Origin of the sequence: Paenibacillus nuruki (assembly GCF_001721045.1) — a bacterium.
In the GTDB taxonomy this organism is placed as follows: Bacteria; Bacillota; Bacilli; order Paenibacillales; family Paenibacillaceae; genus Saccharibacillus; species Saccharibacillus nuruki.
On the sequence record NZ_MDER01000086.1, the window covers coordinates 230,686 to 288,356 of the forward strand.

At 40.4% G+C, this 57,671-nt stretch carries 54 protein-coding genes and 1 riboswitch (2 of these 55 only partly in view); of the genes, 24 read left to right on the plus strand and 30 right to left on the minus strand.

Going from position 1 to position 57,671, the window contains the following annotated elements:
- On the minus strand, window positions 1-279 hold the 5' portion of the coding sequence (locus tag PTI45_RS21145) for a CBS domain-containing protein (RefSeq protein ID WP_069329566.1). 126 nt of this gene lie to the left of the window's left edge; 279 of the gene's 405 nt are visible here — the first part of the coding sequence; the start codon lies at window positions 277-279; its stop codon lies beyond the left edge, outside the window.
- 206 nt (window positions 280-485) lie between these two features.
- On the opposite strand from PTI45_RS21145, the gene PTI45_RS21150 reads away from it, so the two are divergent.
- Window positions 486-908, plus strand: coding sequence for an Imm63 family immunity protein (locus tag PTI45_RS21150; protein WP_069329567.1), 423 nt, complete (start codon window positions 486-488; stop codon window positions 906-908).
- An 88-nt stretch (window positions 909-996) separates the two neighbouring features.
- Here the strand turns inward: PTI45_RS21150 and PTI45_RS21155 are convergent, their stop codons facing one another.
- The 3 genes from PTI45_RS21155 to PTI45_RS21165 all read right to left on the minus strand — a co-directional run bounded on the left by PTI45_RS21155 (window position 997) and on the right by PTI45_RS21165 (window position 5,100).
- Window positions 997-1,449, minus strand: coding sequence for an Lrp/AsnC family transcriptional regulator (locus tag PTI45_RS21155; RefSeq protein WP_069329568.1), 453 nt, complete (start codon window positions 1,447-1,449; stop codon window positions 997-999).
- A gap of 238 nt (window positions 1,450-1,687) precedes the next feature.
- Window positions 1,688-4,708: an ATP-binding protein gene (locus PTI45_RS21160; RefSeq protein ID WP_069329569.1), complete on the minus strand. Its 3,021-nt coding sequence runs from the start codon at window positions 4,706-4,708 to the stop codon at window positions 1,688-1,690.
- A complete protein-coding gene (locus PTI45_RS21165) occupies window positions 4,708-5,100 on the minus strand; it encodes a response regulator transcription factor (protein ID WP_069329570.1) in 393 nt (130 codons plus the stop codon). The genes PTI45_RS21160 and PTI45_RS21165 overlap by 1 nt, the downstream gene beginning before the upstream one ends.
- 268 nt (window positions 5,101-5,368) lie before the next feature.
- On the opposite strand from PTI45_RS21165, the gene PTI45_RS21170 reads away from it, so the two are divergent.
- Window positions 5,369-5,881, plus strand: a complete 513-nt coding sequence (locus PTI45_RS21170; RefSeq protein WP_069329571.1) for a CcdC family protein — start codon at window positions 5,369-5,371, stop codon at window positions 5,879-5,881.
- Between the two features lie 100 nt (window positions 5,882-5,981).
- On the opposite strand, the gene PTI45_RS21175 is transcribed toward PTI45_RS21170, so the two are convergent.
- Window positions 5,982-6,995: an NADP-dependent oxidoreductase gene (locus tag PTI45_RS21175; protein ID WP_069329572.1), complete on the minus strand. Its 1,014-nt coding sequence runs from the start codon at window positions 6,993-6,995 to the stop codon at window positions 5,982-5,984.
- Between the two features lie 266 nt (window positions 6,996-7,261).
- Between PTI45_RS21175 and PTI45_RS21180 the strand changes: the two genes are divergently transcribed.
- The gene (locus tag PTI45_RS21180) at window positions 7,262-8,242 is read left to right on the plus strand and encodes an L-lactate dehydrogenase (RefSeq protein WP_069329573.1); all 981 of its coding nucleotides are present in this window, start codon (window positions 7,262-7,264) and stop codon (window positions 8,240-8,242) included.
- 141 nt (window positions 8,243-8,383) lie between these two features.
- On the opposite strand, the gene PTI45_RS21185 is transcribed toward PTI45_RS21180, so the two are convergent.
- The 7 genes from PTI45_RS21185 to PTI45_RS21210 all read right to left on the minus strand — a co-directional run bounded on the left by PTI45_RS21185 (window position 8,384) and on the right by PTI45_RS21210 (window position 14,842).
- The gene (locus PTI45_RS21185) at window positions 8,384-9,148 is read right to left on the minus strand and encodes an alpha/beta hydrolase (protein WP_069329574.1); all 765 of its coding nucleotides are present in this window, start codon (window positions 9,146-9,148) and stop codon (window positions 8,384-8,386) included.
- Between the two features lie 171 nt (window positions 9,149-9,319).
- Window positions 9,320-10,354, minus strand: coding sequence for a metallophosphoesterase family protein (locus PTI45_RS21190; protein WP_069329575.1), 1,035 nt, complete (start codon window positions 10,352-10,354; stop codon window positions 9,320-9,322).
- Between the two features lie 16 nt (window positions 10,355-10,370).
- The gene (locus tag PTI45_RS23955) at window positions 10,371-10,487 is read right to left on the minus strand and encodes an SMR family transporter (RefSeq protein WP_175425241.1); all 117 of its coding nucleotides are present in this window, start codon (window positions 10,485-10,487) and stop codon (window positions 10,371-10,373) included.
- Window positions 10,488-10,489: 2 nt separating this feature from the next.
- Entirely contained in the window at window positions 10,490-11,329 is an 840-nt protein-coding gene (locus PTI45_RS21195) for an HAD family hydrolase (RefSeq protein ID WP_083243665.1), read from the minus strand.
- A 155-nt stretch (window positions 11,330-11,484) separates the two neighbouring features.
- Window positions 11,485-12,777 (minus strand): ABC transporter substrate-binding protein, encoded by a 1,293-nt coding sequence (locus PTI45_RS21200; protein WP_245703536.1) that lies wholly within the window; start codon window positions 12,775-12,777, stop codon window positions 11,485-11,487.
- 272 nt (window positions 12,778-13,049) lie between these two features.
- Window positions 13,050-14,006 carry a carbohydrate ABC transporter permease gene (locus PTI45_RS21205; RefSeq protein WP_083243681.1) on the minus strand — a complete coding sequence of 319 codons (957 nt, stop codon included), beginning with the start codon at window positions 14,004-14,006 and terminating at the stop codon, window positions 13,050-13,052.
- Window positions 14,007-14,008: 2 nt separating this feature from the next.
- Window positions 14,009-14,842: a carbohydrate ABC transporter permease gene (locus tag PTI45_RS21210; protein ID WP_425415587.1), complete on the minus strand. Its 834-nt coding sequence runs from the start codon at window positions 14,840-14,842 to the stop codon at window positions 14,009-14,011.
- Between the two features lie 241 nt (window positions 14,843-15,083).
- Here PTI45_RS21210 and PTI45_RS21215 point away from each other — a divergent pair, with 241 nt between their 5' ends.
- A complete protein-coding gene (locus PTI45_RS21215) occupies window positions 15,084-15,653 on the plus strand; it encodes a GbsR/MarR family transcriptional regulator (protein ID WP_069329577.1) in 570 nt (189 codons plus the stop codon).
- 240 nt (window positions 15,654-15,893) lie between these two features.
- Here PTI45_RS21215 and PTI45_RS21220 read toward each other — a convergent pair whose 3' ends face one another.
- From PTI45_RS21220 to zwf, 6 genes are all read right to left on the minus strand, one after another.
- Window positions 15,894-16,358, minus strand: coding sequence for a universal stress protein (locus PTI45_RS21220; RefSeq protein ID WP_245703526.1), 465 nt, complete (start codon window positions 16,356-16,358; stop codon window positions 15,894-15,896).
- A 54-nt stretch (window positions 16,359-16,412) separates the two neighbouring features.
- A complete protein-coding gene (locus tag PTI45_RS21225; protein ID WP_069329578.1) occupies window positions 16,413-17,627 on the minus strand; it encodes an MFS transporter in 1,215 nt (404 codons plus the stop codon).
- Window positions 17,628-17,653: 26 nt separating this feature from the next.
- Window positions 17,654-18,073, minus strand: a complete 420-nt coding sequence (locus tag PTI45_RS21230) for a MerR family transcriptional regulator (protein WP_069329579.1) — start codon at window positions 18,071-18,073, stop codon at window positions 17,654-17,656.
- A 386-nt stretch (window positions 18,074-18,459) separates the two neighbouring features.
- Window positions 18,460-18,588 (minus strand): hypothetical protein, encoded by a 129-nt coding sequence (locus PTI45_RS24575; RefSeq protein ID WP_281181705.1) that lies wholly within the window; start codon window positions 18,586-18,588, stop codon window positions 18,460-18,462.
- A 290-nt stretch (window positions 18,589-18,878) separates the two neighbouring features.
- On the minus strand, window positions 18,879-19,775 hold the full coding sequence (gene gnd / locus PTI45_RS21235; protein ID WP_069329580.1) for a phosphogluconate dehydrogenase (NAD(+)-dependent, decarboxylating): 897 nt from the start codon (window positions 19,773-19,775) through the stop codon (window positions 18,879-18,881).
- Window positions 19,776-19,941: 166 nt separating this feature from the next.
- A complete protein-coding gene (gene zwf, locus PTI45_RS21240) occupies window positions 19,942-21,438 on the minus strand; it encodes a glucose-6-phosphate dehydrogenase (protein WP_069329581.1) in 1,497 nt (498 codons plus the stop codon).
- Window positions 21,439-21,887: 449 nt separating this feature from the next.
- Between zwf and PTI45_RS21245 the strand changes: the two genes are divergently transcribed.
- A complete protein-coding gene (locus PTI45_RS21245; RefSeq protein WP_083243667.1) occupies window positions 21,888-22,373 on the plus strand; it encodes a MarR family winged helix-turn-helix transcriptional regulator in 486 nt (161 codons plus the stop codon).
- A gap of 81 nt (window positions 22,374-22,454) precedes the next feature.
- On the opposite strand, the gene PTI45_RS21250 is transcribed toward PTI45_RS21245, so the two are convergent.
- Window positions 22,455-23,060 carry a TetR/AcrR family transcriptional regulator gene (locus PTI45_RS21250; RefSeq protein WP_069329582.1) on the minus strand — a complete coding sequence of 202 codons (606 nt, stop codon included), beginning with the start codon at window positions 23,058-23,060 and terminating at the stop codon, window positions 22,455-22,457.
- Window positions 23,061-23,272: 212 nt separating this feature from the next.
- Between PTI45_RS21250 and PTI45_RS21255 the strand changes: the two genes are divergently transcribed.
- The 6 genes from PTI45_RS21255 to PTI45_RS21280 all read left to right on the plus strand — a co-directional run bounded on the left by PTI45_RS21255 (window position 23,273) and on the right by PTI45_RS21280 (window position 34,415).
- A complete protein-coding gene (locus PTI45_RS21255; RefSeq protein ID WP_069329583.1) occupies window positions 23,273-24,574 on the plus strand; it encodes an aldehyde dehydrogenase in 1,302 nt (433 codons plus the stop codon).
- Window positions 24,575-24,833: 259 nt separating this feature from the next.
- A complete protein-coding gene (locus PTI45_RS21260; RefSeq protein ID WP_245703527.1) occupies window positions 24,834-26,357 on the plus strand; it encodes a CoA transferase in 1,524 nt (507 codons plus the stop codon).
- 286 nt (window positions 26,358-26,643) lie between these two features.
- Complete coding sequence (locus PTI45_RS21265; RefSeq protein ID WP_069329584.1) at window positions 26,644-28,389, plus strand: alpha-glycosidase; 1,746 nt, start codon at window positions 26,644-26,646, stop codon at window positions 28,387-28,389.
- Window positions 28,390-29,017: 628 nt separating this feature from the next.
- A complete protein-coding gene (locus tag PTI45_RS21270; protein ID WP_069329585.1) occupies window positions 29,018-31,144 on the plus strand; it encodes a BglG family transcription antiterminator in 2,127 nt (708 codons plus the stop codon).
- The gene (locus PTI45_RS21275; protein WP_069329586.1) at window positions 31,141-33,111 is read left to right on the plus strand and encodes a PTS mannitol transporter subunit IICBA; all 1,971 of its coding nucleotides are present in this window, start codon (window positions 31,141-31,143) and stop codon (window positions 33,109-33,111) included. The genes PTI45_RS21270 and PTI45_RS21275 overlap by 4 nt, the downstream gene beginning before the upstream one ends.
- 149 nt (window positions 33,112-33,260) lie before the next feature.
- Window positions 33,261-34,415 carry a mannitol-1-phosphate 5-dehydrogenase gene (locus tag PTI45_RS21280; protein WP_069329587.1) on the plus strand — a complete coding sequence of 385 codons (1,155 nt, stop codon included), beginning with the start codon at window positions 33,261-33,263 and terminating at the stop codon, window positions 34,413-34,415.
- Between the two features lie 111 nt (window positions 34,416-34,526).
- On the opposite strand, the gene PTI45_RS21285 is transcribed toward PTI45_RS21280, so the two are convergent.
- The 4 genes from PTI45_RS21285 to PTI45_RS21300 all read right to left on the minus strand — a co-directional run bounded on the left by PTI45_RS21285 (window position 34,527) and on the right by PTI45_RS21300 (window position 39,292).
- Complete coding sequence (locus tag PTI45_RS21285; RefSeq protein ID WP_069329588.1) at window positions 34,527-35,555, minus strand: EAL domain-containing protein; 1,029 nt, start codon at window positions 35,553-35,555, stop codon at window positions 34,527-34,529.
- Between the two features lie 243 nt (window positions 35,556-35,798).
- Window positions 35,799-38,078: a bifunctional 2',3'-cyclic-nucleotide 2'-phosphodiesterase/3'-nucleotidase gene (locus PTI45_RS21290; RefSeq protein WP_069329589.1), complete on the minus strand. Its 2,280-nt coding sequence runs from the start codon at window positions 38,076-38,078 to the stop codon at window positions 35,799-35,801.
- Window positions 38,079-38,408: 330 nt separating this feature from the next.
- On the minus strand, window positions 38,409-38,585 hold the full coding sequence (locus PTI45_RS21295; RefSeq protein WP_069329590.1) for an aspartyl-phosphate phosphatase Spo0E family protein: 177 nt from the start codon (window positions 38,583-38,585) through the stop codon (window positions 38,409-38,411).
- Between the two features lie 290 nt (window positions 38,586-38,875).
- Complete coding sequence (locus tag PTI45_RS21300; RefSeq protein WP_069329591.1) at window positions 38,876-39,292, minus strand: pyridoxamine 5'-phosphate oxidase family protein; 417 nt, start codon at window positions 39,290-39,292, stop codon at window positions 38,876-38,878.
- Window positions 39,293-39,530: 238 nt separating this feature from the next.
- Window positions 39,531-39,642, plus strand: a riboswitch (TPP riboswitch).
- A 116-nt stretch (window positions 39,643-39,758) separates the two neighbouring features.
- Here PTI45_RS21300 and PTI45_RS21305 point away from each other — a divergent pair.
- The 5 genes from PTI45_RS21305 to PTI45_RS21325 are packed head-to-tail and all read left to right on the plus strand — an operon-like array spanning window position 39,759 to window position 43,518.
- Window positions 39,759-40,799 carry an ABC transporter substrate-binding protein gene (locus PTI45_RS21305; RefSeq protein ID WP_069329592.1) on the plus strand — a complete coding sequence of 347 codons (1,041 nt, stop codon included), beginning with the start codon at window positions 39,759-39,761 and terminating at the stop codon, window positions 40,797-40,799.
- A 20-nt stretch (window positions 40,800-40,819) separates the two neighbouring features.
- A complete protein-coding gene (locus tag PTI45_RS21310) occupies window positions 40,820-41,110 on the plus strand; it encodes an MTH1187 family thiamine-binding protein (protein ID WP_069329593.1) in 291 nt (96 codons plus the stop codon).
- 8 nt (window positions 41,111-41,118) lie between these two features.
- On the plus strand, window positions 41,119-41,916 hold the full coding sequence (locus PTI45_RS21315) for an ABC transporter permease (protein WP_069329760.1): 798 nt from the start codon (window positions 41,119-41,121) through the stop codon (window positions 41,914-41,916).
- Window positions 41,903-42,721, plus strand: a complete 819-nt coding sequence (locus PTI45_RS21320) for an ABC transporter ATP-binding protein (RefSeq protein ID WP_069329594.1) — start codon at window positions 41,903-41,905, stop codon at window positions 42,719-42,721. The genes PTI45_RS21315 and PTI45_RS21320 overlap by 14 nt, the downstream gene beginning before the upstream one ends.
- Window positions 42,721-43,518, plus strand: coding sequence for a TatD family hydrolase (locus PTI45_RS21325; protein WP_069329595.1), 798 nt, complete (start codon window positions 42,721-42,723; stop codon window positions 43,516-43,518). Before PTI45_RS21320 ends, PTI45_RS21325 begins: the two co-directional genes overlap by 1 nt.
- Window positions 43,519-43,572: 54 nt before the next feature.
- Here PTI45_RS21325 and PTI45_RS21330 read toward each other — a convergent pair whose 3' ends face one another.
- Window positions 43,573-45,831 carry a response regulator gene (locus tag PTI45_RS21330; RefSeq protein WP_175425242.1) on the minus strand — a complete coding sequence of 753 codons (2,259 nt, stop codon included), beginning with the start codon at window positions 45,829-45,831 and terminating at the stop codon, window positions 43,573-43,575.
- A 322-nt stretch (window positions 45,832-46,153) separates the two neighbouring features.
- Between PTI45_RS21330 and PTI45_RS21335 the strand changes: the two genes are divergently transcribed.
- Window positions 46,154-47,614 (plus strand): MDR family MFS transporter, encoded by a 1,461-nt coding sequence (locus tag PTI45_RS21335; RefSeq protein ID WP_275094492.1) that lies wholly within the window; start codon window positions 46,154-46,156, stop codon window positions 47,612-47,614.
- A 57-nt stretch (window positions 47,615-47,671) separates the two neighbouring features.
- Window positions 47,672-47,821 (plus strand): hypothetical protein, encoded by a 150-nt coding sequence (locus tag PTI45_RS24285; RefSeq protein ID WP_175425243.1) that lies wholly within the window; start codon window positions 47,672-47,674, stop codon window positions 47,819-47,821.
- 89 nt (window positions 47,822-47,910) lie between these two features.
- Here PTI45_RS24285 and nfsA read toward each other — a convergent pair whose 3' ends face one another.
- From nfsA to PTI45_RS21360, 5 genes are all read right to left on the minus strand, one after another.
- A complete protein-coding gene (gene nfsA / locus PTI45_RS21340) occupies window positions 47,911-48,654 on the minus strand; it encodes an oxygen-insensitive NADPH nitroreductase (protein ID WP_069329597.1) in 744 nt (247 codons plus the stop codon).
- 86 nt (window positions 48,655-48,740) lie between these two features.
- The gene (locus PTI45_RS21345; RefSeq protein WP_069329598.1) at window positions 48,741-51,176 is read right to left on the minus strand and encodes a heavy metal translocating P-type ATPase; all 2,436 of its coding nucleotides are present in this window, start codon (window positions 51,174-51,176) and stop codon (window positions 48,741-48,743) included.
- 151 nt (window positions 51,177-51,327) lie between these two features.
- Window positions 51,328-51,540 carry a copper ion binding protein gene (locus tag PTI45_RS21350; RefSeq protein WP_069329599.1) on the minus strand — a complete coding sequence of 71 codons (213 nt, stop codon included), beginning with the start codon at window positions 51,538-51,540 and terminating at the stop codon, window positions 51,328-51,330.
- 33 nt (window positions 51,541-51,573) lie between these two features.
- Window positions 51,574-51,930 carry a metal-sensitive transcriptional regulator gene (locus tag PTI45_RS21355; protein ID WP_083243668.1) on the minus strand — a complete coding sequence of 119 codons (357 nt, stop codon included), beginning with the start codon at window positions 51,928-51,930 and terminating at the stop codon, window positions 51,574-51,576.
- A 289-nt stretch (window positions 51,931-52,219) separates the two neighbouring features.
- On the minus strand, window positions 52,220-52,603 hold the full coding sequence (locus PTI45_RS21360; protein ID WP_069329600.1) for a response regulator: 384 nt from the start codon (window positions 52,601-52,603) through the stop codon (window positions 52,220-52,222).
- Between the two features lie 46 nt (window positions 52,604-52,649).
- Between PTI45_RS21360 and PTI45_RS21365 the strand changes: the two genes are divergently transcribed.
- Window positions 52,650-53,003: an Hpt domain-containing protein gene (locus PTI45_RS21365; protein ID WP_069329601.1), complete on the plus strand. Its 354-nt coding sequence runs from the start codon at window positions 52,650-52,652 to the stop codon at window positions 53,001-53,003.
- A 138-nt stretch (window positions 53,004-53,141) separates the two neighbouring features.
- Window positions 53,142-53,714: a thymidine kinase gene (locus PTI45_RS21370; RefSeq protein WP_069329602.1), complete on the plus strand. Its 573-nt coding sequence runs from the start codon at window positions 53,142-53,144 to the stop codon at window positions 53,712-53,714.
- A 130-nt stretch (window positions 53,715-53,844) separates the two neighbouring features.
- Here PTI45_RS21370 and PTI45_RS21375 read toward each other — a convergent pair whose 3' ends face one another.
- A complete protein-coding gene (locus tag PTI45_RS21375) occupies window positions 53,845-55,116 on the minus strand; it encodes a hypothetical protein (RefSeq protein ID WP_069329603.1) in 1,272 nt (423 codons plus the stop codon).
- 298 nt (window positions 55,117-55,414) lie between these two features.
- Here PTI45_RS21375 and PTI45_RS23815 point away from each other — a divergent pair, with 298 nt between their 5' ends.
- The 4 genes in view from PTI45_RS23815 to PTI45_RS21395 are tightly spaced (at most 32 nt apart) and all read left to right on the plus strand, a layout consistent with a single transcriptional unit that may run on beyond the window.
- Window positions 55,415-55,900 (plus strand): hypothetical protein, encoded by a 486-nt coding sequence (locus tag PTI45_RS23815; RefSeq protein WP_083243671.1) that lies wholly within the window; start codon window positions 55,415-55,417, stop codon window positions 55,898-55,900.
- Complete coding sequence (locus PTI45_RS21385; RefSeq protein WP_069329604.1) at window positions 55,897-56,127, plus strand: hypothetical protein; 231 nt, start codon at window positions 55,897-55,899, stop codon at window positions 56,125-56,127. Before PTI45_RS23815 ends, PTI45_RS21385 begins: the two co-directional genes overlap by 4 nt.
- 4 nt (window positions 56,128-56,131) lie before the next feature.
- Window positions 56,132-57,484 carry a glutathionylspermidine synthase family protein gene (locus PTI45_RS21390; RefSeq protein WP_069329605.1) on the plus strand — a complete coding sequence of 451 codons (1,353 nt, stop codon included), beginning with the start codon at window positions 56,132-56,134 and terminating at the stop codon, window positions 57,482-57,484.
- 32 nt (window positions 57,485-57,516) lie between these two features.
- On the plus strand, window positions 57,517-57,671 hold the beginning of the coding sequence (locus PTI45_RS21395; RefSeq protein ID WP_069329606.1) for a DUF350 domain-containing protein. The gene runs 250 nt beyond the window's last position; only the first 155 of its 405 coding nucleotides appear in the window; its start codon is at window positions 57,517-57,519; its stop codon lies off the right edge, out of view.

Here is a 57,671-nt window from a genome sequence, read left to right on the forward strand (position 1 = left end):
CATCGCTGCGGTGATAATAACACTTTCGTTGCGGACATGCTTTTGAATATCATAGACAGGAATCTCACGCATTTTTTCAAAATCAAGATTGCATGTATTTTTGAGTTTCCATAATAAGTCCCCTTCAGAAAGAGTCCCTACATACCGTCCAGATTCATCAATAATTGGCAAAGCAGTATAAGAATGACGCTCTAATATCTCTAAGGCTTCAAACATCGAAATCGTTGAAGGAATATAAGCGACTTGTTCTTTAGGTAATAAAAAAGAAGAAATTTGCATCTGCTGTAGACACTCCTTTGGCTATAAATTGGTGATGTATATCTATTAAAACATACATATGACTATATTTGAAAGCGATTGCAGGTTGAGATTTTGTAACTATTTGATGAGATTGAAGCAGTCATTCAGTTTATTTATACTATAATAGACACGACAAAATGACACCCGAGCTATACTCAAGCTCTAGAAATGAGGTTCTTGTTATAATGATCTATCATGCCAATCAAATTATAGAAAAGATCACAACACTACTTCAGAAAACAACAATCTATGATCAACAGCACCATATGAAATGGGTACGTGCTCCTTTTTTCGATCAAGAGCCATTTGAACTTTCTCCGTATGTTCAGATTACAGACGAAGGATATGTATTACAAATGTACGAACGCAATGTGCAAATGCTCAACAAACTTACGACCGATGTAGATGATGTGGTGTACTGGATTTTGGAAGATACGATTCAACTGATTCTACATACTGATCGATTACAACGTCAACAGGATTCTTCTTATACAGCTAGAGATGAAATATCTATTGAAGAACAAGCTAATCAAGCCTTTTCTGAAATAGGTGGAATCTATGAACAATGGCATCATCAACATCGTCGCAGTACATTAGAGACGCCTTAAATACATCATAATCACTACCAGAACAGTCTATAGCACGCAAAAGGATCTTGTCTCTACAAGATCCTTTTTTGGCTAACACCAAACAACGTTAGATCGTTTGCTGATCTTTGCTCATAGCAGGAACAAGAGATTTGTGATCGATAGGAGAAGAAAGAGTAATTAACGTAGTATACGAGCCGTGGCTAGTAATGCAATTTTCAAAAGGTTCCAAATCCATAATAGATGCAGTCACTACTTTAATCAAATAATTGTAATCTCCGCTTACTCGGTGACATTCTACGATCTGAGCAGTATCCTGACAAAATTGCACAAACGAAATACCATCATGCGCACGGAATAAATAATACGCTGTTGTATGTTGTCCAATCTTATCCGGTGCGACCACTGCTCGGTATTGTTGAATCACTCCACTCTCTTCCATTCGACGTACTCGTTCCGTGACGGCTGGTTGAGACAGCCCTACTTCTTTTCCTAATTCGGTCATTGAAATACGTGCTTGGGTTTGCAGACAGAGTAGAATATGTTGATCCACCTGATCCATGAATGTTCACTCCTTTAATTTCAAGGTTATAACAATAAATAAATTTGAATCCGTAAGTGTATACACGAAATAAATCGGTTGTTATATGTAGTATTGCGATAATATCATATAAAATGAACAGAGTAAATCTTTACTATTCTAAGCGTATCACAAAAACACCTTCACACTGAAATGGCTATAGATCAATTGGATCGACTTAGCTTATTTTTTCAGTAGAAGGTGTTCTATGATGGAATGCTTATTCAGGATTGTGAAGGTCTTCTTTAATCCAATCCACTTGAATAAAATCTTCATTTACTTGTAATTCCGCTTCGCCAAGTCCATTTTTTTGCAACGTAGTCTTGACCGTATCTTCATTTTGCATAGCAATTACCAGCCCTGCACTTTTGGTTTCACTCTGAACTAAATGCATCCCTAGCTCTAGCAACCGTTCTACACTAAATGGTTTCTGCAAATAACGTTCATTTGGAGTCTCTGCATAATTATCGGGTTGATCTAAAGCAGAAGAGATGATTACAGGCACATGGCGATACGCTTTATTGTTTTTGAGCACTTGAATAAAGTCCCAGCCATTTTGAGGGCCATGAAGCTGTACATCGACCAGACATAATAGTGGCGGTTGCTCACTATATTCTAGAGCTAACAATGCTTCTTCTGCGGTATCCATGCGCAAGATCTCGTAATGCTGTTCTTCAAAAGTAGCTCCGATCAGCCGTGCTAGATTTTCATCGTCTTCGATCACAACGATTTTGTTATCCAGTGTACGCAGATGGAATTTAGGCAATTTCACATAAAATGTACTGCCTTTTCCTAAAATCGAATCAAAGTATACTTCTCCACCCAAATCTTCCACAATCTCTTTAACAATTGCCAATCCTAAGCCTGTGCCACCAATCTGACGACGATCTGAATTGTCTACCCGATAAAATTTACCGAACATATGGGGCTTCGATTCTTCAGGTATGCCCAGACCATAATCTTGTACCGCCGCAATCCAGTGGGTATCTCCATCCATCAAACGAATATCGACCCGTTCTTGTCCGGGCGAATACTTAATCGCATTACTGATCAAATTATGCATAATCTGTGTAATCCGGTCACTATCTGCTCGTACCAGACACACGCCTTCAGGCACATCAATACCAATCGTATATCCCTGCTTGTTATCCCATTGCTTGGCGACATTTTGTATAATCGGATTCATATCAAATGGAACCAATGTATAATTCTGCTTGCCTGATTCCATCCGCTGTAGATCTAGAAAATCGCTAATCAGATTAGACAACCGATTCGCTTCTCTATGAATCGTTTCCATGTATTTCTTCGCTTTTTCCGGTTTTACTTCACGATGAAGCAGAATCTCTACAAAGCCTAAAATACTCGCAAGCGGTGTACGCAGTTCATGAGATACAATACTCACAAATTCGTTTTTCAACTGATCGGCTTGCTCTTCTTCTGTACGATCACGGAATACAAATAGATGATAATTTTCAAGATTCATCCCTTTGATCATATTCATATACATTTCCATATAATAAATAGAACCATCCCGACCTTGTAGGGAGAACTGCGTTTTCCATTCTTTCGTCTCATTGGTGAGTAACTGTTGAATCTGCTCACTGAGCATCGTATGTTCCACGGTATGCTGATCTAGATATTGGGCAAGCGAAGTAATATTAGCACCGGTAGATAGTTCTGGATTCACACGACTGACCTGCTGGTTGCAAAACGAAATGGTACCTTCAGGATCACACAGCACTAAGCCTTCGTGCAAAGAATCGATAATTTGCTGAATCGTATCTCGTTGTTGCTTGAGCATGCGCTTTTCCAATTCCAATTCAAGATTGAGTTCTTCCAGACGAACACTTTGTTTACGCCGCTCTTCACTCGCTAATTGAGCTTGATAAGCCAGTCCGAATTGCCCGATTAATCCTTCAGTCATCAGCTTGTCTTTGATATGAACCATAAGACTACCGTATGTGGTAAACAGAACAAATCCGAGCACATTCATCTCTTCGTTGAAAATAGGATAATAATGATCGTCAGCCCGCTCATATCCGTGATGGACGCCTTTTTCTTCCATACTTAGACTGCGACTACGTACCACAGGAAGCTTTTCTTCTAACACTTGTAATGCTGGGCCAAATAAATGTTCAATCGCTTCTCCATGTATCGTACGCGGCCATCCAATCGAATACACCATCCGGGAAGAAGCAGGATTACCAATCTCATCTTGCACCACTAACATCAGAGCATCGTGACGAGTAGCTTGCATCAATGCACGCAGACTACTTTCCAAAAAGTCATTCATTTGTGCAAAACCGGTAAGTTTTTCCTGATACGAATTAATCAGTTGTAACTGTGTCTCACGTTCGGTTAATCGTTCCAAAATCGTTTCTTGCTCTTGCTGTTGCATCAGAATCTCTTCATTCTGCGCTTCCAATTCATCATGCTGTTCTCCCATTTGACGGAGACTTTCTTCCAATTCTTGATGGCGTTCTTTCAATTGATCGCTCATATGATTAATACCGCCAACCAGACCGCCGATTTCATCTTTGGAAAACGTATCTTCTAAATGAATATATTCGCCGTGGCTAATCCGCTCGACCACTTGTTCCATTTGAGCGATCGGGTGAATAATCGACTTCCGCAGATACCGAATCAAGATAATCGCTGTGCCTAATCCTAAAAAAATTAAAACAAGCGGTACAAACAGTATTAACGAATTTAAATGTCTACTTTTCGCAATCAGATCATTCACTTCTTGCCGTTCAATCTGCATTAAGCGATCCAGTTCACTATTGACCGATTGTACCAGACTGGTCGTGATCGTCTGCGAGATACGATTGATTTCAGCTTGATTATTCTGCTGTTTGAGCGTTTGCATCACTGGAAAATAGCTGAAGTATTCTGTGCTTTTACTTGATAATTCATCCAACCGGGAATCTTCAGCCTGTGCTTGTTTAAATGTATTTAATCGTTCAGTAAATGCATCACGACTGGTCTCTGCTTCAAGCAAAAATTCATTTCGATCATAAGCAAGATACGCTCTAAAATCAGACACTGCTGTACGATAATCTTCATCCATATCTTGAATCTGATTTTGCTGATCCAGATGGATATTAATATCATTCGTAATATCTGCTGTTTGTTGCTTAAAAAACCATTCCACCATAAAAATAATAATGCCAAAAATCAGAAAAAGCGCAATCGTCCATAATGCGACGCGACGTGCCAGTCCCCCGCGGGCTGGATTCATTATTCATCCCCTCCGCCGCTGCTCGACAGTAATTCTTCTGCTGCATCCATCAATTGTAATGGACTAAACGGCTTCGACATATACAAAGAGACTCCCGCTTGCTCCGCACGGATTCGATCTTTCTCCTGTGCTTTGGCGGTCAGTAAAATAACAGGTTTCTGCGCATTGACTCCACCACTTTGACGTAGCCATTCACAGACTTCAATCCCTGTCGCTTCTGGCATCATATAATCTAAAATCACAAGGTCAAAAGGGTGACTCGACAGCTTTTCTTGAGCTTGCTTACCATCTTCTGCTTCAACCACGTTGTACCCTTCATCTGCTAATGTTTCCTGAAGCAAAAAGCGTAAAGCTGGTTCATCTTCTGCGATTAAAATTTGATACGTTGTCATTTCATGTATCCCCTTTGTTGTAAAAGATTATAGAATCATGTCTTGCGATGCCAAGCTTATATACGGTAATAGATCTCCTCTACATTTTACTATATTTAACTATTTCGACAAAATTGCTTTTGATAGATGTAGGTCTTTATCATCATAAGTAAAATTTTAACAAAATAGACGACTTTACAAGCTTTGCTACCGTCGATCGCTCCTGTTAATATGATATAATGAAAGCGTAATTCCATTTTAATTACAGAAGAGGGGTTTGACCTTTATTATGCTACAATTTAGTCCCTCATTTTTACAGATCGGATCTACTGTTGGTCTTCTAGTGATTGCGATAACCGCTATTTTGGTACGTTCTCGTACCAATCACCGACCGGTTAATGCCAAAAAAATTCTGATCCCACCTATGGGAATGAGTACTGGTTTTCTAATGTTTGTGGTGGCTGATTTCCGGGTATCCTGGATGTGGGCTTTAGGTGCTTTTTTAGCAGGATGGTTTATTTTCTCTTATCCTTTAATTCGCGGTACCAGATTCGAACGTTCAGGCACCGATATCGTGGTTCAGCGTTCAAAAAGCTTTTTGTTTATTTTGATTGGTCTGTTGATGATCCGCTTACTATTGCATCGGTTTATTGAGCAATATATTTCAATTCCGCAGACAGCAGGCGTATTCTTTATTCTGGCATTTGGAACATTATTGCACTGGAGAATCTCTATGTATCGCCAATATCGCAAAATGACTTCAGATCCAGATATCTCGTTGTCTCATCCATCTACCAAATAACAACAAAAAGCCGACTTCTATCTATATAGATAAAAGTCGGCTTTTGTATTAGAGTACACTATTATTAAAGTTCATTGATCTTTGATGATAAAGTATAGGATTAGTCGGTGACTTTAACCAATTGTTTACCTAGATTTTCACCACTAAATAATCCAATAAAGGCTTTAGGTGTATTTTCAAAACCTTCTACGATGTTTTCACGATATTTGATTTTGCCTTCTTTAACCCAGCTACCCATTTCTTTCAATCCTTCAGCAGCATCTGCGGCATAATCGCCTACAAGGAATCCTTTAAGCAACACAGTGCGTTTGAGTAATGTCGGTTGAATACGTGGTCCGATATCTGGTTTTTCATTGTTATACAGTGAAATTTGTCCACATAATGGAATACGAGCATTGGTATTGAGTAGATCGATTACAGCATCTGAGATCTCGCCGCCTACATTGTCAAAATAAATATCGACACCATCCGGACAAGCTTCTTCTAGCGCTTCACGGACAGGTTTCTCATCTTTATAGTTAATGACTGCATCGAATCCAAGTTCATCTAACAAATAACGATTTTTTTCTTCTGAACCGGAGATCCCTACAACACGGCATCCTTTAATTTTACCAATCTGTCCTACCAACATCCCTACAGCACCACCTGCACCAGAAACAACCAATGTCTCACCCGGTTGCGGATTACCGATACGTAGTGTGCCAAAGTAAGCTGTTAATCCAGGCATACCCAGTACACCAACAGCTGTAGAGATAGGAGCCAATTCGGGATCGACTTTGCGGCACGTATCCGCTTCTACTACTGCATAACGTTGCCATCCCCATCCACCAACAACGATATCGCCTTCTTGATAACGAGAATCGTTACTTTGCAGAACTTTACCGATAGAACCACCGGCTACAGGTTCATTTAGAGCATAAGAAGCAGCATAAGACTTCGCTTCACTCATGCGTCCTCTCATATAAGGATCAACCGATATATATAAAGTTTGAATTTGCAGTTGTCCTTCTTTAGCTTCCTCCAGTGGTTGCTGATCTATCGTAAAGTTTTCTGCGGTAGGTACACCTTTTGGACGGCTTACCAATAGAATGCGTTCATTTTGAATAGTAGACATCATTTATTCCTCCTTGTTTTGCTTACTCTTTACTATTACCCTTAATCATCTATTCTATCGCTTATTCACACTTTTTTCACATTCTGATCATTCATAATAAATATTAAGTTAACTTTCATGACACACCTGTTAATAATAGACAAAATAAAGTAGTATAATAAAAGATGATGAATACTTAATTGACATTAAAATGCACTTTAGTTGTGTTTTGTATCATATAGATCAATCAACGTTAGAGGTATATTTAGATTAGTAGGAGGTTAGCTATGCGTAGAAAATCAAGAAAAGTCGCTATAGTGGGTGCAGGAATGGTCGGTGCAGGTTGTGCCTATTCGATGATCAATCAGTCGATTGGTGATGAGATTATGATGATTGGACGTACACATGAACGTGCAGTCGCTCAAGCTCTTGACCTTTCCCATTGTATGGAGTTCACATCCCATCGTACCAAAGTGTATGCAGGAACATTACAAGATTGCGGAGATATGGATATTGTGATTATTACAGCGGGTGCTAATCCTGTACCCGGTCAGAATAATCGAATGAATATTCTCCATGAGACGGCGGCTATTGCTCGTGAAATTACAGAACCGATTGTCGCAAGTGGATTCAACGGTGTATTTATTGTTGCGGCTAATCCGGTAGATGTGATTACTCATCTAGTATGGCAAATTTCAGGTTTTCCGCGTGAACGTGTGATCGGAACAGGGACATCGATCGATTCTTCCCGTCTCAAAACATTGCTGTCTGATGTCTTTTCAATTGATCCACGCAGTGTACATGGTTATGCGCTTGGAGAACACGGAGAATCTCAATTTGTAGCATGGTCGCATGTAACGATTGGTGGTAAGCCTTTATTGCATATTCTGGATCAACATACGGCTCGTTTTCCCGATCTGAATCTGGATGATATTGCTCGCAAAACCAAAGATGCAGGCTGGGAGATTTTCACTCGTAAAGGGAACACTCAGTTCGGTATCGGTAACGCGCTTGCTTATATTGCCCGTTCAATTCTGAATGATGAACAACGAATCATTGCAGTTTCTTCTATATTAGAAGGTGAATATGGACAACACGATGTCTGTGCAGGAGTACCTGCAATTATCGGCGGTGAAGGTATCAAAGAAATTATCGAACTTCAACTGACCGCAGAAGAGCAGGTCAAGTTCGAATATTCTTGTCAGCAAATTCGTAGTGGTATCGAAGCTGTTCTTCCTGTGATCATTCCAAATAGTGATGTTGTCTAATTTATAATCAATCTATCTGCTCACTCTAAATAGTGAACAACTATCAAATAAAAAAGAGCTATACTTCTGAATCATCAGATCGTATAGCTCTTTTGCTTGTATTAAATATTCATTTATAAAGCTATATTATATTCTTTCTAGTTACTCTCCCGAACTCGATGCTGCATCCCACTCTAGATCTTCCAGAAATCGGTATACATCCTCAAAGACCAGATCATGTTGCTTGTCCATCGTTAGAATATGACCGGATTGGTCATACCATTTCAGCTCCTTGAGCGGCATAGTCAGATCTTCATAAATAATTCGGGCACTCTCTAGATAAAGCTCTTCATCAAGCTCTCCCTGCATAATCATTGTCGGTGCAGAGATACGCTTCACTTGACTAGCGGTGGAGGCGATTAGTTTACGCAGTTGATCCAGACTGTGTAGTGGCTCTTCAGCCAGCTGCGTCAGTTCCTGCTCAATCTGTGGCTCTTCTTTGCCCTCAATAGACTTGAACCAGCGAGCATATTCGAGTACCCGTCTGAGGATATCCTCATTGTCTTTTTCACGTATAGGTGCGCACATAGAGACAATAGCTTTGGCGGGAAACAGAGTTCCCAGTCGCAGGGAGAATACACCGCCCAGTGATACACCAACTACAGCGATCTCTTCATACCCTTCCTGCTCCAGATATTCATAACCGTCTACAGCACTTTTCCACCATTCCGAAGGTTTCGTATGTAGCAGTTCCTCTGGAGTACTGCCGTGTCCTTTATACAGCGGTCCGTGGCAGGTATACCCTCTATCATTCAGAAAACGTCCCAGTTTGCGGACATGCAGTGTATTGCCAGTGTATCCATGTAGCAGTAGAGCAGCCCTTGCTCCTCCGCGATAGGTAAATGACTGAGGTGGAACCAGTTTCATCCGATCATCTCTCCAATTCTATTTTCTCTATATTATAAACAGAATGACTGCTCTAAAAGCAGAACCAGAAGTAAGAATACCATATTTGCTAGCGGTAACCTAATCCACAGTATACGGATCAGAAGTCCTCGCAGTTGTTGGTTATCCTACTTCTGGAGAGAGATTCCTATCTTATTCTGTTACTATGATACCATCGGAATAAGCCACTATATAGTTCGCTTCTTCAATCCATGTACCTGTTACAAAGTCCCTTCCGCGAACATGTACATAATGCTCGTAAATATCCACCTCGTAACCTTCGCTTCCTTCCAGATATTCATCCTCATCGGTCCACAGATAAGCAACTGAAGAAGCATTGAACATCGTAGGTAACTGGCCTTGTCCATCATACATAGTATGCGGTGCTCCCAACTGCCAGTGCGTATGTCCCGTAAACAAAATCACCTGCGGATATGTAGATAATATATGGCGTAGTGGCTCATCCTGATGTACCCCGTACCAGCCCTGCTGTTCCAGTGAACCCGCCACCGTATTGATCAAAGGCTGATGCAGAAACAGAAAGATCGGTCGCTCCTGTGAAGACTGTTCTGCCAGCTTACGATCAAGCCAATCCAACTGTTCCTGCGTCAAATGACAGTCTTTAGACAACGGCTTTTCGGTACCGATAAAAATAAAATGATAACCGCCAATCCAATGGTCATGATAAGAACCATTTGTACCTGTTGCTTCATTAAAATTACCAATCCGCCGCTGCCACAGTTGTTGCGAAGCTGTGTCATTCTTTTCTGGCAGAGAAGATTCAGCGCCTATTTGCGCCTGGTATTGCTCCCATAATTCCAGCAGTTGCTTACCCTTCAATCCAGTCAATTCCTGCGGTGCTTCTTCCCAAATAAAATCGCCTACATCATGATTTCCAATCGTAAAAAAGAAAGGGGGTAGCTGATCACGATACTTTTCCCATATCCGTTGCATTTCCCGATATTCTGCTTCCAGACCGTGATCCGTCACATCTCCTGTATGCATAACACCGAGACTATCGAGGCCACGCCGAGCAATATCTGCTAATGCCCTGTCCCAGTGAAGATTATGAATATGTTGCGGATCTTCTGTCACATGCGTATCTGTAATGACCTGAAAGCTAGCCAGACGTTGTCCGAAATTATGGTTGTCCAACTGTAAAACAGAATTGTTTTCCCAAGACTTCATTGTGCATCACTCCATTTCAATCCGATAATTCCAAAAATAAACTGAATTCATATGACATTTTCATCATAATCGTACCGATTAACTCCAGCACAATCGCCAGCAGAAGTAGAATCCAGCCTTTATTCCCTATCATTCTTACACTTCGTCATGCTCAAGTAACTGGGTAAAAGAGAAAATAACGGCGTCCGCAGACTGCCTGTCCACACCTGTACCTATACCGATCGCAAGTGCGGAGTCTGCCGCTCTGGCCATCTGCATATCTCCATTCGTATCGCCAATCACTGCCGTCTGATCCGGGGCAATACCGAGTTGCTCGCAGGCAAGCAGCACCATATCCCCAAATGGCTTGCCCTGTAACACCTGATCATTGCCCATAATCACTTCAAAATAATCCACCATTCCCATCCATTCTAGATGCTTGCGGGCACTGTCTGTATCATCTGCGGTTACGACGCCAAGCCGTATTCCCTTTTCCCTACAATGATCTAGAAATTCCCTTACTCCTGGTAGCGGATATGCGGGTCTAGCATGCTCCATAATCAGATTGGCTTCCTGGATACAATCATGTACAATCGCTTTGGATACCGCCCATGATAATCCGGCACGATAGCCATGCCAGATCAGTACAGCATATACTTCCTCCATCGTACCCATCGCTAGCGGTCCACGGGCATCATAATCGACCATGCGTCCCTGCTCGTCATGTATCGTTCCCCAAATATGAGGAATATCTTCCTGACTGATCGAACAATCACGCTCTGCCAGTCGAAAATGCACCAACCGCATCACTTCGTTAGTCCAGAATCCCCACATACGATTAAAGTCGAGTAGTGTACCGTCCTTATCCAGTAACACTGCCTTTATGGATTCGAAATTCCAGAGTCGATTATGGATTGAATCGAGTAGATCCGGTTGCTCTTTTATAGATTCTGCGGTTTCTTTGGATTTTCTAGTTTCTCTGCTTACTTCTGCCATGTGTACATGTCCCTTTCCTGCGTGTAACTGAAGACAGTGCACAGCATTACGCAGCTGCACACTGTCTTTGTTTATTTACTGTTGTCATTGCTAACATTACTGTGCTCTTATCATCAGTCTGCCCATTGGCTCAGCGCTTTAGTTTAACAATGCAATTAACGACTATTCGCACGGTCTAGCTCCTGTTGGGCTTTGACTTTGGCTTCTTGCAGTGCCTGTGTAGCGGGTACATTATTGATCTGTATCTGATCAGCAGCCACTTTGAGTGCATCATTGATCTTGCCACCTGTCGGGTCCTGAAATGGTGCCGATGCATGGGAAGCCTGCTTCAGTGGGACTTCGATCTGTGGATTTTTTTGACTGAATGCTTTGAATTGCGGATCTTGCAGTGCCGATTGACGTACCGCAATATATCCGGTATTGATTGACCATTGTGCTGTATTGGATGCTTTGGAGAAGTAAGTCAGCCATTTGAATGCTGCTTGCTGTTGCTCTGGACTTGCTTTAGCGGGAATACCTGCCATAATCGCATTCGCGACTGGCTTGCCTTCACCTTTTCCTTCCCAGCCCGGCTGTTCCATCGCGCCGACAATTTTGAAGTCTAGATCGCCCTGATCTCCACTTGAGCCAGTATAACCTGCTGCTTTATTTTTCATCACATCATCGATCGTTTTGTACCAGTATTCCCATCCCTGTCCGCCAGAGTGGATCGTCATGATCTGGTCTTCATGAATCCATTTGCGGAACATATCCCATGTCTCGATCCATTCCGGTGAATCGATCATAACTGTCTTGCCATCATCGCTGATTATTTGGCCGCCTTTACTCAGCACAGCATCGATCATATTTTCACTACCCCACATCGGTTCCCAGCCATAGAAGGTCGTTTTTCCATTTTCTTTTTTGGTCATTTGGGCAGCAGCTGATGCAAGAGATTCCCAGGTAGTCAGACTGGCTGGATCAATTCCGTTAGCTTTGAGCGTATCTTTACGGTAATACATGATCTGGGTCGTGCCGTACATAGGCAGGAAATACTGCTTGCCATCCACCTGTCCCTGTGTCAGAAATGTCTGTACAAAATCGTCTTTCTTAAAATTAGGATCATCTGCAATAAATTGATCCATCGGTGCATAATAACCTCTTTTCGCCCACTCTACATTAGAGCTGAGCACAGCGGCAGGCACCTGACCGGAAGCGATAGCTGCTTGCAACTTTTGTTCGGTCTCATCATAGTCTGCCTGTACGATTCCTTTGACGACAACATCCTTTTGTGAAGCATTGAATGCATCGATTGTTTTTTTCATATTATCACCTAACTTACCACCAAGTCCGTACCAGAATTCGATCTCTACCGGACCATTGGATGAAGCGGTAGAACCTGCTGCACTGGTTTCACTGTTGCTTGGCGATCCGCAAGCTGTAGTTAGCAGGAAGCTAGAGATGACCATTAATGGCAAAGCTGATTTCCATTTTAGCAAGGAGCGGCGCTTGGCAGTACGGCGATGCTCTGTCAGCGATCCCGGATGCATACTAGAGTCAGACTTGTGATCGTTGCTCTCTGCGTGAGAATTGATATTTATCATATTGTTAATACGTTGTTTGACGATCTCTTTTCCGAATAAACGAAATAATTTCATAGTCGTAATCCCTTCTCATATGTAAAATGGTTGCCTGTTACATGCAACTGTAATAGCCAATCTGTATGTTTCTCAGATTGCTTTTAGCTCTTGTTTACCCCTGCCGACATATTTACACTTTGCATAATCGTTTTCTGGGTAAATAAAAATAGAATCAACAGTGGAGCAATAGTGAACGCACTAGCAGCCATAATTTGCGGCCATTTCAGACCATAGGCTCCTCCTTCCACAAAGAAACTTCGCAGCCCTGCCGATACTAGCTGAAGATCAGGACTCTTGGTAATAAGCATCGGCCAGAAATAATTGTTGTACTGCTCAATAAAAGTAATCAGCACCATTACTGCAAACGTAGAATGCGCCAGCGGTGTGATGATAGTCCACAGAATCCGGAAATGAGAAGCACCATCAAGCTGCCCTGCCTCCACCAGTTCGTGGGAAATCTGCATAAAGGCTTGTCGGATCAAGAAAATCGAGAATACACTGACACAGTTGGACAAAATCAATCCGGTATAACTGTCCAGTAGCTGTAACTTGCTCAATATTAGATAGCTAGGCAAGTATACGGCTGTACTCGGAATCATATAACCGAGCAGTACGATACCAGTGAACAGCCCTTTAAGCCGAAAGCGCATATGTGTCAGCGCATAAGCCATCATGCTGGAATTGATGATCTGTAGCAGAGATATCGCTGCGCCTACACCGATGCTGTTGAGAATATAGCGAGCAAACGGAGCCGAATGCCATGCATCTATATAGTTGCTCCACAGAAACGTCTCTGGCCAAAATGTTGGCGGAAAGCGGAAAATTTCATCATTAGTCTTAAATCCGCTCATCACCATCCAATAAAATGGGAAAACCATCAGCAGACTAATTATAGTCAGTAGCACATAGCGCACTAGCTGACCTGTACTCCAGCGATAACGAGTCACATTTGCAGGGGCATTGCTTTTACCTCCTGTTTGCTGACTACGTGACCCGGATTCATGCCGACTTGCAGTAATCGGCGGATAAGATGTCTCCTTTTTTTCTACTCGTGTCATATTCACTGGTAATGCACCATCTTTCGGCCGATCAGGAAAGAACATCCCGACAATAGCACACAAATTAGGATAATTACTACAGCCACAGAAGAAGCCTCCCCTACATTAAATGCCTCAAAGGCAGATTGATAATACAGATATAGTAGTGTACGCGTCGAACCTGCGGGTCCACCCTGTGTCATCACATTAATCTGATCATAAGCTTGCAGAGATTGAATCGTTAGGATTACTGCCAGAAAAAAGGTCGTTGGCGAGATCAGTGGCAGGGTAATATGCCTGAAACTTCTCCATGCGCCAGCTCCATCTATTGAAGCAGCTTCCAGCAGATCCGATGGAAGATTACGCAAAGCCACCAGATAGAAGATCATCGCCCAGCCGACCGATTTCCACAGCGTAACGATCAGGATAGCTATAAGTGCCCAATTTGAATCTTGTAGCCAGCCGATTCCTGCTATGCCAAACCAGCTCAGTACATGGTTCGCATAACCTACATCTGGCTGAAAAATCCATGACCAGACAATAGATACAGCAACGGTCGGCGTTACCCATGGAGAGAAAATAAAAGCACGGTATATGCCTGACGTGCGAAGTTTGCTGTTCATCAGCAGAGCCAGTAGCAAGCCGCCTACCAGAATCGGAATCACACTGCCTAGTCCAAATAATGCTGTTACTTTTAGCGCCTGATAAAATTCGGGATTGCCAAGCAGGTACCGATAATTATCCAGTCCGACAAACAGCTTATCTGGACTCATAAAATCCCAGTCCGTAAAGCTCAGATAAAATATGTATCCAAGAGGGCCGAGCCAGAATACCAGTAGCGGAATCACAGCTGGCATAGTAAACAGCAATGCCTCGGTCTCTCGGAATATTCTCGTTTTCAATGCATCCACTCCTGTGTTCAATTTTTCTTTAATACTTGTCTTCATTTAGTCTTTTTCGTGTTATTATATATTCTGTACAAGAAATATTGTACAATCAAATTCATATTGATGAGTTATCACAGTGTAAAAACATTGACGATTCATGTAAAATTTATTGCTTTGACCGGAAATAAATTACATATTATGAGGTGACATGATGGAAAAGGAAATAAATGAGATATCCAGCGACCCCTCCCGTTCCAGACAGCAAGAGCTTCGCGCAGACATGATTGAGGCGATTGCCCAGACGATGGATCTGTATGGAGTGAATCATTCCTTCGGTCAGCTATATGGCGTTATGTACTTCGAAGATCGTCCAATGACCCTCGAAGAGATGAAAAACGATATGAATATGAGTAAAAGTAATATGAGCTATGCAGTCCGTTCTCTAATGGAGTCACGTATGATTCACAAGCTAGATGAAAAGCGTGACCGCAAAGATCAATATCAAGCAGACACAGATTATTTTCGTACATTTCAGAACTTTTTTGGTAGTCGGTTGCAACGGGAGATCGATGTAATGACCGCTTCTATGGAGGAAGTTATTCCCGAGCTGTCGGAAATCATCCTTTCCCAGCATACAACAGCCGAAGAAAGGGAAAGCTGTCTTCGTGATCTTTATAAGTTGCAACATGCTCAGCAATATTATAAATGGCTACAACATTTTGTAAGCGAATTACAGGCAGGATCTTATTTCCCTTCTTCCACTGCGCCACAAAATGAGTAATCCAGCAGATCGATAATAGAATAGTGTTGAAGCTGTTCTACCCGTAGTCATTGCTAAAAACGATACTTTCTAAGATGTTGTCTAATTCATAACCACTCTATCTGCTCACTGTAAATAGTGATCAACTCTCAAATAAAAAAAGAGCTATACTTCTGAATAATCAGATCGTATAGCTCTTTTGCTTTAGATTGAGGTCTATCGACGTTATACATCGATAGTCATCTATTTGTATTCTGTGCGTTATTTTACAGTCAATACTGGACAGTTCGCATGCTGGATAACTTTGTGGCTAACACTTCCAAGGAATAGTTCAGACATTTTACTCATCCCTCTTGTTCCCATCACGATCAGATCATAATTCTGGCTATTCGCTAGATCACAAATAATGGTCGCTGGATCACCTGTCTGATAATTGATATTATACTGAATCCCTGTAGGATTAAGCACTTGACGATAAGGTTCTGTCATTTCATGACCTTCTTCATTTAACTTGGCATCTACATCGATCCCCAGGGGTGGTTCAGCAACCATCATTACCGGATTGACATGAACTGCTGTAAGAGATGGCTTATTGGATAAAGCTTGAATCAATTCGATTGCTTTCTGCAAAGCTCGATCAGCATGTTCTGATCCATCTACAGCGACTAATATTTTGTTAAATATCGAACTCGTTGGCATCTGCTCTTGGGCTTGAATATCATTCATCGTTATCCTCTTCCTTCTATTATATAGATTTGAACTGTAAATATAGTTCAATGATTAGTGAGCATGGGATACATCAATATCACGTAAATGGCGACGACGTACAATCAATACGATTACCCCGATAAATACCATTAGAGCACCAAAGTAAAATGGCATCTGTGCATTGTACCATTCTGATAATTTACCAGCTAACCAAGGAGAAGCCGCACCACCTAAGAAACGAACAAAGCTATATGAGGCAGAAGCTACAGAACGTTCTACAGGAGCCGATTCCATAACCGCTGTTGTAATCAACGTATTATTAATCCCTAAGAAAATACCGGCTACAATTACAGCTACAATCACAGTCGTTGGTGAACCCATAAATGTACCGATACCCATCACTAACAAGTCGATAGTAAATAAGGTCAACATAACACCCATCGAAGCAGCAAGGTTGAAACGGCTTTGTAATTTAGGTGCTACAAATACGGAAGTGAAAGCAAGCAAGATTCCCCATCCAAAGAATACATATCCAAGTCCATGTTCATCTAAGCCCATGACATAAGGAGAATAAGCCATTAATGTAAAGAATCCAAAGTTATATAAAAACGCTACAATCGCTAATGTTTTGAGTGCTGGATAGCTAAGTGCTTTGAACGGATCGGCTAGTGAACTGCGTTTAGTTGGTTTGGGAATTTTGGGTAACACGAATAAAATAAACAAGAAACCAATCACCATCAATACACTAACCCCGAAGAAAGGACCTCTCCAAGAAATGGAACCTAATTCTCCACCTAGCAAAGGACCGACTGAAATCCCAAGTCCCAATGCCGCTTCATACAAAATAATCGCTTTGGCTGTACCTGATGTGGATAATCCAACGATGGCAGATAATGCAGTTGCGATAAAGAGTGCATTACCAAATCCCCATCCTCCACGGAACCCAACGATTTGAGCAATCGTATCTGATGCACCGCCCAATGCGGAGAACACAATAATAAGCAAAATCCCACTTAATAATGTCCATTTCACTCCGATCCGACTGGATACAAAACCTGTAATTAACATGGCTAGACCAGTAACCAGGTTATAGCTTGTAAATAATAAAGACACCTGACTTTTACTAGCGTGTAATTGATTAGCAATCGCTGGCAAAATAGGATCGACTAGACCTAATCCCATAAATGAGATCACACATGCAAAAGCAACAGCCCAGACTGCTTTAGGTTGGGAAAACAACCCGCCACGTTCAGGCAGTTCTTTTAAAGTTGATGGTTTGGTACTCATATTGATGTATTCCTCCTTGGAAAACGTTAATTTAATTTAGCGAGTCCTTCTTGAATCCGTTGACGCAATAGTTCTGCATCTGCTTTGAACGCATAAATACGGCTTAATTTCTCATCCACCATATGTAGCTGTTGATCTAACGTCTTGTTCATTTCAATCAATTGCTGTCGACGTTCTTCTTCATCCGTAGTGTTGCGGTATTGCTCGCGCTGATCATTGAGCATCTCGGTTACTTTGACATAATGCTGTAATTCTTGAAGCGAGAAGCCTAGCACATCGCGAGCGTTGATGATTTTTTTGAGCCGATCAATATCGGTCTGACTGTACAATCGTGTTCCGCCTTCACTACGCTGAGGAGAAACAAGCCCAATCTCTTCATAATAACGAAGCGTACGCTTGGTTAAGTTACAGGCTGTAGCTACTTCATCAATCTTGTAGAGAGTCATTTATTATCCCCACCTTTTTTGAAATAAATCTTCTTTTATATAAAAATATTTACATATTGGTTATGTAACTATAATACTACTATCTCACGTTAACGTCAATGTTATATCGTAAATTTATATGTATTTTTTGTTATATAATAATTTAATGCAGATTTATTATATTATCTTTATTACGTATCCTCTATCCATATTTATTATTATTAAAATTTATGGTTATATCAGATGATTACGTTTCATTTTATTGTCCTTTTGTGTATACTAAGAATATAAAGAAAGCCTACAGTGGTGGTACACTGTAGGCTGGATCGACAAGAACAGGCAGCAAGTAAGACGACGCTACACTGTCAAACAGCATAAGAAAAACCGCCGAATAAGACTTCTACCTCTTAGTCCCGGCGGTTTTTCTTTTGTTTTGCTTTTTTCCAGATTGCGATAACTTTGTTCAATCCAACGATTAAGCTGGTTAACTTGATACCTGCATCTAAAACAATAAGCAATAACTCCAAGTATGACATGGCTTCACCCCCTTTCGGGTTGCGTCGCCATATCATTCACCACCGGCACTTTGTCTTTCCTATCTTATTGTAGCATAATCAATGATCAAAAATAACTTAAATACGTTAAATTGAATTTATAGATTGAGATATAAAAAAAGCGACTCTATTTTAAAATAGAGTCGCTTTTCTCATTCAACCAGAAGAAGTCGCGCTTTGACTGCCAAGCGCTGATGTAAGATATTTTGCTTCGCAAAAATCACTTTTCTATTCAACTAGAAGAAGTCGCGCTTTGACTGCCAAGCGCTAGATTATTGTTTTTTCTCTACAGCGTGTCCGCCAAATTCGTTACGTAGTGCTGCTACAACTTTACCTGTAAATGTATCGTTGTCTAGAGAACGGTAACGCATCAATAGAGACAATGCGATAACTGGAGTTGCCATTTGTAGATCCATTGCTTCTTCAACAGTCCATTTACCTTCACCTGAAGAATGCATGATTCCTTGAATTTCTTCCAAGTTACCATCTTTTGCAAATGCGTTTTCTGTCAATTCCATTAACCATGAACGAATAACAGAACCGTTGTTCCATACGCGTGCTACTTTTTCATAGTTGAAATCGTAAGGGCTTTTCTCTAACACTTCAAATCCTTCACCGATTGCAGCCATCATACCGTATTCGATACCGTTATGAACCATTTTCAAGTAATGACCGCTACCTGATTCGCCTGCATACAAGAAGCCATTTTCAACCGACGTATCACGGAATACCGGTTCAACCACGTCCCAAGCTTCTTTGTCGCCACCAACCATATAACAAGCACCGTTACGAGCACCACTCATACCGCCTGAAGTTCCTGCATCCATGTAACGAATCCCTTTTAATTTCAATTCGTTATAACGACGAATTGATTCTTTGTAGTGAGAGTTACCTGCTTCGATCACGATATCATTTTCGTTAAGCAATGGAGCGATCTCGCCCAATACAGAATCAACAACACCATGAGGAACCATAATCCATAGGATACGTGGAGATTCTAAGTTAGATACTACTTCTGCTAATGTATATGCAGGTGTTGCACCAAGATCAGCGATTTCTTTAACTGCTTCTTTGTTTAAGTCAAACGCAACAACCTCGTGGTTGTGATCCATCAAGTTTTGTCCAAGGTTCATACCCATTTTTCCTAATCCAACTAATCCGATTTTCATTGTGTAACCCTCCGTGTCTTTTTTGTAAAAGTAGTTGTTACTCACTATCCATAAGTCTTTTCTCTCTTATCTATATCTACAAAGCCAAATCTTGGCTTTAGATAACATGTAGAATACGCTCTGTAAAAACATAGCACAGAGCGTATTACCCAACTTATAATACCTGTTAAACGACTGCTACTGGAGTAGAAGCTTGTACAGGTTGATCTTTTAACCATTGGAATCCTTCAACAGCAAGCAATTCATTGGAAGCTTCTGGGCCATACGTACCTGCTGCATAATGATGGATTGGCAGATCGTTATCAGCGAATGCTTCTAAGATCGGCTGTACCCACTGCCATGACAATTCAACTTCATCCCAGTGTGCGAAGAATGTAGCATCTCCACGTAATGCATCATTGATCAGCAATTCATAAGCTTCTGGCTCATTATCTGAACCGACTTTGAATTCAGCAGTCATAGGCTCAAGGCGACCTGTGATGACATTTTTATGATTTAATTGTAGTGTGATTTTTTGATCTGGATTAATGCTGATTACCAACATATTTGGTTGAGCATCACAAGCTACACAGATATCTTCATTTTTCATTACATCTTTAAATTCAATCACAATACGAGTTGATTTCTCTTTCATACGTTTACCAGTACGAATATAGAAAGGAACACCTTGCCAAGAGAAATCATCTACCCATACACGAGCAGCGATAAATGTATCTGTTACTGAACCTGGAGTGATGCCTGGCTCATCTTGATAAGAAGCTAATGCTTTACCATTGCTTTCACCCGCACTATATTGAGCACGCACGATATGTTTGTGCGCATCTTCTTTAGAAATAGAACGTAAAGATTCAGCAATGTGTTTTTTGTGAGAGCGTACATCGTCTACGGTGTGACCAGCAGGCAATGTCATAGCTGTCATCATCAACACTTGCAACATATGGTTTTGCATCATATCACGAATAGCACCCGTATGATCATAATAGCCTGCACGTTCTTCAACACCAACTGTTTCTGCTGCTGTGATCTGTACATTAGCAATATGACGGTTGTTCCAAAGAGCTTGGATCGCCGGGTTCGTAGAAGCTAAAGATTCCAAGTTTTGCACCATTGGTTTACCCAAGTAGTGATCAATACGGAAAATTTCTTCTTCTGCAAACGTTTTGCTTAACTGTTCATTCAATTGACGAGCAGAAGCTAGATCATGTCCAAATGGTTTTTCAATAATCAGACGTTTCCAGCCTGTTGTTGTTCCAAGTCCACTATCTTTAATGTTTGTAGCGATCACTTCAAAGAATTCAGGAGCTACAGACATATAGAACATGCGATTTTGAGGAATATTTAATTCTTTTTCACGAGCTTCAACGATTTTGAGCAGTTCTTGATAACCTGCTGTATCATCAACATTTAAGATATGGTAACGGATCGAGCGAAGAAAAGCATCTACCGATTCGCGATTTTCTGGTTTGTTACGTGAGAATTCTTCTAACGCCTGTTCTACGTAAGTTTGGAATGTAGCATCATTGAACGATTTTCTTCCTAAACCAATAATTGAAAAAGCTTCAGGCATTTTGCTATCTACAAACAAGTTATACAAAGCAGGGAAAATTTTACGTTTTGCTAAATCCCCTGTTGAGCCGAACAATACAAAAGTCATTGCTTCCATTCGTTTCTCCTCCAAAGTACCCTACTCCAACACATTTTCTATTCTATCGTGCGGGTATATTTGATCTAATTAAAATGTGGTCATTTTACACTTGCCGAAAAGATACGGTTGATATAGCAACTATATCGCCAAAAAATAAACGAGCATTTTTTATTATGTACGACTTTACATAAAGAAAGTCGTCGCATATCCAAATCTCGCTTTAAAGTCAATCCGTCGTTGTGTCTCTTTTGTGACAGACACTGTTTACAAAATCCACAATAGACCTTGTGTCGAACAATGTCAAGAACAAAAATGAAAGTTTCAGAATGAACATTACTTATTCCGTCAATTTATTATCGGTATTTTGATACTACTTGTGAATAGCTTCGTTGACAATAACGGTTACAAGTGATAGTCTATTTTTGCACAAAAGGTTGCTATAACAACTAAAACAGTAGGTGAATGCTATGCCTTATGACGTAGAAAAGAGTTATACCGTGTTGATTCGCGATGTTCATTTAGCAATCTCCGGTCATATCAAAAATAAATTAGCTCCTTTTAACCTCGCACCTGAACAAAATTTCATTATGATGTTGTTATGGAAAAAAGACGGCATTACGCAAAATGAAATTGGCGAGCGATTAGGAAAAGACAAAACAAACATTACACGTATGATTTCTAATTTGGAAAACAAAGGCTTTGTCCGTAAAATCACATGTACTGATGATCGACGTTGCTTCAAAATCTATCTTACCTCCGCAGGCGCACAACTTGAAAATGAAGTCTGCCCTGTGATGGAAGAAATCAGTCAGGAACTGGTGGATGGAATTTCGGCAGAAGAACTTGTCTTGTTGCGCCAGCTTCTTACCAAAGTCCGTGATAACGCCAGCACAACCGCTCCTTCTCTTTGTCCAATTATCGCTTCAGAATCCGTACCTATGACTAATCAGTAATTAATCTTTCTAGTTTGTATAGATATCAGGTAAATCCTCTTTAGATTTAAAGAAGCGGGATTTGCCTTTTTGGCATGTCTGTTACTCTTTATCTTCCGCATACATCCGAATAATCTGAATCGGCCCACGTGAATTCAGTTGGATCATCTGTTCTGTCATTTTCTCAGGCGTATAGGGCATATCGTTATCTAACCACCAATAAATAACGCCTACATAAGCAGAACCAATATAACTAGCGATCACATCTTTATGGACAAATAACTTATCATCATCAAACCGCGAAAACTTTTCCTCATAAAAAGTAGTAATATACTCCTTCATGTATTCAATAAAATTAATACTGGCTTTGCGTTCAAACATCACTCGAAAAAATTCTTTGTACTTGATCACATACTCAAAAATCCTTTTCGCAATATAGCGTTGCAGATCATCAATCGAAGGATTAACAACCGATGCTTCTTTGGCATCCCCAAATAATTCGCCCAAAATCTCATCGGTGGTTGTATATAATAAATGATCTTTTGTTTCATAATGTAGGTAAAATGTTTTACGGTTTAAGGTGGCAAGGTCGGTGATGTCCTGAATTGTAATCTGTGCATACGGTTTGCGATCCATCAAATCGATCAGTGCATCTCGTAATAAATGGCGTGTACGTTGCACACGAGGGTCTATCTTTTTGTCTGGCAACAGAATTCCTCCTTCTATTTTGTTTCATGTTATATACCCACTTTATACACAGTTGTCGCTTTTGCCACACCTTAATACTGTTTGGTTATTGTAACTATACGATCAATAGCGTATAATTCAATTTATCACAATTTAATATGAAAATTTATTCATATCAATTAACCGAATAGGTTTACAAATCATAAAAACTAAATTCAAAGGGAGTTTTAAATATGACAACAGCACATGAGTTGGTTCAACAACAACGACAATTTTTTAATACAGGTAACACCAAAGACGTAACATTCCGTATCCAAGCATTGAATCGCCTCAAAAAAGCAATCGAGAAATTCCATCAACCGATTTTGGATGCTTTGAAAAGCGACTTGAACAAATCAGAGCCTGAAGCTTTCGGTTCTGAGATTCGTATCGTTTTAGGCGAAATTGACTTTACACTAGAACATTTAGAACAATGGGCAGCACCACGTGAAGTACCTACTGCTTCTACGTTGCCAGATTCGACTAGCTTTATTCATCCCGAACCTTATGGTGTGGCTTTGATTATCGCACCGTGGAACTATCCTTTCCAATTAGCATTCGGACCGTTGATCGGTGCAATGGCAGCTGGAAATAGTGCAGTGATCAAACCTTCTGAATTAACACCTGCGGTATCTAAAGTGACTGCTGAACTGATTGCAGATACATTCCCTAGTGAGTATATCGCTGTTATGGAAGGCGAAGTAGAGACCAGTACAGCATTGCTTAAAGAAAAATTCGATTATATCTTCTTCACAGGTAGCACAGGTGTAGGTAAAGTTGTTATGAGAGCAGCGGCAGAACATTTGACTCCAGTGACATTGGAATTAGGCGGTAAAAGCCCAAGTATCGTTCACAAAGATGCGAACTTACAAGTGGCAGCGCAACGCTTAGCTCGTGGTAAATTCTTGAATGCTGGACAAACATGCGTAGCTCCTGATTATCTATTGGTGCACGAAGATGTACGTGAAGAATTTATTTCTTTATTACAAGCTGAAATCAATGATAAATATACAGAGAATGCAACCCAAAATCCAAACTTCCCACACATCGTGAATCAACGTAACTTTGATCGATTAGCGAAATTTTTGGAAGATGGCGAATTCTTAATCGGTGGACGTTCGATTCGTGAGCAATTGGTTATTGAACCTACACTACTTGGTAATGTCGATTGGACTTCACCGGTGATGCAAGAAGAAATCTTCGGACCGATCTTGCCAGTGATCGAATATAACGACCTTAATCCTATTCTAGACGAAATCGTACAACGTCCAAAACCATTGGCTCTATACTTGTTCACCAACGATGAAGAAGTACAAGACCAAGTATTCAACACTGTTTCTTTCGGTGGCGGTTGTGTTAACGAAACACTATCTCATATGACTTCACACTACCTACCTTTCGGCGGTGTTGGTGATAGCGGTATGGGTTCATATCATGGACAACAAAGCTTTGAACTATTCTCTCATCACAAAAGCATCCTAAAACGTAATTCATAAGAGAATGATTTTAAAAATAATTTAAAACGTATATAAGCCAAAGTGATCTTCGCTAGAACGGATATGCTTCCTTCGTAAGGAACATGACCAGAAGATGCTTTGGCTTTTTTATTGATGTTGTATAGACTCCTTTCTTTTTTACCCAATTTCAAGATATCTGTGGCTTTGTCCTCATTTCTTATCACACTGGTTATTGAGTGTCACTTTGGGTAAGTTTATAATTATATGTATACATTTACTTATGGATGGAGTGACAATCATGAACGATACCACAAATATAGAAATGAATACGATTGATCACATGAAACAACGTATTTTGGATGCTCAACATAATCGTCTTACTCATACGGATTTTGATATTCACGCAGAATTGGAAAAAGTATTACAAGATATCGGCTTATCTTCCGCAGATAGTGGCGGAGAAATTTCATTTACAGGGAAAGATCCGATTGTCCCTAGCGTACTGCGTTTAGCTAGTTCTGCTGGAATTGGAATGGTTGCCAAGTCTGTGGCAGCCGCTAATCTCTGGCGACTTCGTGGGGGTAAAGGTCAAGATATATCACTGGACTTGCGTAAAATTCTACATCGCCTATCCCCTTTTTATGATCGTAAATGGGAGAAATTAAACGGATATTCACCTGCTAGCCCTTCCGATCCTAGTCAGGCACTCAAATTTGGCTTTTATGAAACGAAAGATCATCGCTGGGTGATGCCACTTGAACCTTATCCTAAGCTCAAAATTAATACGTTAAAATTATTAGATTGCGCCGATACACCAGAAGCTGTATCTAAAGCCATCTCCAAATGGAATGCCAAAGATTTGGAAGATGCTGCAGCTAAAGTAGGCGTAGTGATGCCAATGGCACGTACATTAGAAGAATTTATCGAAGAGCCTACATTTGCAGATGTTGCCAAATTACCGCTTATTCAAATTGAAAAAATCGGTGAAAGTGAGCCTGAACCGTTGTCTCAAGGTGTATCTTCTCCACTTGAAGGTATACGTGCTTTAGGAATGGGGCATGTGATTGCAGGTGCAGGTATAGGACGTGCACTGGCTCTTCAAGGCGCAGATGTACTTAATATCTGGCGACCATCCGATTGGGAAGTAGATACCACTTATTACACCTCTAGTGTAGGTATGCGTTCTTCTACTTTAGAGATTGGCGAACCTCAAGGTCATGCCAAAATGCAAACATTACTTCAAGATGCGGATATCTTTTTTGCGAATCGTAGACCTTCATATCTGAATCGATTTGAACTAGATCCTCAGCAAGCTGCTGCTATTCGACCAGGTATTATTCATGTATCGGTTTCCCTTCATGGTGAAGACGGTGTCTGGGCAGATCGGGTAGGATTCGATCAGACGGCTGGAACAGTGACAGGTGTGATGTGTCTTGAAGGAACACCAGAGAAACCACAATTACCCGCTATTTTGGTGGTTAACGATTATATTATCTCATGGCTCGCTGCTGCTGGCGCCATGGCGGCATTAGCCAGAAGAGCACAAGAAGGTGGCAGTTATAAAGTACACATTTCGCTTAGTCGTGTGTCCTTATGGTTGATGTCGATGGGTATTTTTGATAAAGATTACGCTTATACTACAGCAGGTTCTTCGGACGAACATCTGTATCTTGATCCTGACTTATTTACAGCAGAAACGGTCTGTGGAGATTATCAAGGAGTGACCGATCAAGTTCAAATGTCTGAGACACCTGGGCATTACAACACTGTACTTGTCCCTAGAGGATCTAATCGCCCTGAATGGTTGCCAAAAAATCTGTAAAGTTAACCTTTCATTTATATATTCAATACAGATCATATACAAGTATCTTTTATGAGTAGTAATGACTGCTTATAAATAATTTCGGATCTTCAGCAATTTGGTTACGATAATAAGCTTAGATATGGCTTGTTATCGTAACCTTTTTTATTCTTCTATTTCTTCTAATAGATAAGCCACAGACCTGCGCCGATGTAGAGCTTAACTAATTGGTTCCATCAATTCTTTTTCGGGTATAAATCGATAGAGCAAAAGCACTATCATACATATTTTAATAGGAGGAACATCTATGTTAATCGAAGCTGTCTATCATCGTCCCAAGCTGAATTGGGGCTATCCTTATGATCTCAAAACGATTCATTTGCGTCTACGTACCAAAAAGCAGGATGTCAAAGAAGTCTGGGCTCTGGCTGGAGACAAATACATGTGGGAAAAGTCCAAAGAACGTGTACAAATGCATGTTTTTGCAACAGATGATTGGTTCGATTATTGGGAATGTGAAGTTGTTCCTCCTTTCCGCCGTATCAAATACGGATTTCTTCTTAAAAATGATGACGAAGAAATTTGGATGGATGAAGATAAATTTGGCAAAGAAGAGCCGAAAATGGATCGTTTATTCGATATTCCATTTATTAATCCAGTCGATGTATTCACACCACCAGCATGGGTAAAAGATGCTGTCTTTTATCAGATTTTCCCGGAACGATTCGCTAATGGAGATCCATCCATCAACCCTAAAGACACCTTAGCATGGGGCGAAAAGCCAGAATGGTTTAACTTTTTCGGTGGTGATCTACAAGGGATTATCGATCATTTAGATCATTTAACGGATCTTGGCATCAATGCGATTTATATGACTCCTATTTTCAAAGCAACGACTAACCATAAATACGATACAGAAGATTATATGGAACTTGATCCTCATTTTGGGGATAAAGAAACATTGAAGAAATTAATTACCACTTGCCATGATAAAGGGATTCGAGTGATGTTTGATGCGGTATTTAATCATTCGGGTAAAACATTTGCTCCATTTGTTGATGTACAGGAAAAAGGCGAACAATCCAAATATAAAGATTGGTTCCATGTACGTAAATTCCCGTTAGCTGTAGAAGACGGTATTCCGACGTATGATACATTTGATTTTGAGCCGTTGATGCCGAAGCTGAATACTGAAAATCCAGAAGTTAAAGAGTATCTACTCAATGTAGCGAAATACTGGGTCGAAGAATTTGGAATCGATGGTTGGCGCTTAGATGTTGCGGACGAAGTGGATCATCATTTCTGGCGTGAATTCCGTCAAACGGTGAAAAGTATCAATCCAGACGTCTATATTTTGGGCGAAATCTGGCATGAATCTTCTCCATGGTTACAAGGCGATCAATTCGATGCTGTAATGAATTATCCGTTCAAAAATGCGGTAACAGATTTCTTTGTTGAAGATACTACCGATGCGTTAACTTTTGCTCATGCGATTGGGACACAGATGTCACGCTATCCTCGTCAAGTAACCGAGGTATCGTTCAATCTACTAGATAGCCATGATACCGCTCGCGCGCTCACACTCGCTAAAGGCAATAAAGATCGTCTCAAATTAGCGGTAACTTTCCAGATGACGTATAGTGGTACTCCTTGTATCTATTATGGAGATGAGTTTGGAATGGAAGGCGATAATGATCCAGATTGCCGTCGTTGTATGGTCTGGGATGAAAAAGATCAAGATTTAGAGTTATTTGCTTTTTACCAACAATTAATTGCGCTACGCAAGCAATATCCGGCTCTACGTCAAGGTACGTTTAAGTTCTTGCATGCCAAAGAAGGTAATAATGGACTGATCTATGAGCGTTCTGATGATAAAGATACATTTGTCATCGCAATGAATAGCTCCTCTGAACCTGTAACAGTAAGTATTGATGTGAAGACGACACAGTGGGAAAATATGTTGGATCACACCACACTTCAAGTTGAAAATGGACGTCTAGAAGAGCAGCTACCTGCTTTTGCATTTGTTATCTTAAAAGCTGTTCAATCCTAAACTCGATAGATATAGGAACTACCTATATGTTAAAAGCCTGCTTTCTTTATAGAAAGTAGGCTTTTTTATAGTTTTTTTTATAATCTATTCCATATGTAATCAGCGGTAGACGATCTCTTATTATGCATATCATTTATCATTTTAAAGTATTTATTCGCTTCATCTTTAGATAGAAGGATTTCCTTTTTTTTGCAATAACATATAGAGTATTGAATTTTATATTAAGTATTGAGAACAAGGTTCCGATATTCAAAGAGATAAGCTTTTTTACATTTTATTCAAGTGTTTCAACAAGTATTATTTAGGTTTATGTTATACATTGTTTAGTATTTTAATTCATTTTTTATCATTTTTTGTCGAATTTATTTTACAGATTTATGCGACTTTTTACACCCTTTTTTTGAAAAAGAGAGCTCAATTTATCCTTTTTCGTCATTCGCTTTTCGCTGCTTATTCGCTCCCTCTTTACCTTTGTCCCTTATACACAAAGGACAAATCGTATCATCTTTCAATTGATATCTTCATCTTAAAACCTTAAACTTTGAAGTATTCACTACTAGTTCTTATTTCTTAGCCCTATGTTTATGATATCGTTTTCAATCGGACTTTGGAAAGGAGGATATCGATTTTGGAGAAGCTGACCGCTCGCCTCACAATGATGCTACAGTTTCTGGTTGCCTCTCATGGTGACTATATTACAATCAGGGACTTGTCCGATCATCTAGATGTGAGTGAGAAAACGGTCAAGCGTGAATTGCCGAGCGTTGAAGACTGGTTGCATCAAAGACAGCTAACCCTGATTCGCAAACCGGGTACAGGACTTGCACTGGAAGGTAGTCCAGAACATCTGGCTATTGTACAGCAAGAACTGGAAGAACAGACACCGAAGAAAGACTACACCCGTGAAGAAAGGCATTACTTCATTATTAGTGAACTTTTACTTTCCAAAGAACCGATTAAGTTATACACCTTTGCTTCACAGTTCAAAGTCACAGAAGGCACACTCAGTAACGATCTCGATCGAATAGAACAATGGCTTCAAGCTTTTGAGATTACATTGATTCGCAGACCGGGCTTAGGTGTCTATATTGAAGGAACCGAAAGTAGTATCCGTTCTGCACTGGTACATCTTCTTTATGAAAGTGTAGATGAATATCAGTTGAATCATCTGGTACGTGACCGTTTCCCTACCGAAGAACAACCGGGACGCGTACAATTCCATATCCGCAACCGCCTGCTGAACCTGGTTGATGATGGAATGATGAACCAGCTTCAGCAGTACTTGAGTGATCTGGAACGTGAAATGCATATGAAATTAACCGATAGCGCGTATATCGGGCTTGCTGTTCATTTAGCACTGGCGATTGAACGTATTCGCAGAGGGCAACGTATCACAATTGCTCCACGCATACTGGATGAGCTTAAGCAACTAAGTGAATTTGAAACAGCACGTACACTTGCGATCAAGTTAGAACAGTCTTTCGATATTATGATTCCTGAAGATGAGATGGGTTATATCACCATGCATTTGAAAGGCGCCGAAACAAGACTGAGTGTCGAATCTGATCCGTATTATGAGCATGTCAGCTTTGAACTGGTCAAGCTTGCCCGGGATGTTCTGAAAATGGCGGAAAGTGAAACTGGCTTCGAGCTCAAAGGAAACAGCAAGTTATTTGCCGGATTTATTAATCATCTGGGGCCTGCGGTAGAACGTCTACGATTGGGTTTAGATATTCGTAATCCTCTACTTGCTCAGATCAAAGAACAATATGGTCCTACCTTTGAAGTGGCACGTAAGTGTTCTACATTACTTGCTCAATTTACAGGCAAAGAAGTACCGGAAGCAGAGATTGGTTATATGGCGATGCATATCGGAGCTATGTCTGAATATGCCGCCGCTCAGAAAAAACCATTTAAAGCCTTAATCGCTTGTGCAAGTGGTATGGGAACGTCCAGTCTATTATCTGTTCGAGTCAAGCGTGAGTTCCCAACACTGCAAATTATTGATGTGGTCTCTTCTTCTGAAGCAGTTCGCTTAGAAAAGCGGGCTGACATTATTATCTCGACCGTAGAAGTAGATAGTGTGATTCCAACGGTACGTGTATCGCCTTTACTTTCATCAGAAGACATTATCGATATTCGAACAGCTTTATCCAAGCTAGATACTTCTCATCATACACAGCATGAATTACAACAATCGATCCATCCGAGTGTGCGCTTAACCGAAACGCTAAGTACACACAAAGAAACACTGACAGGCATCTTAGATCTTACGCAAGGATTAGCGATAAGAGATGGATACAGTGCTACTTCTGTAACTGACTTGATTCATCAGATAGCCACCACTTTTACAGCTTCTGCTGAACGGGCAGACGTATTAGAACAAGAATTACATGAACGTGAACGATTAGGTGAAACGGTACTTTCACAAGATGGATTGATTTTATTACACTGTCGTTCCTCTGTCGTACCCAAACTATTTTTAGGCGTGATGCGATTTGCACATCCGATATCAGCTGCTTCACAATCGGTTGATCTGTATGCAGCAATCGTACTGCTTGCTCCTAAAGACAGCAGTAAGTCCTATCTGGAAGCAGTCAACGAAGTCAGTAAATCACTGATTGATCGCCCTGGCTTTGTCACTAGAGTTGTATCGGGTAGTGCGGTCGAATTAACGGCTGAAATTTCTAGTCTAATGAAAGATTTATACACTCGCAAAATTGAACAATATATGATGGAGGTCGAACAATTATGAGTTCTGTGCAGACAGCTACAAAAGAAAGAAAAAGTGCTCGCGATCGCGTTCAAGGATTTGGTCGTTTTCTAAGTGCTATGATTATGCCGAATATCGGTGCATTTATCGCTTGGGGTCTACTGACAGCACTATTTATTCCAACAGGTTACTGGCCTAATGTTGATTTAGCAACAATGGTTGATCCTATGATTAAGTATTTGCTTCCTTTATTGATCGCTTACACAGGTGGTAAAGTTGTAGCTGGTCATCGTGGTGGTGTACTGGGTGCGATTGCCGCAATGGGTGTTATCGTGGGTGCCGAGATTCCAATGTTTATCGGTGCGATGATTATGGGTCCACTTGGTGGATATGTGATCAAACAGTTCGATAAATTGATCGAAGGTAAAGTAAAAACTGGTTTTGAAATGTTGGTTAACAACTTCTCTGCTGGTATTATCGGGATGTTGCTTGCGATTCTTGGATTTGTAGGTATTGGTCCATTAGTTGAAGCATTTACAATGTTAATCGAATCAGGTGTTAACTTCTTAGTTGCTCACAACCTTTTACCATTGGTTTCGATCTTCGTCGAACCAGGTAAAATTCTATTCTTAAACAATGCGATTAACCATGGTATCTTTACACCACTTGGTGCGCAACAATCTCTAGAAACGGGTAAATCAATCTTCTATCTTTTAGAAGCTAATCCAGGTCCAGGTCTTGGCTTATTGTTAGCTTACTGGATCTTCGGTAAAGGAACAATTAAAGGTTCTGCTCCAGGTGCTATCATTATTCAATTCTTTGGTGGTATTCATGAAGTCTACTTCCCTTACGTATTGATGCGTCCAATCTTGTTTGTCGCTGTTATCCTTGGCGGTATGGCTGGCGTATTTACAAATAGTATCTTAGGTAGTGGTCTAACCAGTGCGGCTTCTCCAGGTAGTATTTTCGCAATCTTAGGTCTAGCTCCAAAAGGTGGTCATCTGGTTGTATTAGCAGGTGTAGCCGCAGCAGCCATTGTTTCCTTTATTTTCTCAGCGATCTTCTTACGCAAAGCACCAAGCGATGAAGATTTGGAAAAAGCGCAAGCCGCTTCTAAAAACATGAAGTCTGGCGGTAACGCTGGTGGTCCTGCTTTGACATCGGCTAACGATCTTCAAGCAGGTGAAGTTCGCAAAATCGTATTTGCTTGTGATGCAGGTATGGGTTCAAGTGCTATGGGTGCTTCTTCTTTCCGTAAAAAAGTACAACAAGCTGGCTTGCCTATTAACGTAACTAACACAGCGATCGATGCGATCCCTTCTGATGCAGATATCGTTGTTACACAGCAAAATCTAACCAGCCGTGCGAAAGGCAAAGCACCAAATGCACAGCATGTATCCATTGATAACTTTATTAACAATCCGATTTATGATGATATGATTGAACGTCTCAAAGCAGCTACAGCAGGCAATGCAGATTCTTCGATTCCAGATAATGTTGCGGGTGTGAAAGAAGAAGTCAGTAATGTATTGAGTCACAATGCTCCACATGTGGTACAAGATACAACAACAACTTCTAATGCAGGCTCTAGTATTTTGCGTAAAGAGAATATTGTCCTAGGTCTTACCAGCACTTCTAAAGAAGATGCGATTAACAAAGCAGGCGAAATGCTGGCTGCCGCTGGTTATGTCAAACATGACTATATTGCAGCGATGCATGAGCGTGAAAAAGTAGCTTCCACTTATATCGGTAACGGTGTAGCGATCCCTCATGGTGTCGGTGAAGCGAAAAAACAAATTCAAACATCCGGTATTGTTGTTCTACAATATCCAAATGGTGTGGAATTTGAAGGCGGTACTGCTTATCTTGTCATCGGTATTGCAGGCGCAGGTGGAGAACATCTTCAAATCCTCACTAAAATTGCAGAAACGATTGAAGATGAATCGACTGTACAACATTTAGCTAAAGTAACAGATGCTGAAGAAATCTATCGCACATTCTCTATCTAATCCTATAGTTATTCCGGTTGAATCAGCAGCGATTTCGTTGCTGATTTAACCTGTTTATATCTACTTTTGCTTATATAAGCTACATCTAAAGGTATTATTTTGTTTTTGACAGGATGATTACCTACAAATACTTACGGAGGTGCAATATTATGAAAAAAGCTATTCAATTTGGTGCAGGAAATATCGGACGTGGATTTATTGGTGCTTTATTATCAAATGCAGGCTACCATGTGGTGTTTGCAGATATTAACGAACAGATGATCAACGAATTGAATGAGAAAAAAAGTTACCAAATTCATATTCTAGATCTGGAAAAAAGTGTTGAAACGATTACCAATGTATCCGGTTGTTTGTCTAACGGTACAGATATTGTTGATGAAATCGCAAGTGCAGATATTATCACTACGGCGGTAGGTCCTAACGTACTGAAATTTATCGCACCCACGATTGCACAAGGAATCGAAGCTAGACGTAATGCTGGTGGCGGTTCACTGAATATTATCGCTTGTGAAAACATGGTAGGTGCAACAAGCCATCTACAAGAGCAAGTGTTGACTCACCTTTCAGAAGAAGGCAAAGCGTATGCTGAAGAACATGTAGGCTTTGCTAACTGTTCTGTTGACCGTATCGTGCCTCCTTTCCAGGGTGATAGTATTCTAGATGTAGGTGTAGAAGCATTCCATGAGTGGATTGTCGAAGAGCCTAAGCTTAAAGGCGGTACACCTGAAATTGCAGGCATGAAATTGACAGACAATCTGGTTGCTTATGTACAACGTAAATTGTTTACACTCAATACAGGTCATGCGATTACGGCTTATATTGGCTTCTTGAAAGGTCTAGAAACGATCGATCAAAGTATTCAAGATGAAAGTGTACGTGCGATTGTACGCCCTGCGATGGAAGAAAGCGGCGCGGCTCTTGTGCAAAAACATGGCTTTGATGCGGATGAACATGCGAAATATATCGATAAAATTGAAACTCGTTTCAAAAATCCATATATCCGTGATGAAGTGATTCGTGTTGGACGTGAACCTTTACGTAAATTAGGACAAGCCGATCGTCTTGTAGGCCCTGTAAAAATGGCGACTGAATTCGATCTTAGTCGTGATCATTTGCTTAAAGGAATTGCAGCGGCATTCCATTATGACAACACAGCTGATCCTCAATCTGCTGAACTACAAGGACGTATCCAAGCTGAAGGCTTCGGCCCTGTGGTAAGCGACGTTACTGGATTTGCCAAAGACAGCGAAGACTACAATAAAGTCATTGCCGCTTACGAAGAATTGAAGTCTTTAAAAGGCTAATATAGATAAATAAAAGCTTTGAGTATAAAAGAACTCATCAAAAAAGCCCTTAATTCGAAGTGTATACTACACTTTAGAAATAAGGGCTTTTTGATTGCACTTATACGGCTTTTAACCTAATTGAAGATTAGGAGAATCAGATGGTTTCCCAAACAAGTATCCCTGTGCTAGTTCGATGCCGATACTGCGGCAAAATTCGTATTCTTCACGGCGTTCGATGCCTTCTGCTAATACAGTTGAACCGTGCTTTTGTGAACGTTCAAGAATATGAATAATCTTTTGTTGTTGTTCAGGATACGTATCGCAATGATCAATCAAACTGCGATCTATTTTGACATAATCCGGTTGAAGATAGTCGATTAATTCAGGCTTTGAATAACCTGAACCAACATCATCCAGTGCTACCGATATCCCGTTGCTACGATACACGTCAAAAATATTTTGCAATTTAGGCATTTCGATAATATTCTCTGTCTCCACCACTTCAAACACAAAATCTTTCGGATTAAGATCAAGGCGTTCTATTGCTTCAAACGTATGGCTCAAGCAATATTGTGGGTTATAAATAGAGGATGGTAAAAAGTTAATAAACCGTTTAATTCCCGGTTCTAAATGCTCAGCACTGACCTCAATCGCTGAGATACGAGCCGCACGATCTAGAAAAGAGTGTAATCCTGTTTTACGAGCGATATCGAATAACCGATACGGCTGAAAAGTAGGGCCATTTTGAATCGGACGCAGAAGAAATTCATATGCGATCACTTGCTCATGTTGATCCACAATAGGTTGCATATGGCTGGTAAACTGCTTTTTCCGAATAATCTCTACGACATCATCATGTTGCAAACGGGTGACAAATACGGACAATGAAAGCCACACAGGCTCTCCACCAATATCGTCTGAACCCAACAAACCTACAGATACACATGATGTAATGTCTTCAGGTAAACTTCGTACCCACTGCATAATATCAAGCATCTGTCCTCTTGACTGATATGAAATAGAACAAATATCTTCCATGATATACGTATCATAAGATTGTTGTCGGATTAGAGTTTCAAGAGAAGGAGAAAGCGGTCGCAAGGACACTGTTCCTTGGTCTTCTATAGGTTGAACATAACTACAACCGCTACAATTCATAGCAATCCTCCTTAATAATAAAGCAAAAACATAAGATGAACGTCAAAATATAATGATTTACAGACAAGTTACTTCTACTTTTAATCTTATTAATTATATCATCCTTAAACGCAGATAACATTAGACACTCTGTCTATTATCGGTTTAAATGTTGATTTTGAATACACCAAAGACTGCAATCTATTTTCTATTGCAGTCTTTGGTGTATGATTTGATTCTATTTTGGATTCATATTCCTCGCTATTAGCTAGCTGGAATCTCGATAGCATCTCCAACTTGAAGTTTTGTTGGATCTGTAATTTTATTATATTTAGCAAGTTCTTCCCATGTTACGCCATATTTCAGACTAATACGGTACAAATTATCACCTTTTTTGATGATATACGTTTGCTCATCTGTAGGTTTCACTGGCTTGTCTACAGCTGGTTTGGTCGGTTTTGGAGCTGGCTTCGTTGTTGGCTTAGCAGGTTTCGCTGGTGTTACTGGTTTCACCGGTTTGGCTGGTGTCACCGCTGGCTTGCTACCTGCTGCTGTATTCGAAAGATTAATAGAATATTTAGCAAAACCATCTGCTGCTTCGCCTACATAAGCAATTGGATCTGCTCCTGCTACCGCTTTAGCACTAGCTAGTGCATCTTTTGCTTTTGGAGAAGTATTGAATGTCACCGTTGGATTGCCTTTGATTGGTGCAAGTGACCAGTTACCATCAGCAGCTGGATCGATTGTTTTATTTTCACGGATATAATCGATAATCACTTGACGGTTCTCGTCTGGTGCAGCTAGGATAATACGTTTACCATCTGGATTCGCCAATTTAGACGCAGATGCACGGTAGTTGTTTGTAGCTACAACAAATTTTTGTTCGGGATCAATCGCTTTACCGTTAAATTGTAAATTCACAATACGGTTAGAAGATGCGTTCAGAACTGTTCCTTTTGCATCGTATTTAGGTGGTTGTGTAACATCAATTTGGTATGTTACGCCATCGATAACATCAAAGTTGTACGTTGGGAAGTCCATATTGATTAACGCTTGTTCACCGGATTTAGCTGGGTCGATCTGATTGAATTGTCCTGCAGACCATTCCAACCAGTTTTTCACTTCAGCGCCATTGACAAGCACAGCGTGAACTGTATTTGGGTATACATAAAGGTCAGATACGTTTTTGATCGCTATTGTACCTGCTGGAATATCTGTGTAGTAACTTGCTCCTGAACGTCCACCTGCTTTAAATGGAGCTCCAGCAGAAAGGATTGGCAAGTTCTCATATTCTGTACCTTGAAGTTGTTTCTCCAGATACCATTTCTGAGCATTCGTTACGATCTGGATCGAAGGATCATCTTCTACCAGTGCAAAGTAACTTGTAATACGAGCTGTAGATTCACCTACAGGTCCACGAATATAACCTAGTGTTTCTTCATGTTCATGATATACAGAATCGACGACACCTTGATCTGCTTGAACCAATGCTTTTTTGGTTGCTGTATCATAGATTGGACGAGCTTCTACTTTAGAATCGCTTACTGTCCATTTGTCGCCTTGTTGTTTCAATTCAAGGTCAATAATACCCAAGTGATCGCCCCAGAATCCTGGCTCTACAGAAGGAACACCGTTGATTGTACCTTTTTCAAGATCAACGCCTGTTTTCCCAGCAAAATCAGCACTAGGGAATACTTTGTGTGCATGTCCGAACATAATCGCATCAATACCTGGCACTTTGCTCAAGTACAACACGGAATTTTCCATCAATTCAGTCTGTGGAATATCTTCAAACCCAGAATGCGGAACAGCAATAATGATGTCTGCGCCTTCTGCTTTCATTTGTGGAATAAATTTGTTCGCTGTTTCGATAATATCTTTAGCAACCACTTTCCCCGACAAGTTTGCGCTATCCCATTGCATGACTTGAGGTGGTACGAAGCCAATAACGCCTACTTTAATTGTATGCTTAGCTCCACTTTCGTCAGTTACTTCTTTATCTAGAATAAGGTAAGGTGTAAAGTAGTTCTTCTCGCCTTTACCTGTACCATCATCTGTATAAATATTAGCATTTACATAAGGGAAATTAGCACCTTTTAACGCATTGCCCAAGAAATCAAGGCCATAGTTAAATTCATGGTTACCGATATTTCCAGCATCGTAGCCCAATTGGTTCATGGCTTTGTAGACAGGATGAACTTCGCCTGTTTTTAAAGGATCGACTTTAGCTACATAATCGCCTAACGGATTACCCTGCAATAGATCACCGTTATCAATCAATACACTATTGGTTGCTTCTGCACGAGCATTTTTGATCAATGTCGCTGTTTTAGCGTAACCGTATTGATCTGTAGTTGCATCCGAGTAGTAATCATAGTTCATTACGTTAACATGAATATCTGTTGTCTCCAACAAACGCAATTTCACTGTAGATTCAGAAGAAGTGGTTTCTGCTGCAAAAGCAGGAACTGCCGACACTGCAAACAATTGCAGCGCTGCGATGACAGTAATTGCTTTTTTAAATGTTTTGTTTCCTAAGTTCAAAATAAAAAACCCCTCCCAAATATATTCGCATTTGCTTGACCTTTTACGACTTTATCTCTGCGCCCGATATGTATTATCAGCATGAATAACTCGCTTAACCATAATTCATGCTGTTTTAAAACGATTACATTATATATTGTAATCTATTTATAGAATAGGCAAGATAAAGAAGAAAAGGCTACCAAAAGAAACGCATGATAGAATTGTATACTATCAGCTGATATATTTGAAGGGTTATTAGTTCTATTTTTTATGAAAATGATATTTATTTTACGAAAAATTCTATATTTTACATGATTGTGTCATGTTTCTTTTCATAAAATCTATACATTAAGGTATTAAAAAATCGGCATCTTGATCTTTATATTGAAAATACATATCTAAAATTCGATCTAATTGCTCGGACTGATCCAACACACGATAATCACGTACTCCGTGTTCTTCTGCCATCTGGTTTAGTATGCGGCGTTCCTGTTCGATCTGCTGTTCAATCTGTTTTAAATTCAAGGAAACCACCTCCAGTATAGTTCCTTTACAGTTCTACAATAAGAACTTTCAGTTTATCCCACCATCGGCATTTTACATGTTATGATCTAAAATAATTCTACTTATCTTTTTATACCTTATTTGGGCATACCTTATCAAGTTCCTCAAGTACCTATTTTATCCTTTTTTTGGAAATAAAAAGACGAAAAAACTCGGAATTTGAATTTTGCATTCATTTTACTTATTTCGCAAATTCAAATCCCGAGTTTTTTATACTATTACTGCCTATTTAATTCTTTTGAAAAAGAATATTATGCAGTCCAAGTTTGTTTGTTGCCATCTTTATCTGTATATTCAATCGTTTGTGGTTTGATATCTAGGATCACATAATCAGGATCTTCTGGACCGGAGAACCATTCTTTAAATTCTTCTTTCCAGACACGTTTTTTGAGTTCGTCGTCTGTAGATACAGAACTTACGCCTTCAATTTCAACGACTTGACTTGTGCCGCCTTTTTCATAACCCAACAATACATAACAGTTCGGATTTTTTTCTAACTCTTCGACTTTATGTGTTTTGCGGTTCGTCGCGAGATGAATATTTAAGCCTTCATTATATAGCGCCATATAACGTACTTTAGGTTTGTCATTTTCTACAGTACCTAGTGCACAAAATGGGTTACCTTCTAATGCAGTCAAAATTGCTTGTTCTTCAGCTGTTTTACTCATGATCAATCTCCTCCTGTATATAAACGTATGGGTGTATTCAATTTCTTAGTCTATGTATATCGAATAGATATGATAGAAAAAGATTGAATGGAACTTTATTAGTTACAAACTTCCGTATATGTAAATACCCTTAGACAGAGTTCCTGAACCGAAATAGATTGTCTATTGCTGATGACAACGCATTCTCTGTACTGGACAGTTGATACCCTCTGGTCTATAATTACAATGTAAAAAAACCGCATACGTACAGGGGAGCTAGTTGCAACTGGCTGAGAGTGTATTGTGATAAATACAGACCCTTATACCTGATCTGGATAATGCCAGCGTAGGAAAGTAACAAGTCGTTATATGCTGTATGTTGAGCTTATAATTGCACCTATGTCGTCCCGATGGGGGCGTTTTTTTTATGCCTTTTATCAAGTGAAGACCGATTCTACTATTTGATTGAACAGAAAGAAGGGTTAGGATGATTGGAAATAAAAAAGGGTGGCGGAAAAGCTTACCATGGTTAATGGTAGGTTTATTATGGATCACAACTGCATGTGGTTCAGCAGCAAGTACAACCAATACAACAGATGAAGCGGGCAATACATCTACACTTAAAGATGTCAAAGTCGTTCTAGACTGGACACCCAATACAAATCATACCGGCTTATATGTAGCCCAAGCACAGGGCTTTTATAAAGAAGCAGGATTGAATGTCGAAATTATAGCGCCCGGACAAGGCGGAGCAGATACGATGGTCGCTTCTGGTGAAGTGCCTTTTGGAATCAGCTACCAAGAAAGTGTCACACAAGCTAGAGTACAAGGTGTTCCACTCGTCTCGCTTGCTGCTGTTATTCAACATAATACTTCTGGCTTCGCGGCACCTACAGATCGCGGGATCAAGACGCCTAAAGATATGGAAGGCAAATCCTATGGCGCTTGGGGCTCTCCTGTTGAAGAAGCTGTCATGAAATCGATTATGGACACGGACGGCGGCGATGTTAGCAAAGTTAAAAGTGTGAATATCGGGAATGCCGATTATTTTACAGCAGTACAAAAAGGAATCGACTTTGCTTGGATATTCTACGCATGGACAGGCATAGAAGCTGAACTTCGTGGTCAGCCGTTAGATATGTTATATGTTAAAGATTATTCTGACCAACTGGATTACTATACCCCTGTTATCGTAACCAATGAGAAGCAGATCTCTACCGATCCTGAATTGGTCAAATCATTTATGGCGGCAACCAGTAAAGGGTATGAATATGCGATTGCGCATCCAGACGAATCTGCGGATATCTTGCTCAAAGCTGTTCCTGATCTTGATCCTAAATTAGTAAAAGCCAGTCAAGAATGGTTATCTCCACGTTATCAAGATGATGCACCACGCTGGGGTGAACAAAAACAAACCGTCTGGGAAGGATATGCCAACTGGATGTTCAAGCAAAAATTGCTCGATAGTCCATTAGATGCAACTAAAGCCTACACCAATGATTATTTACCTGCGGCAACGACTAAATAGAGAATAAGGAGATGGATAGAATGGCACATACATTACTCAGTATTCAAGTAATTCCCAAAACACAAGCAGGCGAGAACTCTTATGATTATGTAGATCGGGCGATTGAAGTGATTCAAGCATCCGGCGTGAAATATGAAGTTCATCCACTTGAGACTACTATGGAAGGCGAACTTAGCGAATTGCTAGAAGTGGTTCGTCAAATGCATGAAGCTTTGGTGGAGAAAGGTAGTCCTAGTATCATTTCTCAGATCAAGATTGCACATAGTCCATCCGGTATCAGTATGGATGGATTGACCGAGAAGTACCGCTAATGTCTGCTATGAGATCATGGTGGAAAAGCATATGGCCGCCCCTGGGGGCGGTTGTTTTATTATTGGTTATCTGGCAATTAGCAACCAGTCTATTCCATATTGAAGCATGGATTCTGCCAAGTCCTGCGTTAATTGGACATGAAGCTTGGAGTGAAAAAGATCGACTGGGTCTGCATACATGGGCAACTTTAAAGTTAACATTATCCGGTTTTAGTATCGGGGTCGCTGTAGGTCTACTGGTAGCAGGAGTACTTCATTACACTCCGTTTCTACGTTCAGCGCTATATCCGTTATTGATTTTGAGTCAAAATATTCCGACGATTGCACTGGGACCGCTACTTGTCATCTGGTTCGGATTTGGTATTTTATCCAAATTAATCGTGATTATTCTCGTCTGCTTTTTCCCGGTCACGATTGCGGCACTCAGCGGACTGGCTACAACCGATCGAACAATGCTCAATTATATGCAAATGATTGGTGCTTCCAAAAGCCAAATCTTTTGGAAATTAGAATTGCCTTTTAGCTTACCTTCGATCTTCTCTGGCGTAAAAATTGCAGCAACCTATAGTGTGATGGGTGCAATTATCGCAGAATGGATCAGCAGTAGTGAAGGAATAGGCTACTATATGATGTTACAGAAATCAGCATTCCGTACTGATCATATGTTTTTAGCGATTCTAGTCGTTGTCGCTATCAGTCTTTTGTTATTTATGATTATCAATCTTATTGAAAAATGGTCTATTCGTTGGCATCATCCTGCATCGATGCGTTCTGGCAAAGGAGGTTCCAAAGATGTCGATCAATAAATCTCAATCTTCACCTATCATCACGAACACTTCTACGCCACTGTTAGCATTACAACAGATCAGTAAGTCTTTTGCACAAGGCAAACAATCTTTACATGTGCTACAAGGGATTTCTCTGCATGTTGATCAAGGAGAATTTGTCTCGATTATCGGCCCTTCCGGTTCAGGTAAAAGCACACTGTTACAGATGATCGGCGGTGTGGTTCTTCCCGATCAAGGTGATATTCTGTTGGATGGTCAAAATATAACAGGACGCAAAGGATTAAGTGGCTATATGCCTCAACAACCGGCACTGATGCCATGGCGAACGATTCAGGATAATGTAATTCTAGCACGCGAGGTTGCAGGCTTACCACGTAAAGAATCACTAGACTTAGCACGTCACTGGTTGGACAAAGTGGGATTGGGTGATTTTGCTTCTGCTTATCCTCATACTTTATCTGGCGGTATGCAGCAACGAGTCGCTTTTCTTAGAGCATTGCTAGGTCCTCGTGACTTACTTTGTCTGGATGAGCCATTTAGTGCTTTGGATGCTTTTACACGCAGTGAGATGCAATCGTGGTTGTTAAATATTTGGGAAGAGAATAGACGATCGGTTATTTTCGTTACGCATCATATTGAAGAAGCTTTGCTGTTATCCGATCGCATCTATGTACTGTCTCGTCGTCCAGCGACCGTTCTACACAATATTGTTGTACCTTTCCCGCGACCAAGACGAGAAGAAATTACCGATGATCCAGCATTTATTGCTTTACGTAGACAACTGATGAATGCGATGCGTCATACAGACGAAGGTGATCTATAATGAATAAGGTCTATGCTCCATTGATAGATAGTCATATTCATCTGGATCAATATGATGATCCGAAGATTGAACAGATGATTCGGTCATTAGCTGATCTGAATATTCAATCTTTAATCAGCGTCGCAATGAATCTGTCTTCCTGTCAGCGCACAGAACAGCTTGCTCAGCGCTATCCGTCTATTGTTCAACCTGCGTATGGTTATCATCCAGAACAGCCTTTACCTGACGCTCAAGAGCTTCAGACGTTATTGTTGTGGATCGAACAGCGTATAGATCGACTGGTTGCTGTTGGGGAGATTGGATTACCTTATTATCGTCGACTTGAAGCGATAGATCGTGGCGAGTTATTGGACGAGCAAGGATATCAAGATGTACTGTCTGCGTTGCTCCAATTGGCTGCTCGTTATGATAAGCCTGTGATCTTACATGCAGTCTATGAAGATGCTGCAATCGCTTGTGATTTGCTAGAGCAATATGGCATTACCAAAGCACATTTTCATTGGTTCAAAGGATATCCTGAAACGATTCAGCGTATGATCCATAACGGTTACTTTATTTCATTTACACCGGATATCCAATATGAACAGGAGATTCAGCAATTAGCAGCCGTATATCCTGCTCATCTCGTTATGGTTGAAACCGATGGGCCGTGGCCATTTGAAGGTTCTTTTGCAGAACAGATGACTCATCCTATGATGACTGCTGATGTATGCCGTGAATGGGCGAAGATTCAAGGACTAACGGAGAAAGAAGCACGTCAGATACTGTATCAAAACACACTATCTTTTTACACATAAAATAAGGCACACTGTCCATTATGCGGACAATGTGCCTTATTATTTTAATGTAAATTATTTATTTTGTTCTTGAGTCTGCTCTTGTTCAGGTGAGCTGACTTGATCAGGCTGCTCCCAATCGGAAAGCCATACCAAAATAACAGATAACAACTGTTCTACATTCATCGGTTTGCTGATGTAATCAGATGCTCCTGCTTCAATACATAATTCACGATCATCTTTCATCGCTTTCGCAGTTAACGCAATAATAGGCAAGTCTTTCCACTTTTCCTCTAAGCGAATCCAGCGCATCGCTTCATATCCATCCATAATCGGCATCATCATATCCATTAGTACAATATCTGTAGATTCGGCATGTAGAAGTGCAATCGCTTCTTCCCCATTTTGTGCACTACGAACATGCATCCCTTTGAGCTTGAGCACGCCTTCTAGTGCAAAAATATTACGCAAATCATCATCAACCACAAGCACAGATTTGCCTTGTAATCGAGCCAACGAATCTTCTTGTTCTTCTTTGTCCATCCATGTTGGAGATACAGGCTTGGTCACAGGCTGTCCTTCTTCATTGATAGCAAGTGAAGGAAGGTATAATGTAAATGTACTCCCTTTGCCTAGTTCACTTTGAACTGTTACATAGCCCCCTAGCAATTTGGAGAACTCACGACAAATAGACAATCCTAGTCCTGTACCTCCATACTGACGCTCTGTAGTACCGTCTTCTTGCTGAAAAGCTTCAAAGATTAAACTTTGCTTATCTTCTTTGATTCCTATTCCAGTATCCGTTACCGAGATCGCTAACATATAATCCATCTGCTCAGGAATACTATATCCTTTAGCCACAATCGACTCATCTGCTAACGAAATATTGGTTGTTACAGAACCTTTACTTGTAAATTTGAACGCATTAGAAAGTAGATTTTTCATGATTTGTTGTAATCTTTTCTCATCGGTATAGAAGACATCTGGCACATTTTCATCAATATGAGAATGGAATTCAATACCTTTTTGCTCTGCAATTTTGTCAAAGCTATATCCCATGACTTCAGGTAGATCATAGACCGCTACCGAATCACGTTGTACTTCAACCATCCCTGCTTCTACTTTAGATAAATCCAAAATATCGTCGATTAGGGTTAACAAATCTTGCCCGGATCGATTGATCACTTCTCCAAAATGTGGAACATCATCTTCTTCATGCTGTTTTTCTTTTTCACTAATCAATTGAGACAGAATTAAAATACTATTGAGTGGTGTACGTAATTCATGGGACATATTCGCTAAAAACTCCGATTTGTACCGAGAACTACGGCTCAATTCTTCTGAATACAATTGAAGTTCTTTTTGAGTGATCTGCAATTCTTCCGTTTTGATCTCAGCATAGTGATTACGTTCACGAAGCTGTTCATTGGTAGCTTGCAGTTCTTCTTGTTGGACTTGTAGTTCTTCTTGTTGTGATTGCAGTTCTTCTGTTAGTGTCTGAGACTCACGTAATAACCGATCCACTTGCATCCGATTATCAATATTGTTCACAACCACGCCAAAAGTATTAGCGATACGTTCAACCAGTTGTTGCTGTCTTTGCGAAAATCCGTGAATTGTTCCTAATTCAATGACAACGACTGTACGATTTTCAAATAAGATGGGCACAATCATAATTTCTTGAATAGGAATAACGGTTGCACCTGTCTGAATACGTATCGGGTGATCAGATGGAGCTTTCATGATATGAGTCTGTTTTTCGAGGGCCGTTTGTCCAATAATACCTTCTCCAAATTTAAATGCATGAACTAGATCAGGCACATCGCTGTAGGTGGCATAAGACGCTTTTCTTTTTAACACTTCAATTCCATTTTCTTCTTCACAAAAATAAAAAATACCATATGCTGATTCTACAGCAGGTGTTAATTCATGAATTAATCGATCTGCTAGATCATCGATTGCATTTACATTACGATAGACATTTCCAATATGAGCCAATTGAGTCTGGATCCAATTGCTTTCTTCGATATGCTTATTAAATTCACTTGCTTGATGAGTATGCACTTCTAACGCTTCAGACATTTTATTAAAAGCTGTAGCAATATTACCAATTTCACCGCTAGCTGTAACATGTAGACGTGGCAAAGGTTCAGACGTATCAAAATCGATCTGTTCCATCACTGTCGTGACTTGTTTTAACTGACGGGTCGTTCTTTTGATTGTCCAAAATGCGATTCCCACTCCAACTACGATAAGAAGAATAGATAACAGAGCAACGACCATTCCTGTACCTGTAAATGAGCCATTCTGAAATATAATAAATTCAATAACCATGAATATAATAGCTATCGTTAAAACAATGCTAAATCCAAAGATTTGTTGGTTTTTGTAATTCATTTGCTAGACAATCTTCCTCTCTGTTGTGCCATCTTAATGTTTGTATAGAAAGATATTCATACTCTATCAAGAATACGCTAAATTCCAGCAATTGTCTCGATTTAATACAATCTTTTTTGTAAAAATTGGTTGACTCACTACAAGTGTTCGTATGCTTCAAATGTCTTGACGTTCCTTTTATTCTGATATACGATGTGCAGTGCTTCAAATAACTCTCTTTTCGTTAATAATAAACATCTTGATTCAGGAAGAAGGAACAATGTACATGTCCAAAGCAACCAATCGGTCTATGGTTACTATAGGTCTGCTTGCAGCCCTGTTTATTGGTGCCCTAGATTCTACAGTAGTCAGTACAGCATCACCGCGCATTATTTCTTCACTCGGTGGACTGAACCTTATTAGTTGGATCTTCTCTATTTATACATTAACCACATGTATCGCCACGCCTATCTTTGGTAAGCTGGGTGATTTATTTGGTCGGAAATCTATTTTTGCGATAGGACTTGGAGTATTCGTGCTAGGTTCGATCATGTGCGGATTCGCTAACTCGATGACTGAATTGATCTGGTATCGTGCGATTCAAGGGATTGGCGCAGGAGCACTTACTCCGGTAACCTTTACCATCGTAGGCGATCTGTATCCCGGTAAAGAACGTGCCAAAGTACAGGGATTATTCTCATCGGTATGGTCTGTAGCTGGGCTGTTTGGTCCATTAGTTGGTGGTTATTTCGTCGATTATATCTCCTGGCGCTGGATTTTCTTTATCAATTTACCTGTAGGTATTATCGCTATTTTGTTTATCTTTATTTATTTCCACGAATCTTTTGAGAAAAAGCAGAAGTCGATCGATTATGCAGGAGCCATTACGTTTACGATCGGAATGACCGCTTTGTTGTTAGCCCTTTTAACAGGTGGAGAAGAATATGCTTGGAGTTCACCGATGATTATAGGTTTATTTGCGGTGACTGTTATTTTTATGGCTTTATTCCTACGGATTGAACAGCGTGCAGCTGAACCGATGTTACCGTTATCGCTGTTTCACTCACGTATTTTATCTATTCCTTATGTGCTTGGTTTCTCTACACGATGGATGGTCATGGGTGTAACGGTGTATTGTGCACTCTGGATACAAGATGTATTCGGCTATAGTGCTACGAGTGCCGGACTGGCTCTAATGCCGATGTCGATTGCCTGGCCTGTCGCTTCTACGTTAGCCGGACGCTGGATGTACAAAGTAGGCGCCAAATTACTGATTGTACTTGGATCAGCATTGGTAGTAGGCGGTAGTCTATGGTTAGCTGTTATGCATGCTCAATCTTCTTACGGCGTGATCGTAGGTTCATTGATTCTGATTGGACTGGGCATGGGCTTTATTGTGACCCCATCACTGGTTATTATTCAGGGCGCTGTCGGCTTCCAGATGCGTAGTGTAGCGACGTCTACCAATACGTTAATGAACTCGCTTGGACAGACGATTAGTGTAGCTGTATTCGGTATGGTATTTAATGCAATTGTGACAACAGGTACACCCTCTCAATTAGCATCTGGAATTCATTATGTATTTATATTGATGTTTGCTGTATCGATATTGAATCTGATTGTCGCTCTGTTCTTACCTTCTAGTAAACAATTATTTCAGGCGATTCGAGAGCATGAAGCACCTACTGTTCATCCGACTCCCAATCAGTCCAATGCTAAGCCAGCACTGGAACGTTCTTAATAAACTCGATACACTTAAAAAATTTCTACACGACTTTAATAGAGGAGTGTTTGCTCCATGATCATCGATTGGGAAAAATGGAAAGAACTACAGTGGAAATTGCTAAAGTATTGGCTGGCTATACCTCGCATTGTACGGTTATCTGCTCTTCTTTTCACGATGCTTATCATTTCTATATTAGGTTGGATCAAAATATTAGCTGAATAAAACATAAAAAACCGTTATCGTGGACTCTTCGTGAGAACAATCGATAACGGTTTTTCACTATATTATGATGTAAAATCACGATATTACAATTAACGTTTATTGAATCCTTTGCGTTCTAAAAATGATTTTAATTGCATCCGTGAAGGAGCCGTCATTTTCTCAGCCATCAAAGCTGACCATGGTGCACTTTTGGCTCCACCTGTACGTTCAGACAAATAACGAACCATCGTGTCATCGTACTCTTTCATTGCTTCTAAAGTTGTATCTGCTTGATAGGATTCACGATGCAAGATCGCTTTCTGTGGTAAGCGTGGACGAATACCCGGCTCTTGATTCGGATAGCCTAGACACATGCCATAGATAGGGTACACATGATCCGGTAAGTCTAAGAAATCAGACACTTCTTCGATATGGTTACGAATCCCACCAATATAGACTACACCAAGTCCTAAAGACTCTGCGGCTATTGCGGCATTCTGTGCAGCTAAAGTAACATCTACGGTTGCCACGATAAAGTTTTCTGCGGCATCACCATAAGATTCAGCTTCAGGCATATGCTGTTGAACCGCATTTTCCAAGCGATACATATCTGCACACCATACTAGAAATACAGGGCATTGCTCAATATACGGTTGGTTCCCTGCAAGCACAGATAGCTTGGACTTACGCTCTGGATCTGTAATGGCAATCACACTATAAGCTTGCACATTACTAGAACTAGATGCCATTTGCCCAGCAGCAACAATCGCTTCTAATTGTTCTTCGGTAACGGGATCAGATTTATAGCTACGAATCGAACGGTGCTTCATTAATAAAGAAATGGTATCATTCATAAATAGGAACACTCCTGTCTACTAATCATTTATAACTAACTAATTATATATAACTATTATCATATTAATTAGTACTAAATGCAAGTTTATAATAATTTGATTCGTTGTAAACGTAACGCATTTAATACCACTGATACGGAACTAAAAGCCATTGCTGCCCCGGCTAACCATGGAGCTAACAAACCTAGGGCAGCAATAGGAATACCAATAACATTATAAGCAAGCGCCCAGAATAGATTTTGGCGAATATTACGAATCGTCCGGCGACTGAGCATAATCGCATCGCCAATCCCGTTCAGATCTCCACGCATTAAGGTAATATCTGCCGCTTCCATCGCTACATCGGCTCCTGTACCAATCGCAATCCCTGTATTGGCTGTTGCCAAAGCAGGAGCATCATTGATCCCATCTCCTACCATCGCTACAATACGACCTTCTTGTTGCAAACGGCTAATCTCGGCAGCTTTACCTTCAGGCAGTACACCTGCCAATACGTGATCGACACCTGTTTGGTTAGCAATCGCTTGAGCGGTACGTTCATTGTCGCCTGTAATCATAATCACACGTAAGCCCATTTGTTTGAGACGAGCTATTGCTGCTTGTGATGTTTCTTTAACCGTATCCGCTACAGCAATCCAGCCTGCGTACTGACCGTTAATAGCAGTTAACATCACTGTTTTACCCTGCTGTTCAACTTCTTGAATCTCTGCTTCAAGATAATCTACATCAATCTGCTGAGATTGCAACAATTGACGAGTTCCGATCCATAGCGATTGTTGTCCTGTCGTTGCATGTATACCCTTGCCGGGTATCGCTTCAAAGGTATCTACATGAACAGGTGTTAATCCACGATCTTTGATCCCTTGTACAATGGCTCTAGCTAATGGATGTTCAGAAGCTGATTCCGCTCCTGCTACCCATGTTAACCATTGATCTTCTGAAATCTGTTCGTGATGATTAGCAAATCGAAGGTCTGTTAAAATAGGCTCGCCACGTGTAATCGTTCCTGTTTTGTCTAATACAACTGTATCTACTTTGTGTGCCGCTTCTAAATGCTCTCCACCTTTGAACAAAATGCCGTATTCAGCAGCTCTACCTGAACCTGCCATAATCGAAGTCGGTGTGGCTAGCCCTAGTGCACATGGACAAGCGATAACCAGTACCGCAATTGCTTTTTCAAGTGCTCCACTAAAATCACCGGGCGTTACACCCCAGAACCAGATTGCAAAGGTTAATAACGCAATACCGACTACAATCGGTACAAAAATACCTGAAATCACATCAGCTAAACGCTGAATCGGTGCTTTGGAGACTTGAGCTTCTTCTACAACACGAATAATCTGAGACAGCGCGGTTTCTTTGCCAATATGAACAGCCCGGAACTTAAGTCGTCCATTCTGATTAATAGTGGCTCCGATCACCTGCTCACCGACCGTTTTTTCAACAGGTAGACTTTCTCCGGTTAACATCGATTCATCAATAGAAGAATGCCCTTCGACCACTTCACCATCGACTGGAATCTTTTCACCCGGTTTGACAATAATAATATGGCCAACTTGCACATCATCGACTGGAATCTCTACTTCTTCTCCATCGCGATCAATACGAGCAGTTACAGCTCGTAAGCCCATCAAGCTACGTATCGCATCCGAAGAACGTCCTTTGGCACGATGTTCAAACCATTTGCCTAGTAAAATCAATGTAATCAAGATTGAACTCACTTCAAAATATAATTCTACCGTCGTTCCCGGTACCACCAACGAACGAATAATGAGAAATAAACTATAAAAGTAAGCAGCTGATGTTCCCAGTGCTACCAGTACATCCATATTGGCGCTTCCGCTACGCAATGCTTTGTAAGCACCCACATAGAAGGCTCCTCCAATAATAAATTGAACCGGTGTAGCAAGTATTAATTGTACCCATGGATTCATTAAAAACATCGGTACACCAATCCATGATGTCACGCTAAAATGACCGAACATCGCCCACAGTAAAGGCAGTGATAAGATCGCCGAAGCGATTAATTTCCACTTTCGCACAGTGGCTTCATGTGCTCGTCGTTGTTGAAGACCTTCTTCTTTTTTGGGAGATGCGGTATAGCCTAGCTTTTCCACTTTGCGTATAATATCGGTTGTTTCTAGACTGCCCGGCGTATATTGAACTCTAGCGGTTTCCAGCGCCAGATTTACATTGACTGATGAGACGCCCTCCATCCGCTTGATTCCTTTTTCAATTCTTGTAGCACAAGCTGCACAGGTCATACCTGCAATATCCAGATCGACAGTTTCTTTCAGTGATTGATAACCCAATTGTTCGATTTTCTGTTCCACTTGTTCTTTATTTACTGTAGATGGGGTATAAGTGACAGAAGCTCGTTCAAGAGCTAGATTCACATTCACTTCTTCTACCCCGTCAAGACGACCCAATCCTTTTTCGATTCGTGTTGCACAAGCAGCGCAAGTCATGCCACCAATTTGTAATGTTAATTGCTTGGTCTGATCTTCTGATGATGCGTTCATGCTAATAACCTCCTTTTTCGATACGATTCTTTATTTTTATACCCCTATAGGGTATTTATATTTCCAAAAAAAGTTGCCCGAAGGATTACTAAGGGCAACACATTCACTTCATTTCAACATACATAACTCAGTATACAGCTCTATCGTTCTATTAACCGCCTGTGGAGATAACGTCATATCCTTGTTCTTCAATCGCATCGGTCAATTTCATGATATCCACTTGATCTGCATCGTATTCGATATCTACAGACTTCGCTTCCAAATTCACTTTGCCTTTAGCACCAATTTCTTGCAGTGCTCCTTCTACCGCTTGAACACAATGATTACAAGACATACCTTCTACTTCTAATTTGATCGTTGCCATGATTATGTCCTCCTTCAAAAAGTTATAATTATATTATTTCAATAATTTATTAATCGTTATCAATAGCTCGTCAATCACTTCATTCTCGCCGGCTTCGATTCGCTCCACTACACAGCTCTTCATATGCCCTTCTAACAACAATCTACCCACCGAATTCAATGCGGATTGGGCAGCTGCAATCTGATTCAGTACATCATCACAATACGTATCTTTCTCGATCATGCCTTTGATCCCGCGAATCTGTCCTTCCACACGATTAAGACGGCGAATCATATTACTTTTCATCTCATCTGAATGGTGACTGTGCCGAACCTCTCCCGGGCTATGGTCGCAAGATTCACGATGTTCCTGAGGTGAACCTTCGATATTCAGATGATCCATCTTCTCCATAAAGTAGCCCCCTGTAATCATTTATAATTCTATCCTAACATACCCCCATAGGGTATTCAAGTGTTAATTGATATTCTATCTTTTTTAGGTATGTATACCGATTTTTTTGGACAAACAAAACAGCCTACTGAAAATAAATAGGCTGCTGCTTCTCCATCCTTTTTTACTATAGTCTTCATTTTAAAATGGTTCAGACAGATCTTTTATAAAGTATCCTGATCCAAACGATACAAAACATCCTGTCTATTTCCTTTAAATTTATGCTAAAATGTACCCTGTAAAAGCGTTTTTATGATTGATCTATTCCTCTGTCTAAATGATCCAATACTCGCTCGATCAATTGTGCAGGATCGATTGGTTTTGTCATGAAATCAATTGCCCCCATACGCATACCACGAATGACCATTTCAGAACGAGAATCACCTGACAACAGTAACACAGGGATATCTTTGGTAGCTGGTTTGTTTTTAAGATTTTCTAGTACATGCAGTCCGTCTACATCCGGTAGATGAATATCTAAAATAATCAAATCATACCCTGTAATACGCGAAGGGATTTTCAAAAAGTCACCAGCATCCTCATATGATTCTACGATTACATCTTCTGTTTCCAACAATTGCTTAATCAACAATGTAAATGGAGCGCTATCATCAATAATAACTATTTTTTTCATGAAACGGTTACACGTCCTTTGCAGAAAAATAGGGAGGGAAAGATTCATGTCAAAAGCAGATCGGTATCAACAGATCATTCAGCAAACTAGAATTCGATTTTTGGCGGATGCTTCTCTCAAAATGCAAGATTTACAACATCGCTTTGAAGATTATGATCACGGGCGATTGTCAGCAGATCATCGTACATTACCTGATGCGATTCATCGTCATGCCCATGCTATCAAAGGATTGGCACTTACGCTCTCGTACGAAGGTATCGATCATATCTGTGAAGAAATCCTTAACTTCATTCTATACCAACCAGATCATGTATGGACAGCAGAAGATATCCAGTATTTACGCCAAATGGTAACTACGCTCGATGGATTATTAACAGAAGCTTCTTCTACGCAAGCATAAGAGTAGTCTAGTGGCTCATACTCGTTCTTGGATTTGTTGTTTTTTCGTTGGATTTTAAATTGGTCTCTCCCTCTAATTCCTGCTACAATAGATCACGCTGACAGAAAGAACGATCTACAGAAAGGGGTATTATGACCATTGGCACAGTTATTTTTTAAGCATGGTGCAATGAACAGTGGGAAGTCTATTGAGATTCTTAAAGTGGCCCACAATTATGAGGAACAGGATAAACATGTTCTGATTTTTACATCTGCGCTAGATAATCGCGATGAGACCGGTTATGTATCTTCTCGCATTGGTGTACGTCGTCAAGCGATTGCTATTCACGATGATACGGATATCTACAGTATTGTCAAAAATTATTCCCCTAAGCCTTCATGTGTATTAATTGATGAATGCCAATTTATGAAAAAAGAAGCGATTTTGCAACTGGTACGCATCGTGGATGAATTAAGTATCCCTGTGATGGGTTTCGGTCTCAAAAACGATTTTCAAAATAATCTGTTCGAAGGTAGCCAGTATATGCTACTGTATGCGGATAAAATCGAAGAAATGAAAACGATCTGCTGGTTCTGTGAACGGAAAGCCATTATGAATCTGCGAGTCAAAGATGGTAAACCTGTGTATACAGGCGAGCAAATTCAAATTGGTGGTAACGAAAGTTATTATCCGGTGTGTCGCAAATGCTACAATAATCCTCCGATTGAATAGAGGAGTACAGATTAATTCCAGCAAGTTGATAAACGCCCACAGACATGATGTTTGTAGGCGTTTTTTGATTTATTGAGAAGCAAACCACTGTAAAGCACGCTTTTCTAATAGTAATAAGATTATTTAAGCATCAGTTATTTGTATCTACCCACACTATCCCTCTACTCGTACTTCGCATATCCCGATACATTAACCATCCGATCCATAGCAAAATAAAAATATGAATCCACACAACCACTATGCCAGAAAGTTGCGGAAGGTTGCTTGTGAGTACACCCCATAGATTATACGTAATCGTTACACTCAATACGCATGCGATCGCAATCCATTTACGATCCAGCATTGTCACCAACAAGATCAAGATTAACGCAGGAATACTGTAGCGTTCGTGAATTTCCGTAGGTAACATAAAAAAGGCAAAGGATATCCATGCACCGGCTTTGAGTAAAATAGCTGTTGTAATCGTACGGCATTTCCAGAGGTAGATACCTGTATAGATCACAGCTAATAGCAACAATATAAATCCTAGATTACGTAATGAAATGATGTTCCAGAGCTTTGCTGTATCGCTTGTTGTTGGAACCGTACCTACGACATAAAACCAGATATTGAGTGCATTCAATGTCACTTGAGTGTACAAGCCTACTGCACTCATATAAGCACTTCGGAACATCGCTTGTAATCCACCATAAGAAGCAAAATAAATAATCACCCCTAGCACGGGAATCATAGCACCGATCGTCATACGAAGTAATGGTTTGCCATTTCGTTGCCATAGACATTTTAAGATATAAAATCCAAACACAGGAGCAATCACAATCGCCTGCAATTTGGTTAACAGCGCCAGAGCAAATAGTATTCCTGACAAAATAGGCGACGCTAGAAAGGTTAATAAGGCTCCAGCCATCAACATCCCATTCAAAATATCCACTTGTCCCCAGATCGAGCTATTCACAATCAGTGCTGGATTCAGGACAAATAGACACAGTAGCCCCCAACGAACAATCGCCTTTTCTTTCCCTAGCGACCAGCCAAATACAGCTATTCCTGCAACCAGATCCAGTACAATTAATAATGATTTGAAAGACAATTGACCCGCTTGGATCGTGATTCCAAATCCATGCAAAAGAGCAGCATAACCCTGCATAAATAACAAAAATAGTGGTGGGTAGTTAATATTGGGATCATGTATATAGACTGTACCCAGCCCATATTGTCGTAAGGCATTCATCCATTGTACAAATAAATTCTGATCACTCATAAATCCAGCATAACGGCTTCCTAGCCATAACCTTAACCCTAGTCCTACTGACAGTAATAGCAAAAATAACAGCCATTCTATCCATAGAGACTTGGACAGACGTTGTTGCTTACGAGTGTTTCTATAGAGTCGATCTGTCATCAGTCATACCTCCTTGTATCGTTACAAAAGTGGCAGACGTTGTTCCAAGAAAATAAGGCCATATGGATCGTCTCTACCTTATTAACAAACGTTGTTAGGCTCATTATACAAGCAAGCCTTTGCGGTTTGCGAATTTGTTATTCATATTCTTGACTTTGCGTGATACATAGCCGATTACACGAAATATTTGTTCCTATTTGCAAAGAAATCGGTATACTGGAAAATGTGCATCTTTTTACAAATTACGACGTAAAAAGGAATAGTCTAGCGATACATTATTCAAAAGGGAGTGAACGCTATGTATTATCCTCTGCGATATATCGAATGGTCAGAGGCCAAACAAGCTGAAATCGGCGAAGTGCATCACATCCATTCGTTGTCGCAAGAAGAATTATTCGTACATAAATTAGTGGATGCCGTAAAGTTAAATGATCGCATATGGGTTCATGTCTCTCATGAGTCTGTCGATCATGAGAAGCATACGATCTATCTGCGTCCATTTGCAGAAGAATTACCGTCTACGTATCAGCGCAGTCTGGCGACCACGATCAGCGGGCAAAAAGATTATCCAAGCGGTCTGTCACCTGAATACTGGCTTTGGGATGGCAAAGCCTTTCAACGTCGTCATGCGATAGATTCCTATGTCGCTCCGCTTGATCTTGCTCTTCGCTTATTGGATCACTATTTGGTACAGCAAGATATCACTTACGATATTTTGTACACCGTACTGGATGCAGATCGGCAGAAAGTGATGATTTTTTTAAGTGAGGTGAACGAATCATGAATAATCGTACCAAAATGATCGCTTTCTCGTTAATGCTTGCTGTTCCTGCAACCCTTTCTGGTTGTGGCAACGATTACGATGACGATTGTCAGTATGATCAGAACGGTAATGCGTATAACTGTAATACCCACAGTAGCTATTACGGTGGCTCGTCCTATTCAAAAAAAAGTAGCTCCCATAGTGGCTTCGGCAGTGGTGGAGTTAGTGGTTTCTTTTCTGGAGGTTAAGTAGATGCGACAGACACGCGCTATTCCCTATACACGAGCACAATTATTTACCCCTCGGATTGAACAACAGGTGCCGTATCATATGATGTATGAGAAACCTTACTGCTTAACAGCGCTCACGCTGTATAAAGATTACGAATTAGAACAATTACGAGTTGGTTCTGAAAATGTAGATCATCTGTATCGCAAAACATTACAGTTTGTACAAGAACATTTGCCAGATGAATATCTATTGCAACAATTAGGCATTCATCCTGCATTGATCGAAAGCGCAAGACAAGCTATTCCTATCGATGGATTTACTCGCTTAGATTGGATTATTAGCCCTCAAGGTAAGCTGAAATGTATCGAAAATAATACAGATACCCCAAGTGGTATACCTGAAGTTGCTTTTTTAGAACAGGAATTGTTGCATTATGCACCTGATCTACAACCTGCTTCAAGGCAGATGAATAATTGTATTCGTCAAATGTTCAAGCAAGCCGTTGATTATTATGAACAGCAGGGATTGGGGAGAATCATCCATTTCACCAGTTACGACTGGCATGATGAAGATCGTGCAAATACGTTATATATGATGGAGCAGTGTCTAGCGCTAGGTATTGAAGCGAAGTATATCCCTTTGGAACAATTGAAGATTGTTCCTGGTGAAGGGCTGTATCATGATGTAGAACGTATTTCTATTCTATATCGCTTGTATCCATTAGAGTATCTCGTCGAAGATCGGGAAGCTGATTCAGGTCGGCTGGTGGGTGAAGATTTATTGCAATTGGTGAACACCGGGAAGCTAGGTCTACTCAATCCAACGCAACATATTTTAACGCAAAGTAAAGGATTTATGGCTACGATCTGGTCGTTATATGAACGGAATGCACAGATGGCAGAATATACGGGATTCACTTTATTTACAGCCCAAGAATGTGAATGGATTGAGCATTATTTATTACCGACGTATTTTACAGATCAAGTCTTTGTAGAACAACAGATTCCCTATGTGGTCAAAGGTTTTTTTGGACGTGAAGGGTTAGGTACACATCTGATCGAACAACCCGAACAACATTCGGTAGCTGTATCTGAATCCCCTATTATTGATTCTAATGCTATACCTACAGAAGCCGAAGAGATTGCCGCTTATTATGAAGATCAACCCAAAATCTATCAACAATTGCACCCTATGGAACCTGTATCTGTCACAACGACTGAGGGAACATTTGATGGTTATTTGTTAACAGGTGCTTTTGTTATCGGTGGTCAGTTTGCAGGATTACTTCCTCGTATTGGAGGCAAAGTCACCGATAATCTGGCTTGCTACTGTGCAGCGGCTGTTGATCCATCTATATCAGATCGATCACACTAAATTCTACATTTAATTTTGAAGGAGGAAGTACAGTGAAAAACTTTGGAACCGATTTATTGCATATCGGAATAGGATTAGTGATTTTATTTGCGATTCTGTTTGTCGGGTATTATATCTTCAGCTTATTGACACGCTACAATGATAACCAGCAAATCGCTGAAGGCAACCAAGCGGCAGGCATGTATAT

What these genes read in the sequence shown, in the direction of transcription:
- PTI45_RS21150 (WP_069329567.1), top strand. Translation starts at nt 486, where the DNA reads ATGATCTATCATGCCAATCAAATTATAGAAAAGATCACAACACTACTT.
- PTI45_RS21155 (WP_069329568.1), bottom strand. Translation starts at nt 1,449, where the DNA reads ATGGATCAGGTGGATCAACATATTCTACTCTGTCTGCAAACCCAAGCA.
- PTI45_RS21160 (WP_069329569.1), bottom strand. Translation starts at nt 4,708, where the DNA reads ATGAATCCAGCCCGCGGGGGACTGGCACGTCGCGTCGCATTATGGACG.
- PTI45_RS21165 (WP_069329570.1), bottom strand. Translation starts at nt 5,100, where the DNA reads ATGACAACGTATCAAATTTTAATCGCAGAAGATGAACCAGCTTTACGC.
- PTI45_RS21170 (WP_069329571.1), top strand. Translation starts at nt 5,369, where the DNA reads ATGCTACAATTTAGTCCCTCATTTTTACAGATCGGATCTACTGTTGGT.
- PTI45_RS21175 (WP_069329572.1), bottom strand. Translation starts at nt 6,995, where the DNA reads ATGTCTACTATTCAAAATGAACGCATTCTATTGGTAAGCCGTCCAAAA.
- PTI45_RS21180 (WP_069329573.1), top strand. Translation starts at nt 7,262, where the DNA reads ATGCGTAGAAAATCAAGAAAAGTCGCTATAGTGGGTGCAGGAATGGTC.
- PTI45_RS21185 (WP_069329574.1), bottom strand. Translation starts at nt 9,148, where the DNA reads ATGAAACTGGTTCCACCTCAGTCATTTACCTATCGCGGAGGAGCAAGG.
- PTI45_RS21190 (WP_069329575.1), bottom strand. Translation starts at nt 10,354, where the DNA reads ATGAAGTCTTGGGAAAACAATTCTGTTTTACAGTTGGACAACCATAAT.
- PTI45_RS23955 (WP_175425241.1), bottom strand. Translation starts at nt 10,487, where the DNA reads ATGATAGGGAATAAAGGCTGGATTCTACTTCTGCTGGCGATTGTGCTG.
- PTI45_RS21195 (WP_083243665.1), bottom strand. Translation starts at nt 11,329, where the DNA reads ATGGCAGAAGTAAGCAGAGAAACTAGAAAATCCAAAGAAACCGCAGAA.
- PTI45_RS21200 (WP_245703536.1), bottom strand. Translation starts at nt 12,777, where the DNA reads ATGGTCATCTCTAGCTTCCTGCTAACTACAGCTTGCGGATCGCCAAGC.
- PTI45_RS21205 (WP_083243681.1), bottom strand. Translation starts at nt 14,006, where the DNA reads ATGACACGAGTAGAAAAAAAGGAGACATCTTATCCGCCGATTACTGCA.
- PTI45_RS21210 (WP_425415587.1), bottom strand. Translation starts at nt 14,842, where the DNA reads ATGCCAGCTGTGATTCCGCTACTGGTATTCTGGCTCGGCCCTCTTGGA.
- PTI45_RS21215 (WP_069329577.1), top strand. Translation starts at nt 15,084, where the DNA reads ATGGAAAAGGAAATAAATGAGATATCCAGCGACCCCTCCCGTTCCAGA.
- PTI45_RS21220 (WP_245703526.1), bottom strand. Translation starts at nt 16,358, where the DNA reads ATGAATGATATTCAAGCCCAAGAGCAGATGCCAACGAGTTCGATATTT.
- PTI45_RS21225 (WP_069329578.1), bottom strand. Translation starts at nt 17,627, where the DNA reads ATGAGTACCAAACCATCAACTTTAAAAGAACTGCCTGAACGTGGCGGG.
- PTI45_RS21230 (WP_069329579.1), bottom strand. Translation starts at nt 18,073, where the DNA reads ATGACTCTCTACAAGATTGATGAAGTAGCTACAGCCTGTAACTTAACC.
- PTI45_RS24575 (WP_281181705.1), bottom strand. Translation starts at nt 18,588, where the DNA reads ATGTCATACTTGGAGTTATTGCTTATTGTTTTAGATGCAGGTATCAAG.
- gnd (WP_069329580.1), bottom strand. Translation starts at nt 19,775, where the DNA reads ATGAAAATCGGATTAGTTGGATTAGGAAAAATGGGTATGAACCTTGGA.
- zwf (WP_069329581.1), bottom strand. Translation starts at nt 21,438, where the DNA reads ATGGAAGCAATGACTTTTGTATTGTTCGGCTCAACAGGGGATTTAGCA.
- PTI45_RS21245 (WP_083243667.1), top strand. Translation starts at nt 21,888, where the DNA reads ATGCCTTATGACGTAGAAAAGAGTTATACCGTGTTGATTCGCGATGTT.
- PTI45_RS21255 (WP_069329583.1), top strand. Translation starts at nt 23,273, where the DNA reads ATGACAACAGCACATGAGTTGGTTCAACAACAACGACAATTTTTTAAT.
- PTI45_RS21260 (WP_245703527.1), top strand. Translation starts at nt 24,834, where the DNA reads ATGAACGATACCACAAATATAGAAATGAATACGATTGATCACATGAAA.
- PTI45_RS21265 (WP_069329584.1), top strand. Translation starts at nt 26,644, where the DNA reads ATGTTAATCGAAGCTGTCTATCATCGTCCCAAGCTGAATTGGGGCTAT.
- PTI45_RS21275 (WP_069329586.1), top strand. Translation starts at nt 31,141, where the DNA reads ATGAGTTCTGTGCAGACAGCTACAAAAGAAAGAAAAAGTGCTCGCGAT.
- PTI45_RS21280 (WP_069329587.1), top strand. Translation starts at nt 33,261, where the DNA reads ATGAAAAAAGCTATTCAATTTGGTGCAGGAAATATCGGACGTGGATTT.
- PTI45_RS21285 (WP_069329588.1), bottom strand. Translation starts at nt 35,555, where the DNA reads ATGAATTGTAGCGGTTGTAGTTATGTTCAACCTATAGAAGACCAAGGA.
- PTI45_RS21300 (WP_069329591.1), bottom strand. Translation starts at nt 39,292, where the DNA reads ATGAGTAAAACAGCTGAAGAACAAGCAATTTTGACTGCATTAGAAGGT.
- PTI45_RS21305 (WP_069329592.1), top strand. Translation starts at nt 39,759, where the DNA reads ATGATTGGAAATAAAAAAGGGTGGCGGAAAAGCTTACCATGGTTAATG.
- PTI45_RS21310 (WP_069329593.1), top strand. Translation starts at nt 40,820, where the DNA reads ATGGCACATACATTACTCAGTATTCAAGTAATTCCCAAAACACAAGCA.
- PTI45_RS21315 (WP_069329760.1), top strand. Translation starts at nt 41,119, where the DNA reads ATGAGATCATGGTGGAAAAGCATATGGCCGCCCCTGGGGGCGGTTGTT.
- PTI45_RS21320 (WP_069329594.1), top strand. Translation starts at nt 41,903, where the DNA reads ATGTCGATCAATAAATCTCAATCTTCACCTATCATCACGAACACTTCT.
- PTI45_RS21325 (WP_069329595.1), top strand. Translation starts at nt 42,721, where the DNA reads ATGAATAAGGTCTATGCTCCATTGATAGATAGTCATATTCATCTGGAT.
- PTI45_RS21330 (WP_175425242.1), bottom strand. Translation starts at nt 45,831, where the DNA reads ATGGTTATTGAATTTATTATATTTCAGAATGGCTCATTTACAGGTACA.
- PTI45_RS21335 (WP_275094492.1), top strand. Translation starts at nt 46,154, where the DNA reads ATGTACATGTCCAAAGCAACCAATCGGTCTATGGTTACTATAGGTCTG.
- PTI45_RS24285 (WP_175425243.1), top strand. Translation starts at nt 47,672, where the DNA reads ATGATCATCGATTGGGAAAAATGGAAAGAACTACAGTGGAAATTGCTA.
- nfsA (WP_069329597.1), bottom strand. Translation starts at nt 48,654, where the DNA reads ATGAATGATACCATTTCTTTATTAATGAAGCACCGTTCGATTCGTAGC.
- PTI45_RS21345 (WP_069329598.1), bottom strand. Translation starts at nt 51,176, where the DNA reads ATGAACGCATCATCAGAAGATCAGACCAAGCAATTAACATTACAAATT.
- PTI45_RS21350 (WP_069329599.1), bottom strand. Translation starts at nt 51,540, where the DNA reads ATGGCAACGATCAAATTAGAAGTAGAAGGTATGTCTTGTAATCATTGT.
- PTI45_RS21355 (WP_083243668.1), bottom strand. Translation starts at nt 51,930, where the DNA reads ATGGAGAAGATGGATCATCTGAATATCGAAGGTTCACCTCAGGAACAT.
- PTI45_RS21360 (WP_069329600.1), bottom strand. Translation starts at nt 52,603, where the DNA reads ATGAAAAAAATAGTTATTATTGATGATAGCGCTCCATTTACATTGTTG.
- PTI45_RS21365 (WP_069329601.1), top strand. Translation starts at nt 52,650, where the DNA reads ATGTCAAAAGCAGATCGGTATCAACAGATCATTCAGCAAACTAGAATT.
- PTI45_RS21375 (WP_069329603.1), bottom strand. Translation starts at nt 55,116, where the DNA reads ATGACAGATCGACTCTATAGAAACACTCGTAAGCAACAACGTCTGTCC.
- PTI45_RS23815 (WP_083243671.1), top strand. Translation starts at nt 55,415, where the DNA reads ATGTATTATCCTCTGCGATATATCGAATGGTCAGAGGCCAAACAAGCT.
- PTI45_RS21385 (WP_069329604.1), top strand. Translation starts at nt 55,897, where the DNA reads ATGAATAATCGTACCAAAATGATCGCTTTCTCGTTAATGCTTGCTGTT.
- PTI45_RS21390 (WP_069329605.1), top strand. Translation starts at nt 56,132, where the DNA reads ATGCGACAGACACGCGCTATTCCCTATACACGAGCACAATTATTTACC.